Raw genomic sequence first — 56,671 nt, forward strand, 5'->3', positions numbered from 1 at the left:
GATCGGCCATTGCAACACCATGGGAACAGCCTCGACCATGAATGCCATGGCGGAAGCGCTCGGCATGTCGCTGACCGGCTGCGCCGCCATTCCCGGCGCCTATCGCGAGCGTGGCCAGATGGCCTATCGCACCGGAAGGCGGGCGGTCGAGCTGGTCCTTGCAGATATCAAGCCTTCGGATGTGCTGACGCGCGAGGCTTTCCTCAATGCGATCCGGGTGAATTCAGCTATCGGCGGCTCGACCAATGCGCAGCCGCATCTGGCTGCGATGGCCAAGCATGCCGGCGTCGAGCTTTATCCTGACGACTGGCAGGTGCATGGTTTCGATATTCCGCTGCTTGCCAATGTGCAGCCGGCGGGCGCCTATCTCGGCGAGCGTTTCCATCGCGCCGGCGGCGTTCCGGCCATCATGTGGGAGCTGCTGCAGGCCGGAAAGCTGGACGGAAGCTGTCCGACGGTGACCGGTAAGACGATGGCGGAGAACCTGAAGGGCCGAGAGGCGACAGATCGCGAGGTCATCCGCCCGTTCGCCGATCCGCTGAAGGAGCGGGCCGGTTTCCTCGTTCTCAAGGGCAATCTGTTCGATTTCGCCATCATGAAGATGAGCGTTGTGTCGGAAGAATTCCGCAGCCGCTATCTGCAGGAGCCCGGTCATGAAGGCGTATTCGAGGGCATAGCCGCCGTTTTCGACGGGTCGGAGGATTATCATAAGCGCATCAACGATCCGGATCTCGGCATCGACGAAAGAACCATCCTGGTGATCCGCGGAGCCGGGCCGATCGGCTGGCCGGGATCGGCCGAAGTCGTCAACATGCAGCCGCCGGATGCTCTTTTGAGGCGGGGCATCCGCAGCCTGCCGACCATCGGCGACGGGCGCCAGTCGGGCACGGCCGACAGCCCCTCGATCCTCAATGCTTCGCCGGAAAGCGCTGCCGGCGGGGGGCTTGCATGGTTGCGGACCGGCGACATGATTCGCATCGATTTCAATCATGGCCGCTGCGACATGCTGGTGGACGAGGCGGAAATCGAGCGTCGCAAGGGCGACGGCGTGCCGGCAGTGCCGCCGGATGCGACGCCGTGGCAGCGCATCTATCGCCGTTCGGTGACGCAGCTTTCCGATGGCGCCGTGCTCGACGGTGCAGCCGATTTCCGCAATATCGCGGCCAGTCCGCCACGGCATAATCACTAACGGGAATCTTGCCGGAATCCGGCCGTGAAGGGCGGATCGAGCTGCCGTTAAAGTTCGAGAAAGTGGAGTAGTGCAAGTTTACCGGGTTGCGGCTATGTAATCTCTCCAGTTTCCGAAGGGAGGCTCTTTGGCAAAGGTGGCATCAGGGCGAACCGAAGAAGAGTTCCAGGACCTGCTGAGGAGGCTGGAGCTAGCGCTCGACGCGTCTCAAATCGGCGTCTGGCAGCACAATGTCGATGACAAGGAACTGCTCTGGGACCTGCAGATGCACCGGCTCTACGGGACCGGGCTGCAGGATCGCCGGGTGTCATCCGATGTCTGGATGAACGCACTCCATCCCGAGGATGTCGAGAAGGCCGTCAGAGACTTTCAGGTCGCTCTCGACATGCGGGGCTTCTACAATTCCCAGTTTCGCATCATTCTGCCCAGCGGGGAGGTGCGCTATATACGGTCGCGAGCGCACTTCTACGAAGGTCTTGACGGCTCGCCATCCTTCATCGGCGCGGAATGGGATGTCACCGCCGATGTCCTGCTCAATCGGGAACTAACCAGCCAGAAGGCGATTGCCGAGGCACGCGCGGTGGCGCTCGAGCAGAGCCGGGCCCGTATCGAATATGCTGCCGATCATGATTATCTGACCGGACTCCCCAATCGGCGTTACTTCGACCGCCGGCTTGCCGAATTGCGCAAGGATGCGACGATCGAAACCTTGGCTGTGCTCCATATCGATCTCGACGGCTTCAAGGAGATCAACGATACATGGGGACATGCGGCCGGCGACGCGACTTTGCAAAGTGTGGCTGCGCGTATTTCCGCGGCGATCACCGCCCATGATATTGTCGCCCGCGTTAGTGGCGATGAATTCGTGGCCATATTGGTCAATGTCGGCAGCACCGAGCGGCTGGAAGCCATCGTGAGCGACATTTTCTCGCGATTGCGGCGCGAAGTGCGCTTTGGCAACGAGATGCTGCGCGTCGGCGCCTCCATTGGGGTGGCATTGAGCCAGGCAGGCAATGCAGGCAATCTGCTGGCGGAATCAGACGTGGCGCTCTTCCAGGCCAAGAAGCTCGGCCGCAACCGAGTGGAGTTCTTTACGCCGGCGCTCCAGGCTGAGTTGCATGCGGAGCGTCGGCTGGCCGACGAGCTGCGGCTGGCGCCGGTGCTGCGGCAGATCGAACCCTTCTATCAGATTCAGGTGAACGCCCGCAGCCGCCGCATTGTCGGGTTGGAGGCGCTGGCTCGCTGGCGGCATCCGGAGAAGGGGCTGCTGAACCCTGCCGCTTTCCTCAAAGTAGCCGATGAATATGGACTGACCCCTGAGATCGATGCCGCCGTGCTGAAGTGGGCGCTAGCCGACCGCGCCGCCTGGGTTTCGCGCGGTCTCGTGCCGCCGCGTATCGCCGTCAACATTTCCGGCCGCCGTCTCGCGGATCCCGATTTGATCGAGGGGCTGCAGGCGCTGAAGATACCGCGCCATGCCATCGCCTTTGAACTCGTGGAAACCATCTTCCTCGACGATCCCGACGACAGGGTGCTTGCCAATATCGACGGGATAAAGAAGATGGGGATCGATATCGAGATCGACGATTTCGGGTCGGGCCATGCTTCGCTGATCGGCCTTGTGAAGCTGAAGCCGAAACGGCTGAAGATCGATCGGCAACTGGTGACGGCTGTGACGGTGTCGGATGAGCAGCGCCGGCTGGTCAGCTCGATCGTCGACATAGCACGGGCCCTGAATGTCGAGGTTATTGCTGAGGGCGTGGAGACCGAAGAGCATGCGCGCATTCTGGCTGAGGTCGGCTGCGACGAACTTCAAGGCTACGCCATCGGCTATCCATCGCCGGAAAGCCAGATCGCAGCCCTGCTGAAATCGGCTCATGCAAAAGGCAGGAGCCGATCCACGGTTGGCGGCGCGGGCGATTCTACTGGATCTGCAACGCGACGATCAGACCGTAGCTGATTACGCCCAGCATCAGCAGCGACAGCGTGGCGGCGGCGATGACGCGGCCCCCTGCATGGGCGACGGAGCGGACATTCACCGAAAGCCCGAGTGCTGCCATGGCAATGACGGTCAGGATGCCCGATACCGATTCCATCGGAGCGACCAGAACGCCTGGAATAAGGCCGAAGGAACGCATCGCCATCAGCCCGAGGAAGCCACAGATGAACCACGGAACCAGCGAGGGGTGACGGCTGCCATTTCTATTCGGTTCGGTCGTCTCGACCTTGGTGATGATGCCGAGCAGGAAGATGACGGGCCCGAGCATCAGAACGCGGACGAGCTTGACGAGGGTGCCGGTCTGGACGGCGAGAAGGCCGATGGGGGCGGTTGCTGCAAGCACCTGCGGAACGGCATAGACGGTCAGCCCGGCCAGGGTGCCATATTGCGGCACGCTCATGCCGAAATGAAAGTAGAGAAACGGCAGCAGGAAGACGGCGGCGATGCCCAGCACCGCAGTGAAGGCGAGCGCTGCCGCAATCTCCTGCGAGTCAGCCTCGATTACGGGAGCGACGGCGACGATCGCGGAGTTGCCGCATATCGAATTGCCACAGGCAATGAGCGTTGCGAGCTTCGGCGGCAGGCCGAGCAGCCGCCCGATCATGTAGGTTGCGGCGATCGAAAGCACGACAACGATGGCGATGCCGGCAATCAGCCAGACGCCCGCGCCGCGAATGGCCGAGAGGCTGATGGATGCGCCGAGAAGCACGATGGCGATTTCCAAAAGGATCTTGGCGCTGAAATCGATACCCGGCTTCATGGACGGCTTCAGCGGCTTGAAGGTGCAAACGGCAATGCCGAGCACTATGGCAAGCACCAGGCTTTCGATCCAGCGGCCGCCGAAAAGGCCGACTTCGACATGCTCGCCGGCATAGGCGACAATTGCGACGGCACAGGTGAGAGCGAGGCCTGGGAGGATCTTGTGTGCTTGTTGAGCAATGGACATGTCATGCCGCCATTCGTTTTTTCTGAGTTTGCTGACGGCTGGAAAGTCTCACCTGCGGATGTCGACATCCATCGAATATTATCCTATGTTTCGTTCGATAAATTAGAATGATTTCCCATGACCTTCGAGCAACTCGCAATTTTCGTCGCCGTCGCCGAGCGCGAACATCTGACCAATGCCGCTGAGGCCATCAACCTGACGCCCTCGGCCGTCAGTTCGGCGATCAAGAACCTCGAGGCCTATTACGGGGTGGAGTTGTTTCATCGCGTCGGCAGGCGGATCGAGCTGACGGAGATGGGGCGGTCGTTCCTGGGCGAGGCCAAGGCGACGCTTGCTCGCGTGCGTTCGGCAGAACTCATGCTGTCCGAACTGGGCGGTCTGCAGCGCGGCCGGCTCAGCCTTTATGCCAGCCAGACAATCGCAAGCTACTGGCTGCCGCCTTTGCTGATGCGGTTTCAGCGTGATTATCCCGGCATCGAGCTGGATCTGACGATCGGCAATACGCGAACCGTCACCGAGGCTGTCATCGATGGCGCGGCCGAGCTGGGATTCATCGAGGGCGAAGTGGATGCGCCGGCTCTGTCGATGAATATCGTTGCGCAGGATGCGCTTGTCGTCGTCGTGCCACCCTATCATCCCTGGGCGAATGGGCGGCAGCTGACGATTGCCGACCTCGTTGCCGATACGTCCTGGGTGATGCGCGAGGAGGGGTCCGGCACCCGTTCTGAATTCGAGAATGCGATTGCCAAGCTTGGCGCTTTGGCGCGTAACCTCAAGGTTGCGCTCGTCCTTCCCTCGAACGAGGCCGTGCTATCGGCAGTCTGCGCCGGGCACAGTGCGGCGGCCATTTCCAGCGCGGCGGCTAAGGCCTATCTCGGACAGGGTTTTCTGGTGCAGGCGGCGTTCGATCTTCCGGCCCGCAGCTTTCGTCTGCTGCGCCACAAGGAGCGCCATGCCAGCAAGGCCGCCCATACGCTGGAGACTATGTGCAAGAGCTACCGCAAATTCGTCAATTTCGATCCGGATGGGCACGGCGAAAAGGCTTGACGGTAGCAATAGCCGGCTGATCGGCTATCGCCGATCCATCCGCTGCCGGTTGGCGACCACCAGTTCTATCTCGTTGCGCTCGAGCATGGCGAGGATATCGGCCGGCGGTGTGTCGTCGGTGACCAGCGTGTCGAAGCTTGACGGCTCGTTCAGGATGATCGGGGCGCTGCGTCCGAACTTGGCGCTGTCGGCGACGATAATGCAATTTTCGGCGCGGCTTGCCGCTTCCCGCGAATATTCCGCCTCTTCGAGATCGTGCAGCATAAAGCCGGATGTGGCGTTGATGGCGCCGACTGACAGGATCGCATGACGTATGTTGAAGCGGCGCAGGAAATTGGCGGCTTCCATGCCGAAGGCGCCGCCGTCGTGGCCGCGCAATTCGCCGCCGGCGAAGAAGACGCGGTTGCCGTTGCGGGTGGCGAGCGCATGGGCCACCGACAGGGCATTGGTGACGACGAAGAGCTTCTGGTGCTTTTGCAGGGCGACAGCGATGAAGGCTGTGGTGGAGCCGACATCGAGGAAGAGCGTATCGCCGTCCTCGATCATGGCTGCCACCGAGGTAGCGATCATCCGCTTGGCCTCGGCATTCTCGTTCATCCGCAGGTGCAGCGGCGGCTCGATCATCGAGTCCTTGATATGGACGCCGCCATGTACCTTGGTGACAAGACCGTTGGTCTCCAGGCTGCGGATATTGCGGCGGATCGTCTCTTCCGAAACGCCGAGCCGTTCGGCAAGGAACTGAATGCGGCTACCGCCGCCAGCCAGCCGGAGTTCTTCGAGAATCTCGCGCTCGCGATGATTGGCGTGAAGCGGTGCCTGGGACATGCCCGACATGGTTCTGATCCTATTGAGGGTATGATCCCAAAACATATTGCGGCTTGCGGATCGAGCAGGCGCTGACGCCAAAGAAGCATCTAGGTTTGCAAATCAATCCGCACGCCTCGCGCTGCAGTTTTTAAGGCAAATCTGGCCGACGGTGAAGCGCTCTATTGCAATATCTGTCGCCGATCCAATTGGGATTTGCTCTCAAATCCAACAAAAAACCAAACATTCGTTTCATTTTGTGGATTGATCTTGACAGCTAGGCGTTTGTGAGGAACCTTCCCGTCCAGAGAATGCTGAGCAGTAGCGCCGGAGGGGGAATGACTGCGACGCCGGAAGATAGGATACATTCTCTCGCTATATGGCGCGGGCCGCTCGAGATCGCTCCACTCGTTGGCGGCATTACCAATCGCAACTATCTGGTCACCAACGACGGCCAGCGTTTCGTGGTCAGGCTCGGGTCGGACATTCCCGTCCACCACATCAGCCGCACCAATGAGGTAGCGGCGAGCCGGGCTGCCCATGCAGCCGGTCTCTCGCCTGCCGTGATCTATTACGAGCCCGGCATATTGGTGCTCGATTACATCGACGCAAGGCCGCTGTCGGCCGATGATAACCGAACCCCGGGAATGATCAGCCGTATCGTGCCGCTCATCCGGTCCTGCCATCGCGATGTCGCCAGGCATTTTCGCGGGCCGGCGGCGATCTTCTGGGTCTTTCATGTGGTAAGAGATTATGCGGCTCTCCTGGAGGCCGGCGGGAGTCGTCATAAACCGCTGCTGCCTTCCTTTCTGGATATCGCCGAGCGGCTCGAGTGTGCGGCCGGACCTTTCGAGATCGCCTTCTGCCATAATGATCTACTGGCGGCGAATTTCCTCGATGATGGCAAGCGGCTCTGGCTGATCGATTGGGACTATGCCGGCTTCAACACGCCGCTTTTCGATCTCGGCGGGCTAGCCTCCAACAATGAATTCACCGAAGCGGAGGAAGAGGCGATGCTGGAAGCCTATTTCGAGGCTGGTGTCAGCAACGATTTGCGCCGACGCTATCAGGCGATGAAATGCGCTTCGCTCCTGCGCGAGACGATGTGGAGCATGGTTTCGGAAATCCATTCCGACATCGATTTCGATTATTCCTCCTATACAGCTGAAAATCTGCGGCGGTTTGAAAGCGCCTGGCAGAGCTTTCGCAACTCTTGAGGTGACACGATGAAGGAACTGCCGACTACAGCAAAGACCGTCGTCATCGGCGGCGGCATCATCGGCTGCTCGACTGCCTACCATCTCGGCAAGCTCGGCTTTACTGATACCGTGCTCTTGGAGCGCAGGAAGCTGACCTCGGGCACGACATTTCACGCCGCTGGTCTCGTTGGTCAGCTGCGCACCAGTGCCAATATTACGCAGATGCTCGGCTATTCCGTCGATCTCTATAAGAAGCTCGAGGCGGAAACCGGCCTTGCCACCGGCTGGAAGATGAATGGCGGTCTGCGTCTCGCCTGCAACGAGGAGCGCTGGACGGAGGTCAAGCGGCAGGCGACCACGGCGCAGTCGTTTGGCCTGCAGATGCATCTGCTGACGCCCAAGGAAGCCTTCGATCTTTGGCCGTTGATGGATATCGAGGATCTGGTCGGTGCTGCCTTCCTGCCGACCGACGGGCAGGCCAACCCTTCCGATATCACCCAGGCGCTGGCGAAGGGCGCCCGCATGAGCGGCGTCTCGATCTTCGAGGATACGGAAGTTCTCGATCTGGAGATCGAAAAGGGCCGCATTCGCGCCGTCGTCACCGAGAGGGGACGGATCGAATGCGAGCGCGTCGTCGTCTGCGCGGGGCAGTGGACGCGGACCTTTGCCGCCCGTTTCGGCGTCAATGTGCCGCTCGTCTCGGTCGAGCACCAATATCTCATCACCGAATCCTTCGGCGTGCCTTCGAATCTGCCGACGCTGCGCGATCCTGACAGGCTAACCTATTACAAGGAAGAGGTCGGCGGACTGGTCATGGGCGGCTATGAGCCCAATCCAATCCCCTGGGCGCTCGCCGGCATCCCCAGGGATTTCCACTACACGCTGCTCGACAGCAATTTCGATCATTTCGAGCAGATCATGGAGCAGGCGCTGGTGCGGGTGCCGGCGCTGCAGACGGCAGGCGTCAAGCAGTTGCTCTGCGGTCCGGAGAGTTTTACGCCCGATGGCAACTTCATCCTCGGCGAAGCGCCTGAGCTGAAGAACTTCTTCGTTGGTGCCGGTTTCAACGCTTTCGGCATCGCCTCTGCGGGCGGCGCGGGTATGGCGCTCGCCGAATGGGCCGTCAAGGGCGAGCCGCCTTATGACCTCTGGCCTGTTGATATCAGGCGCTTCGGCCGTCCGCATTTCGATATCGACTGGGTGCGCACCCGTACGCTCGAAGCTTACGGCAAGCATTACACCATGGCCTGGCCGTTCGAGGAACATTCCAGCGGCCGGCCGTGCCGCAAGTCGCCGCTCTACGATCGGTTGAAGGCGCAGGGCGCCTGCTTCGGCGAAAAGCTCGGCTGGGAGCGGCCGAACTGGTTTGCCGATCTCTTTTCGGGGGAGGAGCCTAAGGACGTCTATACCTATAACAGGCAGAACTGGTTCGATGCCGCCGGCCGCGAACACAAGGCGGTTCGCGAGGCAGCTGTCATCTTCGACCAGACCTCCTTTGCCAAATTCGTGCTGAAGGGCAGGGATGCCGAGGCAGCGATCTCCTGGATTGCCGCCAATGATGTCGCCAAGCCTGTGGGTGCGTTGACCTATACGCAGATGCTGAACGACCGGGGCGGCATCGAATGCGACGTCACGGTCGCCCGCGTCGCCGAGAACGAATTCTATATCACCACCGGCACCGGCTTCGCCACGCATGACTTCGATTGGATTGCTCGGAATATTCCGTCAGAGATGCATGCGGAGCTGGTGGATGTGACCTCTGCCTATTCCGTGTTGTCGCTGATGGGGCCGAAGTCGCGCGAGATATTGCAGGCCGTGACATCGGCGGATGTTTCCAACGCAGCATTCCCCTTCGGTAAAGTGAGAACCGTCGGTATCGCCGGTTGCCCCGTCAGGGCGTTGCGCATCACCTATGTCGGCGAACTCGGCTATGAGTTGCATGTGCCGGTGGAATATGTCGCCACCGTCTATGACGTGCTGATGGCCGCTGGCCGCGAGCATGGCCTTGTCAATGCCGGCTATCGTGCCATCGAAAGCTGCCGGCTGGAGAAGGGCTATCGCGCCTGGGGTTCCGATATCGGGCCGGATCATACGCCGGTCGAAGCTGGGCTTACCTGGGCGGTAAAGATGAAGAAGAACGTCGCATTCCGCGGCCGGGAAGCCATCGAGCAGCAACTGGCCTCCGGCGTGAAGAAGATGCTTGCCTGCTTCGTGCCCGAAGATCCCGAGATCGTGCTTCTCGGCCGTGAGACGATCTATCGCAATGGTCAGCGTGTCGGCTGGCTGTCGAGCGGTGGCTACGGCTACACCGTCGGCAAGGCCATCGGCTATGGCTATGTTCGCGATCCCGGGGGAGTGACGGAAGATTTTGTGCTTTCCGGTCGCTACGAACTTGATGTCGCGCAGCGTCGCGTGCCGTGCCGGGTGTCGCTGAAGCCGCTCTATGATCCGCAGATGACGCGGATCAAGGGGTGATTTGCCGGAAGGGGTTGCGGGCAATCTCTTGCTGGCGATGGCCAGTGGCTTTATGAACATCACAGACGTCGCAGTGAGAGCTAGGGTGTGATGAAAAGCTTTTTTGATGCGGTCAAGCTGCTGCTCGCCGATTTGGCGTCAAGCCTATTTTTCGTCGTTCTGCTTTCCCTCACGCATAATGCGGCCCTTTCGGCTTGCTCGGCGATAGCGTTTGGTCTTGTCCAAATCGGGATACAATACCTCCGACGGAAGCCAATCGGTACCATGGAGTGGCTGAGCCTCCTTCTGGTCATCGCTGCCGGCGCGGCAACGCTGCTGACGGACGATCCCCGTTTCGTGCTATTCAAGCCGAGCGTCATCTATTCGATTGTCGGCGTGGTGATGCTCAAGCCAGGCTGGATGAACCGGTACCTGCCGGCTATTGTCCGCACAGTCGCGCCTGATGTCGCAATTTATTTGGGCTTTGTCTGGGCCAGCCTCATGTTCTTGTCTGCCGCACTCAACGCCTTTGTTGCTATCGCCTGGGATCTGTCCACATGGGCAGTCGTCATGCCTACCTTTAGTATCGGCAGCAAAGTGGTGCTGATGCTGGCTGGATTTGCTGCCATACGCCTCACGGTGAGGCGACGGATGCGAGCCATGCTCGCTACCGAACGCGAAGCCCTATTGATCTCGACGGGAGAGATGGCGCAATTGCCGTCGGCAGCGACGTCCGCCTAGGGCAGTCGTCATTGCCGACATAAGCCGGGATCGAACCGCGCTATTGCTGGAAAGCTGTGATCTGCCTGCTGCAATGCAAGTCATTTTCTTGACTTGCCGGCGCTTTCGCCCTCAATCGAACTGCTGACGAAGATGGAGGCATAGTCAATGGCGGAAGCGGGTATCAAGCTGGAAGAAAGCTGGAAAGAGGCGCTGTCTCCGGAATTCGAAAGCCCCTACATGCAGCAGCTCAAATCCTTTCTTGTCGAGGAAAAGCAGCGCGGCAAGGTGATCTTTCCGCGCGGCAGCGAGTATTTCCGGGCGCTGGATCTGACCCCGCTCGACGAGGTGCAGGTCGTCATTCTCGGGCAGGATCCTTATCACGGCATCGGCCAGGCGCATGGGCTCTGCTTCAGCGTCCGCCCCGGCGTGCGCATTCCGCCGTCACTGGTCAATATCTACAAGGAGCTTGAAACTGATCTCGGCATTCCGCCGGCGCGCCACGGCTTTCTGGAAAGCTGGGCGAAGCAGGGCGTCTTGCTGCTCAACAGCGTGCTGACGGTCGAGGAATCGCAGGCCGCCTCGCATCAGGGCAAGGGCTGGGAGCGCTTCACCGACGCCGTCATCCGCCAGGTCAATGACGAATGCGATGGCGTCGTCTTCATGCTCTGGGGCTCCTATGCGCAGAAGAAGGCAGCCTTTGTCGATACGGAGCGCCATCTGGTGCTGAAGGCGGCGCATCCATCGCCGCTATCAGCCCATAACGGCTTCCTGGGCTGCCGGCATTTTTCCAAGGCCAATGCCTATCTTGCCGAACATGGCAGGGAACCGATCGACTGGGCCTTGCCGAGCAATCCGGAAGCTCAGTGAGGTGTCGCTTTTCGGAAGAGATTGCGCGTCATTGAACGATCCGAATTTATCGTTCACTCATTGAAGACAATCCGTTTGGCTATTGGGGGCTATCGAAAAGCCGCCCACAAGACCATCTTCTGCCCATGAGAAACGCCTGCCGGTGCAGGCGAGACAAGGGGTTAGAGATGCTTAATCAGATCAAAGGTCTTCACCACGTCACCTCGATGGCGGAAGACGCTCGCACCAACAATAAGTTCTTCACGGACACGCTGGGCCTGCGCCGCGTCAAGAAGACGGTGAATTTCGACGCTCCCGACGTCTATCACCTCTACTATGGTGACGAGATCGGCACACCCGGCACGATCATGACTTACTTCCCGTTTCCGAAGATGGCGCGCGGTCGCCCGGGTACCGGAGAAGTCGGCAATACGATCTATTCCGTTCCGGAAGGTGCCATCGGTTACTGGACCGAGCGACTTGGTCAGCGTGGTGTCGAAGGCCTGAAGGTTGACGAATCCTTCGGCCAAAAGCGCCTGCATTTTGCAGGTCCGGATGGCGATGGCTTTGCTCTCGTCGAGGTGAAGGATGACAACCGCCTGCCCTGGACGCATGGCGGCGTCGATGCCGAGCACGCTATCAGGGGTTTCCATTCCGTTGCCATGCGGCTGCGGGACGAGGGCGCCACGGCGGAACTGCTGAAGTACATGGGCTACGAAGTTGTCGACACGCATGAGGGCGTCAAGCGGCTTGCCATTCCCGGCGGCAACGGTGCCGACTATGTCGACCTCGAGACGATGCCGAACATCAACCGCGCGCTTCCGGGTGCCGGCTCCGTACACCATGTCGCCTTTGCCGTCGAGAACCGCGCAAAGCAGCTCGAAGTGCGCAAGGCGCTGATGGATACGGGCTATCAGGTCACGCCGGTCATCGACCGTGACTACTTCTGGGCGATCTACTTCCGCACACCGGGCGGCGTGCTGTTCGAAGTCGCCACCAATGAACCCGGCTTCAACCGCGACGAGGATACGGCTCATCTCGGCGAAGCGCTGAAGCTGCCCGAACAGCACACGCATCTGCGCGGCTTGATCGAGCAGCATCTGGAGCCGCTGGAAGGCTAATCGGAGGAAAGACCATGATTGACACGAGTTATGTGCACCGGCTGAAGGCCGGTGCACCCGGAAAGCCCATTTTCTTCACCTTCCACGGTACTGGCGGTGACGAGAACCAGTTCTTCGATTTCGCCGCCCGTCTGTTGCCGGACGCGACCATCGTATCGCCGCGTGGCGACGTTTCGGAACATGGGGCTGCGCGCTTCTTCCGCCGTACGGGCGAGGGCGTCTATGACATGACTGACCTCGCCCGGGCGACGGAAAAGATGGCGAACTACGTCTCAAGCCTGGCGGCGGAATACAGCGCGTCGCAGGTGCTCGGCCTTGGCTTTTCCAATGGCGCCAACATCCTCGCCAATGTGCTGATCGAGCATGGCGACCTTTTCGATGCGGCCGTGTTGATGCATCCGCTCATCCCGTTCGAGCCGAAGGACAATGCCAGGCTGCAGGGCAGGCGCGTGCTGATCACCGCGGGCGAACGGGATCCGATCGCGCCCGCACCGGTCACCAAGGCGCTCGCCGACTATTTTACGCGGCAAGAGGCACAGGTGAGGCTCGACTGGCATGCCGGCGGCCATGACATCCGGCCGAACGAGATCGAAGCCATCCGTGCTTTCCTCGCGCCCTACGCGTAAGGCCGATCAAGACCATGGCCGCGGAATAGTCACAGGCTGTTCCGCGGCCCGTTATTTGCCGATCTGCCGCTGCATCGCTTTGGCTTGCGAGGCGGCTTCGAGCTTTCCCTTTGCGTCGATATAGTCCGTTCCACAGAAGCGATTGAGATTGGCGCGATCCATACTGTCCGGCTGAGCGTGCGTTACATCGGCGATGACGATACGCCAGGCGCAGCCGAGCATCTTGTCGGGCTGGATCGCCCCATCGCAGCCGGTGCTCAGGCACAAGGCCACATGTTTCTGCGCTCGGTATCCGCCGGCGATCGCTTCTTCATACTCGGCTTTCCACCGATCGCGCATATGCTGGCAACGGGCAGGATTGCTGCTTTGACTGCACTGCATCGTCGTGTCGACATAGGTTTCTGCCGGCGGCCATAGCGGTGCGTCGACCAGGCTGACGCAGCCGCATGCGAACAAAGTGGCTGACAGCAAGCGCAATTGATTCTCCCTTGATCGAAACCGTGCAAACCGTAGACGGGCAAATAATATCTGCAAGGTGAATATGCCCAACTTTGCGTTCGGAAATGCGTCGGCTATCCGCCGCTCAACCGACCGGATCGGGGGCGTGGCCTTCCTGCAACCCTCACCATCTTCCGGCATACACGACATGCCGCGGCGCAAGCTTTGCTTGTGAGCCTCATTGGCACTCGCTAATGATCTGCCGCAAGGCGACGGAGGAGCTGATGGTAACGCTGGTGGAACAGCAACAATATAGGCTGGGCGTGACTTATGTCGCGCTTTCGGCGCTGGCTTGGTCGACCTCCGGCCTCTTCGTGCGGGCCATCCATGCCGACCTCATGACCATTCTCTTCTGCCGCGGGGTCGTTTCCGGCCTGGGTGTCTTCACGCTGTTTTTCTACATCGAACGCCGCAACGCCTTTCGCATCCTGCGCTCCATGCGCGGCCCTTCGCTGGCCGCGACGATTTTTTCCACGGCGTCGATGATCAGCGGGATCGGCTCGATCTATTATACGTCGGTTGCCGATGCCATGGTCATCTATGCCACCGTGCCTTTCGTCACCGCGGGCGTCGCCTTCCTCTTTATCGGCGAGCGTCCGAATGTGCGGACGCTGATCGCCAGCGGCATCGCCTTCATCGGCGTGCTTGTCATGCTTTCGGGGCACGCGAGCGACGGCGGCAGCTGGCTCGGCAAGGGGCTGGCCGCCGTCATGACGCTGACGGTCGCTGCTCTCGCCGTCATCATGCGGCGGCATCGCGACGTGCCTATGCTGCCGGCCATGGCGCTTTCTGCCTGGCTCTGCTCTTTCACGACCTTCTGGTTTGCGTCGCCGCTTGCCGTCTCGGGTCAGGATCTCGGCTTGATCATTGCTTTCGGCATCATTCAAAATGCGATGGGTCTTAGTCTTTATACATTCGGCTCACGGCTCGTTCCGGCCTCCGATGCAGCGCTGCTGACGGCGCTCGAAGTGCCGTTGACGCCGCTGTGGGTCTGGATGGTCTTTGCCGAGCGTCCGTCGACGGCAACGCTGATCGGCGGGCCGATCGTCCTTGCCGCGCTTTTCGGCCACATCCTGCTGGAGGTACGGCGAAATCGGGCGGTTACTTCAGCACAAGCGCATTGAACGGCTTGTCGGCTCAGTCTCAAAATGCTGAAATCTCCCAATCACGAGGAGTCGATATCGATGAAGAAGATATTTAATCCGCCGTCCGTCCGCCGTCCCTTTGGCAATTACAATCACGGTCTGCTGGTGTCGCCGGGCGCCAGTCTTTTGGTCACATCCGGCCAGCTCGGCATCGGTCTCGATGACCGCATTCCGCCTGACGTTACGTCGCAGGCCGATCTTTGTTTCAGAGCGATCAACGCCATTCTCGATGAAGCCGGAATGAGCTTTGCCGACGTGATCCGCATCGCCGGCTTCGTGACCACGCGCGAGGATATTCCGGCCTATATGGCCGTTCGCGACCGCTATACGCTGGATCCGAAACCGGCCTCGACGCTGCTGATCGTCAGCGGCTTTACCCGGGCCGAGTTTTTGGTGGAGGTCGAGATCACGGCGGCGAAGGTGATGTGATGCGTACGGCTGTCACGGCTCCTGCAACTGGCGCCGTCGGATCGGCCTGCCGCGTTTCATGAGGCTGTGATGACCCAGAATATTTACGACGATCCAGGCTTCTTCGAGGGCTATAGCCAGCTTCGGCGGTCGGTAGAGGGTCTGGCAGGAGCGGCCGAGTGGCCGGCAATGCAGGCTCTTCTGCCACATCTGTATGGCCTCGACGTTGCGGATCTCGGTTGCGGTTTCGGGTGGTTTTGCCGCTGGGCAGCCGAGCAGGGTGCTATCAGCGTGCTGGGGCTTGATGTATCCGACAAGATGCTTGCGCGCGCCCGTGCAGAGACGACGGACCCACGCATACGCTACGACAGGATGGATCTGGAAAAGCTGCAGCTTCCCAAGGCGAGCTTCGATCTCGTCTACAGCTCTCTGGCGTTCCACTATATCGAGGATTTCGCCGGACTTCTGACGACGATCCGGCAGGCGCTGAAGCCCGGCGGGCGGCTGATCTTTTCGATTGAGCATCCGATCTACATGGCACCGCGGCAGCCGAAATGGCTGACCGATGAGGATGGCGGAAAGATCTGGCCCCTGAGCTCCTACCAGATCGAGGGAAAGAGGCTGACGAATTGGCTCGCCGAAGGTGTCTTGAAGCAGCATCGCACCATGGGCACGACGCTCAATCTGCTGATCAAGTCCGGTTTTGCCATTGCCCATGTCGAGGAATGGTCACCGAGCGACGAAGATCTGGCTTTGCATCCGGATTGGGTGATCGAGCGCGAGCGGCCGATGTTTCTGCTGATTTCGACACGAACCTGACGGCGGGGAGGGCGCTCCCATTTCGGCCGGGAGTAAAGCGGTTCAGGTCTTCACGGAATCTCCGAACCGCTCTGCTTTATTGTTTTGACGCAATTCCGGACGGAAAACCGCTGCGCACTTTTCCTGGAATTGCTCTCGCCCGGCCGGGCAGCCCGGTTTCGCTTAGTAGTTTTCCTGATACCACTCGACGAAGCGGCGTACGCCCTCGTCGACTTCGATGTGCGGCTTGAAGCCGGTAAGTGCCACCAGCAGGTCCGGCACGGCATAGGTGTTGTGCACGTCGCCCGGCTGCATCGGCAGCATCTTGCGGATCGCCTTCTTGCCGAGCATCGTCTCGATGGTTTCGACGAAGGTCATCAATCCCACAGGCTGGCCGCCGCCGATATTGACGACGCGGAAGGGCGCGTTTTTCGACAGGGTGTCGATGACCGTCTCCGAGACGACCCGGCTTTCCTCCGAAGGAACGACGCCGATGAGGCGCACGATGCCTTCGATGAGGTCGTCGATATAGGTGAAATCGCGGCTCATCTTGCCTTCGCCATAGATTTCGATCGGCCTGTCGTTACGGATGGCGTCGACGAATTTGAAGAGCGCCATGTCCGGGCGGCCCCAGGGGCCATAGACGGTGAAGAAGCGGAAGGCGGTCGTAGGCACGTTGAAGAGATGGGCATAGCTGTGCGCCATCAGCTCCATGCTCTTCTTGGTTGCCGCGTAGATCGTCATCTGCTCGTCGGCCTTGTCGCTTTCGGCAAACGGGATCTTTTCGTTGGCGCCGTAGACAGAGGAGGTCGATGCCAGCAGCAGGTGTTTCGGCTGCAGATTTCTTGCCAATTCCAGCACGTTGAACGAGCCGGTGACATTGGAATCGACATAGGAACGCGGATTTTCGAGGCTGTAGCGCACACCCGCCTGGGCTGCGAGATGAACAATCACATCAGGCTCGGCGAGTTCCGCCGCGCGGTCCAGCGCAGCCTTGTCCTCGAGCATGCCTGTCACGGCCTTGAAGCCGTTGGAACGGGCGAGGATCGCGGTCCGCTTTTCCTTGAGCTTGACGTCGTAATAGGGCGTCATGCCGTCGAAACCGACCACGAAATGACCCTCATCGAGCAGGCGCTTGGCGAGATGGAATCCGATGAAGCCGGCGGTGCCGGTGATAAGATAACGCATTGGTCGGCCTTTGCTTACAGTGTGGCGTCGTTAGAGGGTCTGCCGACGCTTGTATAGGCAAAGCCGTGCTTTGTGACCTCGTCATGGCGATAGATGTTTCTAAGGTCAACAAGGACCGGCGCGTTCATGACGGATTTGAGCCGGGCGAAGTCCAGCGCGCGGAACTGGTTCCACTCGGTGACGATGACGAGCGCATCGGCACCGCGCGCCGCAGCATAGGCGTCGTCGGCATAGGCGATGTTGTCGATCAACAGGCGCGCATTGTCCATGCCCTCCGGATCGTAGCCCGTCACCGTCGCGCCGGCATCCTGCAGCGTCTGGATGACTGAGATCGCCGGGCTGTCGCGCATGTCGTCCGTATTCGGCTTGAAGGTCAGGCCGAGCACGGCAATGGTCTTGCCGCGGATATCGCCGCCCATCGCCGCGATCACCTTACGGCCCATGGCGCGCTTGCGGTTGTCGTTGATGGAGATCGTGGTTTCGATCAGGCGCACGGGGCTGTCAAAATCCTGGGCGGTTTTTGCCAGTGCCAGCGTGTCCTTCGGGAAGCAGGAGCCGCCGTAACCGGGGCCGGCATGTAGGAATTTCGAGCCGATGCGGCCATCGAGGCCGATGCCGCGCGAGACTTCCTGCACATTGGCTCCCACCTTTTCGCAGAGGTCGGCCATCTCGTTGATGAAGGTGATCTTCATGGCAAGGAAGGCGTTGGCGGCGTATTTGATCAGCTCCGACGTGCGGCGGGCGGTAAAGAGCAGCGGTGCCTGGTTGAGGTAGAGCGGCCGGTAGACTTCGGTCATGACGCCGCGGGCGCGATCGTCATTGAGGCCGATGACGATGCGGTCCGGACGTTTGAAGTCCTCGATGGCAGCACCTTCGCGCAGGAATTCCGGATTGGAGACGACCGCGACATCGGCCTGCGGATTGGTTTCGCGGACGATGCGCTCGACTTCGTCGCCGGTGCCGACCGGCACGGTCGATTTCGTAACAATGACGGTGAAGCCTTTGACGTGCTCTGCGATCTCGCGCGCGGCGGCGTAAACGTAGGAGAGGTCGGCATGGCCGTCGCCGCGGCGAGAAGGCGTGCCGACGGCGATGAAGACGACGTCGCTTCCGGCAACGCTCGTCTCGACCTCCGTCGTGAAGGAGAGGCGCCCGGCACGGACATTATCTGCGACGAGCTGTTCGAGGCCTGGTTCGAAGATCGGCATCTCGCCGTGCTGCAGCGCTGCGATCTTGCTGGCGTCCTTGTCGACGCAGATAACGTCATGGCCGAAATCGGCAAAGCAGACGCCAGACACAAGCCCTACATACCCCGAGCCGATCATCGTGATGCGCATGAAACTTCAATCCTCTTGCTGGCGCCAGGCCCGGCGTTAAGACGCGGAGCCGGCATTGGCGATCACCTGCGCTTATACACAGGATCATTCGTGCCGCCTATATGCGATATCCTCGGCCGGGACAATTGCGACAGAAGTGTCACAGAAGCTGTTTGCATTTCCGTCGTTCTACTGGTGCCGTTACCTGGGTGCAAAGTTAAACGAAGCCTTTGTACTTTAAGCTTATCATACCTCTCGCTTGTGATCGGCAACATGTTGCCGCATGATGAATCAAGGGTAATCGTTCCGCTGGAACGAAATAGAATGGGCGGTTCGGGACTATTGCATGAAATCGACTTTTGCCGTGCGTACAATGCGAGCCGGGGAATTGGAACTCGCTCTGGAATGGGCTCGGCAGGAGGGGTGGAATCCCGGTGTCGATGATGCCCCTGCATTCTGGGAGGCGGATCCATCGGGTTTCCTCGTCGGCGCGATTGGAGAGGTGCCGGTCGGCTGTATCTCGGTCGTCCGGTATGGCGAGAGCTTTGCCTTTCTCGGCCTTTACATGCTGCACCCGGAATTTCGCGGCAGAGGATATGGCAAGCAGCTCTGGAACAAGGGCATGATGCTCGCCGGTAATCGTATCGTCGGGTTGGACGGCGTCGTTGCACAGCAGGATTATTACCGCCGCCACGGCTTCGAAACAGCCTATCGGACGCTGCGCTACGCCGGCATCGCCAAAGCACCCGACATAGGAGATCAGTCGGGGCAGGTCGTGCCGGTCACGAATGGCAAGCTTGAAGGGCTGGTGCATTACGATGCTGGAATCTTCCCCGGTCTGCGCCATTCCTTCATCAAGGCATGGTGTGGGGCACCGGAAAGACGGACAACCTTCATCGTCGGCGGTGGCAGCAGGGTTCGCGGCTACGGGACCATTCGCCGCTGTTTCCACGGCTATAAGATCGGTCCGCTTTTCGCCAACAAGCCGGACGTAGCGCGGGCCTTGCTGGCAAGGCTGCTGGGCGAGGCAGAGGGGGCACCGGTCTATCTGGACGTGCCGGCAGACAATGTACAAGGTATCAAACTCGCAGAAGACTGTGGTCTGTCGCCGGTCTTCGAGACGGCCCGCATGTATCGCGGCAAGGCGCCGGAGATACCGCTCGATCGCGTGTTCGGCGTGACCACGCTCGAACTCGGCTAGCGCCGCTCACGTTTCGCCGGCAAGAAGCCGTGTCGTTAACCCTAACAGACGATTAATGGCTCGGTTGGAGGTTTAAACAACCTTAGCAGCTGCATCTCCGATTCAGCTAATATATAGATCGTCCGGGGGCGCCTAGGGGAAAAATCGAACAATGATTGTTCATTTTCTTTGTTGGAGTCCGGCTATGCATGTCATGGAAAGTATTAACCGGCAGACCTGGCGCAATCCCTGGGCCTTGCGGGATTATCGCCGCAGCAGCGGTTATCTCAATGAAGGCGAGCGCATCGCTTTCTCCATTGCTACCCCGCGAGCGGGCAGGGGGCGCATTCTCGATATCGGTGTCGGTGGGGGCCGCACAGCCGATCTCTTGCGTGCGACTGCCAGCGACTACGTCGGTATCGACTACACGCCCGAGATGGTCGACCTTTGTCGCCATAATCACCCCGATCTCCGTTTCGAGATCATGGATGCGCGCGATCTGTCGGCATTCCAGGATGCCAGCTTCGATCTTGTCGTCTTCAGCTATAATGGTATCGACTCGGTCGATGCCGATGGCCGGCGGGCTGTTCTGCTCGAGGCGACCCGTGTTCTTGCCTCCGGTGGTGCTTTCGTCTTCTCCACATTTCATCGCGGCTGGCATGGTTTCGAGCATCATATCGACTATCGCAGATTGGAATGGACGGCCAATCCGGTGCGGCTCGGGCTGAGGACGCTTCGCTATGTCGAAGGGCGCATCGCCGGTACCTTGCGTCAGCATCGTTTGAGGCCCCTCGAACAGCGCGATGGCGAACATACCATCCTGTTGCACGGCGCACACGATTTCGGCGTGATGGTCTATGCGACGACACCCATGCAGCTCCAGTCGCAGCTGGCCGAGGCCGGCTTTGCAACGCCTGCGCTGCTGCTCGACCTGGATGGAGAGGCGATCGGCGACGTTGCGTTGCCTGAGCATGAATACTTTCACGTCGTCGCGCATAAACCCGGTATCTGATCGGGAATCGACGCCGGCCGGACGCGGTCGATCCTGGCCCCGTCCGGCCGTTCCGAGGGAGAAATCCTGTTGGGCGTGCTGATTCGTCATGCAAAAAGCGGAATCTCCTGAGACAACAGGGTCGCTTTCCCAAAAACAAAGCTTTATAGATGCGCGGGTTTGAGCAAGGCGCGCCTCCGTGCGCAGGAAGCGGGAATTGAAGAATGACGAACGTTGTAGTGATCGGTTCACAATGGGGCGATGAAGGCAAGGGCAAGATTGTCGATTGGCTTTCGGAACGCGCCGATGTGATTGTGCGCTTTCAGGGCGGGCACAATGCCGGTCATACGCTTGTCGTCGACGGTGTCAGCTACAAGCTGGCGCTGCTGCCCTCCGGCCTCGTGCGCGGCAAGCTGAGCGTCATCGGCAACGGCGTCGTGGTCGATCCCCATCATTTCGTCGCCGAAGTTGAAAAACTGCGTGCACAAGGCGTTGCCGTTACGCCCGACGTGCTGCGCATCGCCGAAAACGCGCCGCTGATCCTGTCGCTGCATCGCGACCTCGATGCCATGCGGGAAGATGCCGCTTCCAACAGCGGCACGAAGATCGGCACGACGCGCCGTGGTATCGGCCCGGCTTACGAAGACAAGGTCGGCCGCCGCGCCATCCGCGCTATCGACCTCGCCGAGCCGGAGACTCTGCCGGCCAAGATCGACCGGCTTCTGACCCATCACAATGCGCTGCGCCGCGGCATGGGCGTCGACGAAATCTCCTTCGATGCCCTGCATCACGAGCTGACTTCCGTCGCCGAACACATCCTGCCCTATATCGATCAGGTGTGGCGCTTGCTCGACGAGCAGCGCAAGGCCGGCGCCCGTATCCTTTTCGAAGGTGCGCAGGGCGCGCTGCTCGATAACGACCACGGCACCTATCCTTACGTGACCTCGTCCAACACGGTTGCCGGACAGGCCGCTGCCGGCTCCGGTCTCGGACCGACGGCACTCGGCTATGTCCTCGGCATCACCAAGGCCTATACGACCCGCGTCGGCGAAGGGCCGTTCCCATGCGAACTGCACGACGAGATCGGCAAGCATCTGTCGACCGTCGGCCGCGAAGTTGGCGTCAATACCGGCCGTCCTCGCCGTTGCGGCTGGTTCGACGCCGTGCTGGTGCGCCAGACGGTGAAGACCTCGGGTATCACCGGTATCGCGCTTACCAAGCTCGACGTGCTCGATGGCCTCGACGAGCTGAAGATCTGCGTCGGCTACAAGCTTGATGGCAAGGAGATCGACTATCTGCCGGCGAGCCAGGCGGCGCAGGCTCGTGTCGAGCCGCTCTACATCACGCTTGAAGGCTGGAAGCAGTCGACCGTCGGCGCACGCAAATGGGCCGATCTGCCAGCCCAGGCGATCAAGTATGTCCGCCAGGTTGAAGAACTGATCGGTGCACCGGTGGCGCTGCTTTCGACCAGCCCTGAGCGCGAGGACACCATACTTGTGACGGACCCCTTTGAGGGCTAAAGTCGCGAACCTATGACGAATCCCGGCCCGGCTGCTCGCTGGGCATCATGAGAAAGTACTGATGGCGGATTTTGTAGCAGTCATTCGACGGGCCGTTGACGGCCTGACGGAAAATACTCCCGAGATGCGGGTCAAGGTTTACGATCGGGCTCGTGGTGCCGTTCAGCGGCAGCTCGAGAGCATGAAGCCGCGCCCGCCGGAAGAGATGCTACGCCGCCAGCTCGACAAGCTCGAAGCCGCGATCGTCGAGGTCGAAGCCGAACATGCCGAGGCTCTGCCGGCGGCCGAGGAGCCCGTCGCCGAAGCGCCTGTCGTACATGAAGCGGCGGCTCCCGAGCCGGTCGAAGAACATCATGTCGAAGCTCATCCGGAGCTCCATGCGCATCAACCTGAGCCGGCCCCTGCCGAGATTCACGCCCATGAGGAGACGAGCGCTCCAGAACCGGTCCATGAAGAGCCTGCCCATCACGAGGCGGCTGTATCTGTTGAGCAGCATTGGCCAGAGGAGCCTGCGCCCGCAGAGCAATGGAGCGAGCCTCATCAGGAAGGGCAGCATGTTGCTGCTGCGCACCATGACGTTGGCGAGCATCATCATGCCGAGGCTCATGTGGAGCCGGCCCACGAACCGGTCCATCACGACGAACCGGAAACCTACCACGAAGAACCCCAGCACCCTGCGGAAGAGGTGGTGCCTGTTGCCGCCGAGCCCGTCCATGCGGCTCCTGCGCCGCAGGTTGGAAGAGCAGCGGTTGACGACGTCATCAGCCAGGTGGAGCAGATCTGGGCTGAGGTCGATGCGCCGCTGCACCGCGCTGCTCCCGAGCCCGCCGTTCCGCATCGTGAAGAGCCGGTCATGCCGGCTGCAGCTTTTGCCGACACGGTGTTCGGTCATCCTATAGAGCCACCCGAACATGTGAAGGCGCCGGCACCAGCTGCCAACAAAGCCTTCGCTTGGGACGCGGATGTGTTCGAAGAGCTGCAGCCAGGCCCGGCTGCTTCTCAACCGATGCAGCCCGCCCAGCAGCTGTCGGACAACGCCTTCGAGGACGTCGATCTCTTCGCCGACGTGCATTCTCCCCGCAAAACGGGCACCGATGCCGATACTGACAACGATGGCTGGCGCGAGCTGAAGGAGCTTGCCGGTTTCGACAAGCGCGCGGAAGGGGATCGTGGAGGAGCTTCGTCCATGCCGCCGGATCTCGATCAGGCGATGGCTGCGAAGCTGCAGGGCAAAAGCTTCCGCATGGAGCCGAAGCGTCGCCGCATCAATGTTACCGGTATCATCCTGACGCTTGTCGGCCTCGCGGTTGTGGGCGGTGGTGGCTATGCCGCTTGGCTGAACCGCGATGCGCTCAACAATATGGTGACGAAGCTCGTCAGCTCCGCACCGAAGAGTGCTGCGACGCCTCCCGCCTCGGATCCGGCAAACAACAATACGGCAAGCAACAAAGCTACGAACAGCGCACCGGCCCAGCCTTCGGCGACGCTCCCGCAGAATAGTGCGGCTGCCGCCAAGCCTGCGGGCGCCGGCAATACCGATGTCGCTGCGTTGAACAGCGATCCCAATACGGTCAATACCAAGTTCACGCAGCGGCTCCTGTCCAATGGCACGGAAGAGGATAAAGGTCCCGCAGCAGGTGCTCAGCCTGGCGTTGTCGAAGGCAAGTCCGTGGCCGAGCAAAATGTGGCTTCCAAGGCTCCGGCCGCTGCGGCAACGCCGCCTGCTGGTGCTGCGGCAACGACGCCGCCTGCGAACAATGCGGGTGTGCCCCAGGCCCAGCCGCCTGCCGCCGATACTCAGGCTTCGACGAGCCAGCAGGCCCCCGCCGCCGCAAATCAACAGCAGGCCGCCACCGCCAATCCTTCACAACCGGCTGCGCAGCAGACGGCTTCGGCTACCGACGGACAGAAGGTTTTCCTTTATGAGGAGCGCCTCGGCCAGACGTCGCCTTCCGCCTTCCAGGGCACGGTCAGCTGGTCGCTGCAGCAAGGCAAAGGCGCCGATGGCCGGCCCGAGCCCTCGGTGCAGGGTCTTATCACCGTTCCGGATCGCGGCCTGGCGGCAACGATCACCGTTTCTCGAAATGCGGACCCTTCGCTTCCTGCCAGCCATCTGATCGAGCTTGCCTTCCAGGTGCCGGCGAATTTCGAGGGTGGGGCGATCGACAATGTGCAACGTGTTGCACTGAAGGCGACCGAGCAGGATCGCGGCGATGCCCTCATCGCTGTGCCGGCCAAGGTTACCGATGATGTCTATATGGTCGCTCTCAACGATTTCCCGGATGCGCGCAAGACCAACCTCGACCTTTTGAAGAGCCGTAACTGGATCGACATTCCCGTCGTCTACCGCAACGGTCGTCGTGCCTTGCTGACTATGGAAAAGGGCCCTACCGGCACGGATGCCTTCAACAAGGCGATTGCGGAGTGGCAGGCTCTTGGCGGCGTTGCTTCGAGCGGCCAGTAAGCTCTCCAGGCATCGATAGACATGAAAAAGGCGGGCTTGCGCGGCCCGCCTTTCTTTTTGACTTTTGAAACTTTCCGCGAAGGAGGCGTTAAGCCGTCGCTTCGACGACGCGGAGCGCCTTTGCGCGTTCCAGTGCATCCTTCTGCACGGCTTCCTGAACCTTTTCGAAGGCGCGAACTTCGATCTGGCGGACTCGTTCGCGGCTGATGTCGAATTCGGCCGAGAGGTCTTCCAGCGTTACCGGATCTTCGGCGAGGCGGCGAGCCTCGAAGATGCGACGTTCACGATCATTGAGGACACCCATCGCGCGGGCCAGCATGCGGCGACGCGTGTCCAGTTCGTCTTGTTCAATCAGCACCTCTTCCTGGCTGTCATGATCGTCGACAAGCCAATCCTGCCACTGACCGGAATCGCCTTCGGTAGCCTTGATCGGCGCATTCAGCGAAGCGTCGCCGGAAAGGCGGCGGTTCATCGAAATGACCTCTTCCTCCGATACGTTCAGCTTGGTTGCGATCTCGGAAACGTGTTCCGGCTTCAGGTCGCCGTCATCGATCGCCTGGATACGGCCCTTCAGACGGCGCAGGTTGAAGAACAGGCGCTTCTGGTTGGCAGTCGTGCCCATCTTCACCAGCGACCACGAGCGCAGGATATATTCCTGGATCGAGGCCTTGATCCACCACATGGCATAGGTTGCCAGGCGGAAGCCGCGTTCCGGGTCAAACTTCTTCACGGCCTGCATCAGGCCGACATTGCCTTCCGACACGACTTCGCCGATCGGCAGGCCGTAGCCGCGATAGCCCATGGCGATCTTCGCCACGAGGCGCAGATGGCTGGTGACGAGCTTGTGCGCGGCCTGACGGTCGGCATGTTCCGCATAGCGCTTGGCGAGCATGTACTCTTCCTGCGGTTCCAGCATCGGGAACTTGCGGATCTCGTCGAGATAACGATTGAGGCCGGCCTCTCCGGCGGCAATGGACGGTAAGGTATTACGGGCCATGATTGTGCACCCTCCTATTCGAGATTTGGTTCCTTCTGGGGGCGTATTTGCGCGCCTTCTGCGAAGCGAACCAAGGCGTGCGGGTCCGGGGACCCCGCACTCAACCAATGTAAAGATAAGTACGGCGAAACGGTGATTCAAGGATGCAATCACGCAAGTGTTATAGCAGCGTGACCGCGGTCTCGCCGTGACGTCGCCCTTGAGGTTATCCTCCCGAAGGCTCCGGCGCAGTCAGCTCCAACCGTCTCGGCTGTCAAAACGCATCGGCGTTTGCAGCAACAGACGGCGCACCGGATTTCGGTCCTACGCTTGGCATTATAGGGCGATAGGTCGTATGCGTCCAGCGGAACGTGTTAACCACAAAGCCTTGCGGCTCACGCCCGCAAGGCTTCCACCAATTCTTCCATGTCGCCGGGCAGAGGCGCTTCGAAGTGCATGACCTCGCCGGTGCGGGGATGCTCGAATTGCAGCATGTAGGCATGGAGCGCCTGGCGGGTGAAGCGATTGACGAGCTGCTTGGCCGGCTCCGGCAAGAGATTGGCCTTGGTCTTGAAACCACCGCCATAGACGGCGTCCCCCAAGAGCGGATGGCCGATATGCGCCATGTGCACGCGGATCTGATGCGTCCGGCCCGTTTCGAGATGGCAGTCGACCAGCGAGGCGAGGGCGGTTGCGTCAGGTCCTTCATGGAAGCGCTCCAGTACCTCGTAATGCGTGATCGCTTCGTCGGCATCCTGAGAGGTGGGGCGCTTGACCGCGCGCCGGGTGCGGTCCGTGCTCGAGCGTCCGAGCGGCGCATCGATGGTGCCGATGAGCTGGCGGGGGCGCCCCCAGACGATCGCTTGATAGGCACGTTCCAGCGATGTCGTTCTGCCGTGATCGGCAAACTGCAGCGACAGGTGACGGTGGGCGACATCGTTCTTGGCGACGACCATGACGCCGGTCGTATCCTTGTCGAGCCGATGGACGATGCCCGGCCGGCGCACGCCACCGATGCCGGAAAGGCTGTCGCCGCAGTGGTGGATCAGTGCGTTGACCAGCGTGCCCGTCCAATTGCCGGCGGCGGGATGGACGACAAGCCCGGCAGGCTTGGCGATGACGATGATGTCCTCGTCCTCGTAAAGCACGTCGAGGGGAATATCCTCGCCCTGCGGCGTCGGATCCTCGGGCTCGGGCAGGGTGATCTCATAGGTGTCGCCGGGGCGCACCTTGCGCTTGGCGTCGGTCACTGCTTCGCCATTGAGCAGCACGGTACCTTCCTTGATCATCGCCTGGATGCGGTTGCGGGAGAATTCCTTGCCGAACTGCGCGGTCAGCCATGCATCCAGCCGCCCTTCAGCGCTTTCGTCGGCGGTTAGGACTTTTCTATTGTCCGCGGCTTCTTTAAAGGGGTCGCTCAAACGTATTTCTCCGGCGCTCCAAGGCGCTCTCAATCAGCAAGGATGCATCGATGACGAATCTCGAGCCAGACGATCAAGAGGAAAAGCCCCTCGATCCGGCCCTGGAGAAAGTCCGACGCAAGATGATCCGCCTGCAGATCGTCTCCGCGGCTGTCATGGTGGTGAGCCTTATGGCTGTCTTCGGCGCCGTTGTCTACAAGACGATGAAGCAACCGGCAAAGCCGGCGGGCCAGGCGGCCTCCAATATTCCCTCGGATGCCCCGGCTGCCGTGACGGCCCTGCTGCCGGCAGGCTTTACCGTTCAGTCTACGGCCCTGTCGGGAAATCAGGTGCTGTTTTACGGCACGCTCGCCAGCGGTCAGCGGCAGGCCATCGTCTTCGACTATGGCATTGGCCGCATCGTGGCGACCATATCCCTGTCGAACTGACGGCCTTTAGATGACGAGCGGCCGGCTCATCGAGATCACGCATCCCGACGATCCCCGTATCGCCGAGTTCCGGGATATCCGCGAGCGTGACCTGACCGGGCGAGAAAACCGCTTCATCGCCGAGGGCACTGTCGTGTTGCGGCTCCTTGCCGGGGCGCATGCGGCGGAGGGGGATTTCGCCGCGGAGAAGGTACTGCTGCTTAGAAACCGCGTTTCCGGGCTGAGCGACATCATCGGGGCCCTCCCGGCCGATGTTCCGATCTACGTCGCGGCGGCGGAGGTGCTCGATGGAATTGTCGGCTTTCATCTGCATCGCGGCGTCCTGGCGCTTGGCCGCCGGAAGGCGGAAACCGAACTCGGCGTCTTTCTCGACCGCCTGCCGCGACAGGCGCTCGTGCTTGCCGGCTGCGGCATCTCCAATCATGACAATATGGGCTCGATGTTTCGCAACGCTGCGGCCTTCGGAGCCGACGCGGTGCTGCTCGACGAGAGCTGCTGCGACCCGCTCTATCGCAAGGCGCTACGTGTCTCGGTCGGTTCCATTTTGAGTGTACCCTATTGCCGGCAGTCGCGCGACCGCGACTTGCTTTCCGCGATGGCCGATCGCGGTTTCGCGATCTGGAGCCTGTCTCCCAACGGCAAAGTGGATATTCGCGATGTTCCGGCCTCGCAGCGCATGGCGCTTGTCGTCGGCACGGAAGGGGATGGGCTGCCTCAGGACATCCTGTCCAGATTCGGCAGCCTGCGCATCCCGCAGGCTCCGGGCCTCGACAGCCTCAATGTCGCGACCGCAAGTGGCATTGCGCTTTTCGAGATGGCTGCGCGGATCAAGCGGATTTAAGGGCGCTAGCTTCCCGTCGGCTAGGGATGTTTCGGCAGCAATGCCGCCACGCGGTCGGCAAGGCTGGTGCGCGAAGCGGCTTCTGCAGAATTCTTATCCTCCGAATTCCTATCTCCGGTCAGAAGATCGAGAATGGGCGAGGTGTTGCCTTCCTTGAGCGCCGTCAGCGCCACCATGTTGGCGGCGATGGTGGCGATTTCCTCGCGTATGGCTTCCTCATGCGCCGGCGAGCGCGCCTTAAGGAGACGGTCCGAAAGGGCTGCGGCCCGGTTGCGGACCTCTTCCGTCATGTGCGCGATGTCATCTTCCACTGTTCGTTCCGGTGCGGCTGCGTTTGTCTGACTGTCGGCTGTATCCTTAATGATCGGGATAGCGGACAATTTTGGCGTTTTTGTCGACTTCTTCGGCGGGGCAATGCCGGCGGCCCGCAGAACCTTGCTGGCTTCTCTCGATTCCTTTACGGCCGCCTCAAGGCGTTCTTTCAGGCGCGCAATGTCCTGAGTGCGCCGGGCGATCGCAGTTTCCTTGTCGGCGCTGCTGGCGATCTCGCGATCCAGCCGTTGTTCCAGCCGCTTGTTCTTGTCATTTTCCTGGCGAAGCGACTGTTCGGCGTCTGCCGCGCGCAGGCTGGCGGCGCTCAGATCCTGGCGAAGCGTTTCGCGTTCGTCCCGCAATGCATTATTGCGAAGCTTCAGGCTCTCGATTTCGGTTTCGCGTGTTGCAAGATCGATCTTGAGATTATCCGCATCGGCGGCCATTTTCGTCATGCGCTTGCGCAGGCCGTCGATATCGGCCTCCTTTTCCGCGCTAGCCTGCTCTGCGGCATGAATGCCTGATTTGAGCTGGCTGATATAGCTTTCTTCACGCCGCAGGCGCGAGCGCAGTTCGCCCGCTTCCACTTCGAGATCATCGATGCGCGTTTGCAGCTCGGTGTTGCCGCTGACAAGGCGGCTTGCCTCCTGCTGCAGCTTGCCATTGTGGATCTGCAGCGTGACGGTCTTGTCGCGCTCCTGCGTGAGAGCCTGCTCTGTTCTGGCGTTCTCGGCAGCAAAGAGGGCGCGTGCCATATCTTTCTGCGCCCGCACCTCCTGCGGACTCAGGGGCATGGTCGCTTTCAGGCGCTTTTCGGTGAACCAGACGATGCGGCGATGGATTGCCGGCGCGATGAGAAAGACCAGAAGCGCGGCTGTCAGAAAGCCCAATCCGAACAATAGAGCAAATTGAATCACGACGCGGCCAGTATCCTGGGGTTATTTTCGATCTCTGTGAAATGAATAATCATGGGCTGGGGATGCGGGCAAGCGTTTAAATCGGATATGGTTTACCGGCGAGGGCCGGATTTACTGAAAGAAAAAGCCCGCAATCCGAGCGGGCCAAAGCAGGTGCTGCCTGGGAGGAGATGTTAAAAGCGGGCTCAGAAGGGGTTCCAGGTCGGATTGGGCGTGACCTTCAGGTAACCCATGTTGACGCCGAGGCGTGCGCCAAGGCCGGTGCGGATCGGAACAAGGACGATATTGTTGTTCTTCAGCACGGTCATGCCGAAGCCTGCCACCACGAAGGCCTGGCCGCTGACGCCGCCGAAGCGGGTGTAGACGCTGTCGATGCTCGGCAGATCGTAGACCAGCATCATGACGCGCGTGCCCTGGCCGCCATAGTCGAAGCCGAGCGACGGGCCTTGCCAGTAAAGCGAATGCTCGCCGGCGTTCTTGGTGTTCAGCTGTCCTTCACCGTAGGTCAAACCGGCAAGAAAGGCGCCTGAACCTTCCTGGCCAAGAATGTAGCCATTCGGCAGGCCATATTGCTGGAAGGCCCGCTCGACCACCTTGGCGAGGCCGCCGCTGGTGGAGCCGAAGAAGGAATGGCCGGCATCGACGATTTCCTGCGCCGAATAGTGATTGCCTGGCGCAGCCGCGGCCTGACGGACCGGCAATGCGAAACTCACGAATGCAGCAATGGCCAGTATCAGGCCGAGGCCAAGCATCCTGGTGCCGGGGCTTGGCATTCTCTTCAGGAATTCATAGCGCATGAAAGTCATCCGTTCATCATGGTCGGGGCGATAGGGGACGGATGCGGAGCACATTCGCTAGAACGCGCCCCATACGGTTCGCCCCCTCCAGCAGATCCTTTTGCCCATCTATCGCAGGGCGATTCGCGTGCGAAAGGATCAGATGGTGATGAATGCATTTTGCGTCGATGGTCTTAACAATCGGTTTACCAAATATGGTGTCATTATGGCGCGCGGTACACCGGCTGTGACAATCCTCGGGCAACCTTACCGTGCCAACGTAGAGTCACGTTTCGCCTTGCAAGCATTCAGGAGACAATGAATGTCGAAGAATCCAAACCTCACTCTGACCGGACCAGATCTGGCCGCGCTGCTGTGCAGCCGCGTCTGCCATGATGTGATCTCGCCGGTCGGGGCGATCAACAATGGCCTGGAGCTGCTCGACGAGGGTGGTGCCGATGCCGATGCCATGGATCTGATCCGCACTAGCGCACTGAATGCTTCGGTTCGCCTTAAGTTCGCGCGCCTTGCCTTCGGCGCATCCGGCTCGGTCGGCGCATCGATCGATACCGGCGAGGCTGAACGGGCCGCGAAGGATTTCGCCGCTGCCGAAAAGAAGACCGAGGTCAGCTGGGTTGGCCCGCGCGCCATTATCGCGAAGAACCGGGTCAAGCTGCTGCTCAACCTTTTCCTGGTCGCGTATGGTGCGATCCCGCGTGGCGGCAATATCGAAGTAACGCTGGAAAATCCCGAATTTGACGCCAAGTTCACCATCACCGCCAAGGGGCGGCTGATGCGAGTACCGCCGAAATTCGCCGAGATTTGTTCCGGTGCTCTGGAAGAGGCGGTGGATGCCCATTCGATCCAGCCTTACTACACGGTGCTTCTTGCGGAAGAGAGCGGCATGGAGCTCTCCTACAATGCGACGCCGGAAGTACTGACCTTCATCGCCGAGATACCGGCCGAATAGACGGATTTCGGTCTTTGCCATTCTCTGGCCCGCAGCCATCCCATGGTCGCGGGCTTATTTTTTCGTGTGCCGTCATTGCCAGGAAATCTTATGGTTGTCCGAGCAATTGATAATGTAGCGGTAACGAATCCTTAGCATGCTGGTCCTATCGTTCCAATTTGATGTCGCCGCTCCGACAACGGCGATTGGTGCAGGGAGTTCTAGATGCAGCGGTTCATGATAACGGATGCTTCGGATGTCGTACGCAAGGTCGGCAAACGGATCCTGTCCGAGCTGGATTTCCTCGTGAGCGAAGCCGGCGACGCCCGTGAAGCGCTGGCGCACTGCCAGGTCGAGATCCCGGACTATCTGATCGTCGATGCCGGCATGGAAGGGGCGCTCGATCTCATTACCAATATCCGCGCCATGCCGAACGGCAAGGACGTGAAGATCTATTACTGCGTCGTCGAAGCGGACCTGCGCAAGCTGATGGCCGGAAAGCGGGCTGGCGCCACGGACTTTCTGCTGAAGCCCTTCGACCGCAAGATCCTGACGGCCATATTCGGCAATCGCGCCGTCGCCGCCTGATTTCGCCGAACATTCTTGAAGTAATGCCGGCCGTCCTGTTGGGCGGCTTTTATTTTGGGCTGTTCACACAAAAAGAAAATCCCGCCAAACGAGGCGGGATTTCAGAGCTTTTGGCGGTATTTGGCGGGGGATGCGGGTTTAAGCGCTTTCGGCGAAATCGTTGCTGTCGGGCTCGCGCAGCACGTAGCCGCGGCCCCAAACGGTTTCGATATAGTTGGCGCCGCCGGCTGCATTGGCGAGCTTCTTGCGCAGCTTACAAATGAAGACGTCGATGATCTTCAGTTCAGGCTCGTCCATGCCGCCATAGAGGTGGTTGAGGAACATTTCCTTGGTGAGCGTCGTGCCCTTGCGCAGCGAGAGCAGCTCCAGCATCTGGTATTCCTTGCCGGTCAGATGCACGCGCTGGCCGCCGACTTCGACGGTCTTGGCGTCGAGGTTGACAATGAGCTCGCCGGTCATGATCACCGACTGGGCATGGCCCTTGGAACGGCGGACGATAGCGTGAATGCGGGCGACCAGCTCGTCCTTGTGGAAGGGCTTGGTCATATAGTCGTCGGCGCCGAAGCCGAGGCCGCGAACCTTGTCCTCGATGCCGGCCATGCCGGAGAGGATGAGGATCGGCGTCTTGACCTTCGAAAGGCGCAGGGTGCGCAGCACTTCGTAGCCGGACATATCGGGAAGATTGAGATCCAGAAGGATGATGTCGTAGTCGTAAAGTTTTCCGAGATCGACGCCTTCTTCACCGAGATCGGTGGTATAGACGTTGAAACTTTCGGATTTGAGCATCAGTTCGATGCTCTGCGCCGTCGCGCTGTCGTCTTCAATGAGTAGAACCCGCATAATTGTCCCCTTTACCGCCGCCGAAAGGTCGTCAGCCCCCTTACGCGATACCGATCAAATCACTGCTTGATTTGGAAGCTGCCATGCAATGGTTAACAAATTCTGATTCACTCTGGCAAGTCGTATCGAATTTATTAAATAATTTTTCCATTGCACTGTTTTCCAACGACAATCAGTAAAATCGACTCCTAAAGTATCGCGTGAGGAACTCACGCCAAGTGATTCATCTGACTCATCAATGCCAACATGTCGAATTCCGACCTCAGCATTTACCGAGCCTTAAATCATTGCGCCTATCATTAACGATGCCCGTAAACGAAAGGTTACCAGCGGTAGGCTTTTATTAATATCGCTGGAAATTTTTTTAACCAAGCCGTCTCAAAGCGGCTCGGCGGGTGAGAATACCGAGAGCCGGGGTCTCGCATCACGGGAGTAATGCGTATGAAGTCACGTGAGAGCCTAGTTCGCCTGAAAGAGTTTCAGGTGAACGAAAAACGCCGTCAGCTGCAGCAGTTGCAGATGATGATGGCGGAATTTGACCGCATGACAAAGGATCTGGAGAGCCAGATCGTGCTGGAAGAGAAAAAGTCCGGTATTTCCGACCCTAACCACTTTGCTTACCCGACCTTTGCCAAGGCCGCCCGCCAGCGTGCGGACAACCTGCAGGTGTCGATCCGTGAGCTGCAGGTTCAGGAAGAAACGTTGGAAAGCTCGCTTGAGGAAATGCAGGCCGAGTATGCCAAGGCCGCTGCGCTCGAGGAGCGTGATGGTTCTGGCCCGGCAAGGGCACGCGCCTGAGGTCATAAACCCGTCGTCCTCTTTCGATCCACGCGTCATTCCATTCCGATACGGGGCTTATTGCCGGAAGGTGCGGGAGTTGACGGAAACGACACAAAAGCCGCGCATGACCGGCCGCGACAGGGCCGGTCATGCGCGGCTTTTTGTATTTGCAGACTACGGCCGGCCGAAAGGGCCGGTATCGGCGCGTCCGGCTACCGGCTCGATATGGTATTCTTTTCGTGATCTATACTTACAGGTTAACGACGTCGCGCCAATCGTCGTGACGCAGCGCCTGTGCCTTGAAAAACGGGCAGAGTGGGATGATCTTCCAGCCGCCACGGCGGGCTTCTTCAACCGCATGAAGGGCCAACGCCTGTCCAACTCCCTTGCCGCGCAAGGCATCCGGCACGCCGGTATGATCGACGATGATCAGCTTTGGGGAGGTGCGGGAAAACGTCATTTCCGCCTCGTGACCTTCGACAGTTGCGACATAGCGGCCGCCGGATGCGTTGTTTTCGTTGCGGATTTCCATGGTTCATTTCCCTGATTGCGGCTGATGCGGCAAGGATCGCATGCGCTCCGCCATCTGCCAACTATCGAGATTGTTAACGGATCGTCTCTCTTCAAATCGCCGTTGATATGCGGTGGCTTTGTGAGAGGTTTCGGACAAGGACTGCAGTAGTCGATGTCTAGAGCATTTCCAGGAAAAGTGCGTAGCGGTTTTCCGTCCGGAATGCGTAAAGAAAGAAGAAGATAGAGCGTTTTCGCGATTTGAAGAAAAGCGGAAATGCTCTAAAGGCGGCCAATGGCTTTTTATGTTCAACGGGAAAGCTCGCGACAAGCCGAAGTTGAGGCCCTCCTTCGTCAGTCGGATCAGATTGCAGCACGGCTCTATCCGGGCGAATTCCGCCGGCCGCTCAACGTGGAAGCATTGGATGCACCTCACATTTCCGTCCTTGTCGCCCGTAATGAAGACCTCGTGGCGGTTGGGTGCTGCTCTCTTTTCGACAGCGGCGATGGTACGATTGAATTGAAACGTATGATTGTAGATCAGAGTTTCAGAGAGCGCGGAGTAGGGGCGGCTCTCTTGAGCGCCGCGGAAACGACCGCTCGCGCCAACGGCATTCATTTGATCAGAATGGAAGTCGGTATCAGAAACACAGACGGCCAAGCTCTTCATCGCAAGGCGGGTTATAAGGAGAGTGCGCCGTTTGGTTCCTATGCGCCTTCGCCGATAAGCCTGCTCTTCGAAAAGGACATCGGGACGTGAACTCGAGCTTTAGCGCCCTTCCGCCCAATAGTTCGGGCCTCAGTCCCGCTTGGGAAAAGAGGCCCGAATAAAAGTTCAGAAAATTGGTGCTGTCGCTGCGGTCAGTGGCGATACTGCTGTATACGCGTCGTCCGGAGGCCGGCAAGGCCATGAGTATTAATGGACGACTGCCAGGAGAGGAATTCCTCGACAGTCAAAGTATAACGTTCGCAGGCTTCTTCCAAGCTGAGTAGACCACCACGCACTGCGGCGACAACCTCTGCCTTGCGACGAATGACCCAGCGGCGCGTATTCGGCGGCGGAAGGTCGGCTATCGTCAGCGGGCTGCCATCGGGGCCGATGACATACTTCACTCGGGGACGTATCATTTCGGTCATTGGACTCTCTACACACACTCAAGACCACAAGTGGCACTCTAGCTTGCCACATTTAAAAATTGCCTAAGCACATGGTAAGACTTTGCTAATAATTTTAATGATTGTGGCGGCGGCTGATTTGCTTCGCGCGCAGCCGGATGAAATGCCCGATCTTTCGCGCCATTTGGCGGCACGAGATCATAATCCTATTAGTTTTCGTCAGTAAAAACTTACGCTTCTCGAGTCGATATACTTGAAGCGGATGGCCTTGCCCGGCCCGATGGAGAGCTGTCTTTCGCGAGAAGCAGCCCTATGCGTGTAGGCTGTTTTTCTTTCCGCCCCAGCAGACGAAACTCGGATTGGCGAAGTCGCAGTCTTCGCTTTGGTTGGTTTTGCCGTAAGTCAGAAGATCGCCTTCCGTTGTTACGGTGACACCACCGGCGGCACGCAGCACGGCGTCGCCGGCTGCGGTGTCCCACTCCATGGTGCGGGCAAAGCGCGGATAGACATCGGCTTTGCCTTCGGCGAGCAGACAGAATTTCAGCGATGAGCCAATCGAGGTGCAGGCGGAAATCGGATTGCCGGTCAGGAAGCTTTCGGTCTTCTCGTTGCTGTGACAACGGCTGGCAAGCGCAGTCATCTTAGCAGGCCGTTCGCGCACGGCGATCGTCAGGCGGTCGGCAACGGCAAAATGCTCATCGACGATCAGCTTGCGGGCTTTGCCGGGCTCACCGGTGAAGGCAATCCCAAGTGCGGGGGCATAGACGATGCCGGCAACGGGAATGCCGTTGACGATATAGGCAATGTTGACGGTGAATTCGTCGCGATGCTCGATGAATTCACGCGTGCCATCAAGCGGATCGACCAGGAAGAAGGGCCGGCCGCGAATATCTGGAATCTTGCCGGCGGAGACGGATTCTTCCGCGATTGCCGGAACATCGGGGAAGTCACGCGCCAGATGCTCGAGAATGATATGCTCGGCGCGCTCGTCGGCCAGGGTGACCGGGCTCATATCCTGCTTGAGGGCAACGGCATAGCCGGCGCGGTAGACCTCCAATATGGCCTTTCCCGCCTCGAGTGCCGCCATTTCAAATGTTGCGAGCATTTGTCTGTTCGTCTTCCGCGCCGCGTTCGCGCTTAAAGTGTCCGGACATTATAGATAGGAAGTCGCAAACACAGAGTTTAGAGGCAGGATGATCTGGCTCCCTATGCCTTAGCGCCAGGACAAAGCTTTCGCAACAAGGCTCTGCATGGTGGACCGTCGTTAAACCCGCCGAGCAGCGTGCGTGTCGTTTGAGAGACAATCGCCCGCCCCTCGTGCGCATTCGGAAAAGAACATGTTCTGTTTGCGAATCTTTTTCGTCCTTACGGGACTTGTCGTTTTTATTGCATATGCGAATGTGCGGCCGGGTAGCATCGGGATGAATGCATGCGATATTCGGCATATCAGCTTCTAAAACAGGCGTTTTCAGGCAATCGTCATTGGCAGCCGGTGTGGCGGACGCCGGAACCGAAACCGCATTATGACGTGATCATTGTCGGCGGCGGCGGGCACGGGCTGGCGACGGCCTATTATCTCGCCAAGGAATTCGGCATCACCAATGTCGCGGTGCTGGAAAAGAGCTACATCGGCTCCGGCAATGTCGGGCGCAACACGACGATCATCCGTTCCAATTATCTGCTGCCGGGCAATGAGCCCTTCTACGAGTTCTCAATGAAGCTCTGGGAAGGTCTTGAGCAGGACTTCAACTACAATGCGATGGTTTCGCAACGCGGCATCGTCAATCTGTTCCATTCAGATGGCCAGCGCGATGCCTATGCCAGGCGCGGCAATGCCATGCGCATGCACGGCGTCGATGCTGAGCTGCTCAATCGCGAGCAGGTTCGCCGAATGATGCCCTACCTGAATTTCGACCATGCGCGCTTTCCCATCCTCGGAGGCCTTCTGCAGCGGCGCGGCGGCACGGCGCGGCACGATGCAGTCGCCTGGGGCTATGCGCGTGGCGCGGACAGCCGCGGCGTCGATCTCATCCAGCAATGCGAGGTGATCGGCATCCGCCGCGAAAACGGCATCGTGACCGGCGTCGAAACCAATCGCGGTTTCATCGGCTGCAACAAGCTGGCACTTGCGGCTGCCGGCCACACCTCGATCCTCGGCAACATGGCCGATCTTGAGCTGCCGATCGAAACGCATGTTCTGCAGGCCTTCGTTTCCGAGGGACTGAAGCCCGTCATCGACAATGTCATTACCTACGGCGCGGGACACTTCTATATCTCGCAGTCGGATAAGGGCGGTTTGGTCTTCGGCGCCGATATAGATTACTACAGCTCCTATGCCCAGCGCGGCAATCTCGCCACCGTCGAGCATACGATGGAGGAGGGCGTTTCGCTCATTCCCGGCCTGTCGCGCGTCCGCGTGCTGCGCGCCTGGGGCGGCGTCATGGATATGAGCATGGATGGCTCGCCGATCATCGACCGCACCCCGATCGAGAATCTGTATCTGAACTGCGGCTGGAACTATGGCGGCTTCAAAGCGACGCCGGCCTCGGGCTTCTGCTTCGCGCATCTGATCGCCAGGGGCGAGAGCCACGATGTCAGCCGCCTTCTGCGTCTTGACCGCTTCGAGCGCGGCTTTGCGATCGACGAAAGCGGCAAGGGTCCGCAGCCGAACCTGCATTGAGGGCACAATACCAATGGCAAGCTTGATCAACTGCCCGCATTGCGGCGTGCGACCCAAGGAAGAATTTTCGATTCGTGGCGCGGCTTCCGTCGTTCGTCCGGCGCCGACCGCACCGGATGAGGACTGGAACCGCTACGTCTTTATCCGCGACAACGAGCGCGGCCGGATACAGGAATATTGGCACCATAGCGCGGGGTGCCGTCGCTGGCTGGTCGTCGACCGCAGCAATATCACCCACGAGGTCTTTTCCATTGCCGATGCCGAAGATAAGGCGAAGGAGGCGGCACGATGACTGCTTATCGTCTGTCGACCGGCGGTCTCGTCAATCGCAGTCGCCCGCTTTCCTTCAAATTCGACGGCAGGGAAATGAGGGGGCTGGAAGGCGATACGCTCGCCGCCGCTCTCCTCGCCAATGATCAGCTGCTGGTCGGGCGCAGCTTCAAATATCACCGGCCGCGCGGCATTCTGACGGCGGGTTCGGCTGAGCCCAATGCGCTCGTCACTATCGGCAACGACGGCCGCACCGAGCCGAATACGCGCGCCACCGTCGCGGAACTCTATCAGGGCATGACCGCTGTCAGCCAGAACCGCTGGCCGTTGCTGAAATACGATCTGGGCTCGGTCAACGGCTTGCTCTCGCCTTTCCTCGGTGCAGGCTTCTACTACAAGACCTTCATGTGGCCGGCTGCCTTCTGGGAGAAGGTCTATGAGCCGCTGATTCGGCGTGCCGCCGGTCTCGGCAAGGCGGTCATGCAGGCGGATCCAGACCGCTACGAGAAGGCATGGGCGCATTGCGACCTGCTTGTTATCGGATCGGGGCCCGCAGGATTGATGGCGGCTCTGACCGCTGCTCGCGCGGGTCTGCGCGTCGTGTTGGCCGATGAAGGTTTTCGCCTTGGCGGGTCGCTACTCTCGGAAAGACTTTCGATCGGGCGCGCGCCGGCCGACGCCTTCGTTCAGGCGACGCTGGACGAGCTGCTGAATTTCGAAAACGTCACGCAAATGCCGCGCACGACCGTGTTCGGCTGGTATGACGGCAATGTTTTCGGTGCTGTCGAGAAAGTGCAGAAGCATGTGGCGATGCCGTCGCCCGATCTGCCGGTCGAGCGGCTCTGGCGCATCGCAGCCAAGCGCGCCATCCTCGCTTCGGGCGCCGAAGAGCGGCCGCTGGTGTTCGGCGGGAACGATCGTCCCGGCGTCATGATGGCCGGCGCCATGCGCAGCTATCTCAATCGCTATGGTGTTGTTGCCGGGCAGAAGGTGGCGGTCTTTACAAATGGCGGTTCCGGCTACCGCACGGCCACCGATCTGGCAGCTGCGGGTGCTGAGATTTCGGCGATCCTCGATACGCGCGCCGCATCCACCGACGCTGCTCCTCAGGGTGTCCGCGTGGTTCATGCGGCAAGCGTCCATGCGACCAAGGGCAAGCATCGCATCAGCGGCGTCATCGCCGATCGCGGCGGCCTGGATGAACTGATTTCTTGCGACGCGCTTGCCATGTCGGGCGGCTGGTCGCCGATCATCCATCTCGCCTGCCAGCGGGGCGCCAAGCCGGTATGGTCGGATGAAAAGCAGGCGTTCATGGCGCCGCTCGTCGGTGGCGAGCTGGAGATTGCCGGCTCGGCCGCGGGGATCGAGAGCGTTTCCGGTTGTCTGGCCGATGGTGCGGAAAAGGCGCGGCTGGTCGTCGAAAGCTTAGGCCGTACGGCGCATATGGCAGATCTGCCTGAAGTCGAGGGCGAATACGATCCATCCTTTGCGGCGATCTGGCATGTGCCGGGCGCGAAGGACAAGGCATTCGTCGACTTCCAGAACGATGTCCACGCGAAGGATCTCGGCCTTGCCCTGCGTGAAGGATTTGGCCATGTGGAGCATGCCAAGCGCTATACGACGAGCGGCATGGCGACGGACCAGGGCAAGCTTGGCAACGTCAACGCCGCCGGCATTATCGCGGGTATGCGCGGCGTCAGTCCCGCCGCTGTCGGCACGACGACATTCAGGCCGTTTTACACCCCCGTTTCCTTCGGCACGCTGGCGGGAACCGCGCGCGACAAGCATGCGCAGCCGGTCAGGGAATCGCCGCTGCATGGCTGGGCAAAGAAGAATGGCGCGACCTTCGTCGAGGCCGGCCTCTGGTATCGCTCGTCCTGGTTTGCCCGGCCGGGCGAGAAGGGCTGGCGCGACAGTGTCGACCGCGAGGTGCTGAACGTGCGCAACAACGTCGGGCTTTGTGATGTGTCGACACTCGGCAAGATCGAGGTCTTCGGCAAGGATGTGGCGGAGTTTCTCAATCGGCTCTACTCCAATGCCTTCCTGAAGCTGCCGGTCGGCAAAGCACGCTATGGATTGATGCTGCGCGAGGACGGCATGGTCTTCGACGACGGAACGACGAGCCGGCTGACGCCGGATCATTTCTTCATGACGACCACGACGGCGATGGCCGGCGAGGTGATGACGCATATGGAGTTCTGCGCGCAGACGCTTTGGCCGCAGCTTGACGTTCGCTTCGTTTCCTCATCCGACCAATGGGCGCAGATGGCGATCGCCGGCCCGAAGGCACGGCTGGTACTGGAGCAGATCGTCGAGGATGATATTTCCGATTCCTTCTTCCCGTTCCTTGCGGCTGCCGAAGTCATGCTGAAGGGCGGCTTGAGGGCGCGTTTGTTCCGTATCTCCTTCTCGGGCGAACTCGCCTACGAGCTTGCGGTTCCGGCCGGTTATGGCGAGGCGGTGGCGGATGCGATCATGGAAGCGGGCAAGGCGCACAGCATCTGTGCCTATGGTGTCGAAGCTCTCAACGTGCTGCGCATCGAGAAGGGCCATGTCACTCACAGCGAGCTGGATGGCCGCACGACACCAGACGATGTAGGCCTTGGCCGGATGATGTCGACGCAGAAGCCGGATTTCATCGGCAAGAGATTATCCACGCGCTTCGGTCTGACCGCCGCCGATCGCGGGCAGCTCGTGGGGCTGAAGCCGCTCGACACGACGAAGGAGATCCACGCCGGCGCGCATCTTCTGAAGGAAGGTGCAAGGCCGTCGACCGTAAACGATCAGGGTCATGTGTCCTCAGCCTGCTTCTCGCCGGTTCTCGGTCATTCCATCGCATTGGCCTTCCTGAAATCGGGCCGCGAGCGCATTGGCGAACATGTGGTCGTTTGGGACGGGCTGCGCGGCGACGAGGTGCCGGCGGAGGTTTGTAATCCTGTCTTCGTCGATCCTGACAACAAGAAGCTTCTCGGGTGAGGGATTGATGAGCGTCGCATTTCAAAACAGGCATGTGCTGGAAGATCATATTTCCGGCGTCGAGGCTGCCGCCAATCCGAATCATCTCGCGGTCGTTCGCCGGTCGGTCGTCTTTTCCGTCCTCGGCAAAGCTGGCGAGGAGGATTGGGTTCTGGCCGGGCTGAAAGTGATCGACGACGTTTCCGTTCGCAGTGCCGGACCGCGGGAGTGGTTTGTCGTCTCTGAGACGCTTGGCGCCGAGAGCGTGGCGCGCGATCTCTTCGCGCTCGATCCGGCCCGCGTTTCGTTTTTCGAGCAGAGCGATGGCCGGGTGCTGTTGCGTATTTCCGGCCCGAACACTCGTCGCATTCTTGCCAAATGCGTCGCGGTAGATCTGCATACGCAGGTCTTTGCCGAAGGGCACTCAGCCAACATGCTGTGCTGCCATGTGAGCGCCAATGTCGCTCGCACCGGCCCCGATCGCTTCGAAATCATCGTACCGCGCTCCTATGCCGGTAGCGTATTCGAAGAGATTATGGAGATGGGGCGGGAGTTTGCCCTGACGGCCGGCTTCGTCGACTGAAAAGCCGTATGTTGCCCGACTGGGTAGGGCTTGCCGATCGGTTTTGGTCTCCTCGCCGTGATGGCGCGATCCGAACAATTGCGATGGCGCAAACAGACATATCGGCTTCGCAGTTCGGGCTATTTGGCTTGTTGGATAGTCTCTAGGTTTCCTCATAAATGCGGTCGGTCGCGCGGGAAGACACCCGGCGGCTTCGTGCCGAGAACAGGGGATTCCTAGATGAAAAGCCATGCCAAGGTCGTCGTCATCGGTGGCGGTGTCGTCGGATGTTCGGTGCTCTATCACCTGACGAAATTCGGCTGGAAGGATGTCGTGCTGCTCGAACGCTCCGAGCTGACCTCCGGCTCGACCTGGCACGCCGCGGGCGGCATGCACACCATCAACGGCGATCCGAATGTCGCCAAGCTGCAGAAATATACAGTCGAGCTCTACAAGGAGATCGAGGAGTATTCGGGCCAGGACATCGGCCTGCACCTGACCTCCGGGCTGATGCTGGCGGCGACGCCGCAGCGTTTCGACTGGCTGAAATCCATTCTCGCCAAGGGCCGCTATAACGGCCTGGAAGCGACGCTGCTGACGCCAAAGGAAGCGCATGAGATGATGCCGCTCCTCGATCCGGATCAGTTCGTCGGCGCGCTCTACGACCCCGTCGAAGGTCACCTCGATCCCTATGGCACGACGCATGCTTATGCCCGCTCGGCCAAGAAGAACGGCGCCGATATCTATCTGCATACCAAGGTGGAAGAGCTGGTGCAGCGCGAGGACGGTTCCTGGCGGGTCATCACCAACCAGGGCGAGATCATTGCCGAACATGTCGTCAATGCTGCCGGTCTCTGGGCGCGCGAAGTCGGCCGCATGGTCGGGCTCGAGCTTCCGGTGCTCGCCATGGAGCACATGTATCTGATCACCGAGGACATGCCCGAGGTGATCGACTTCAACAAGACGACGGGCAAGGAGCTGATGCACTGCGTCGACTTCGATGGCGAGATCTATCTGCGCCAAGAGCGGCAGGGCATGTTGATGGGCACCTATGAGAGGGCCTGTCGCCCATGGTCGCCGGTGACGACGCCTTGGGATTTCGGCCATGAGCTGCTGGCTGAGGACATCGAGCGCATCACGCCGGAACTGGAAGTCGGTTTCCGCCATTTCCCGGCCTTCAACAATGCCGGTATCAAGAAGATCATCAACGGGCCGTTCACTTTCTCGCCAGACGGCAATCCGCTGGTCGGACCGGTGCGCGGCCTGCGCAATTACTGGTCGGCCTGCGCCGTCATGGCGGGCTTCAGCCAGGGCGGCGGCGTCGGATTGGCGCTCGCCAACTGGATGATCTACGGCGATCCGGGCTTCGACGTTTTCGCCATGGACGTCTCCCGCTACGGCGATTACGCGACGCTCGCCTATACCAACGCCAAGGTACGCGAGAACTACGCCCGCCGCTTCTCGATCCGCTATCCGAACGAAGAGCTGCCGGCGGCCCGCCCGCTGCTGACGACGCCGATCTACGATAAACTGAAGGAGACCGGCGGCGTGTTCGGTGCTTACTACGGCCTTGAGCAGGCGCTGTGGTTCGCTCCCGAGGGCGAAGTCGATCAGTTCTCCTGGCGCCGTTCCAACGACTTCGATGTCGTCGGCGCGGAAGCCAAGGCAGTGCGCGAGAGCGTCGGCCTCATGGAGACTTCTGGCTTTGCCAAATATTCGGTGAAGGGATCGGGGGCGGAAGCTTTCCTCGACAGGCTACTGACCTGCCGTATCCCCGCCATTGGCCGCATGACGCTCGCGCCGATGCTGAAGCATGACGGCAAGTTGATCGGCGATTTCACGCTGGCTAAGCTGGGTGAGGGGGATTTCCTTCTCATCGGTTCCGGCATTGCTGAAGCCTACCACATGCGCTGGTTCGAGAGCCTGCTGCCGAAGGATGGCTCGGTCGAACTTCAGGCTCTCGGTCTTTCGCTTCTCGGTCTGTCGATCGCCGGCCCGAATGCCCGCAAGCTGATGCAGAAACTGACCCATCAGGATCTTTCGACCGCTGCCTTCCCTTTCATGTCGATTCGCCGCATGGATCTCGGCATGGCACAGGCTATCGTCGGCCGCGTCTCCTATACGGGCGATCTCGGCTATGAGATCTGGATGAAGCCGGAATACCAGCGCTATATCTTTGACCTTCTGATGCAGGAAGGCGCCGAATTCGACATCCGGCTCTTTGGACTGAGGGCCCTGAATGCGCTGCGTCTCGATAAATCCTATGGCAGCTGGTCGCGCGAGTACCGGCCGCTCTATGGGCCATTCGAGGCCGGTCTCAATCGATTCGTGGCATTGTCGAAGGAGGCCGATTTCATTGGCAAGGCAGCTGCGGCCAAGGAAAAAGCCGAGGGCGGGACGCTGCGGCTGCGCACTTTCATCTTGAGCGCGAAGGACGCCGATGTGATCGGCGACGAGCCGATCTATCACAATGGCGCCGTTTGCGGCTGGGTGACCTCGGGCGGCTACGCCCATGCTTCCGGTCTTTCGGTTGCCGTCGGCTACGTGCCCAGGGAAATCGCCGATGACACGCAGGGCTGGTCGATAGAATTGCTCGGCGAACTCCTGCCGGCAAGCCTGCAGGCTGAACCGCTGTTCGATGCCGATGGAGCACGCATGCGCGCCTGATCGGTGCTGTTGCAAATGGCGGCGACAGGCTTTGAGAGGGGCCTGTCGCTGATAAGAGTTTTTCAGAGCTCCGGCGCTGCTAGGCTTCTTTGGCTATTTTCGAGCCAGAGAATGCCGCTTTTCTATCATATTTGGTCGGATTCGGGTCAGCGCACGGTGATTTGAAAAGAATTTGTCAGTTTCTCGCCTTTTTGGCTTCACATTTCCTTCGAAAGCGGTATGGAATCGAGCCTACGGTCCCTCTTGAAGGAACCGAAAAATTAATAAGAGATGTGGTCGTATAACGCTGCATCCAGGGGAAATGACATATGGATTATTTTATCCAGCAGCTCTTAAACGGGCTGACTCTTGGGTCTATCTATGGCCTCATAGCCATTGGCTACACCATGGTTTACGGCATCATCGGCATGATCAATTTTGCCCATGGTGATGTCTTCATGCTCGGCGGCTTTGCCGCCCTTATCACCTACCTGGTTCTCATCTCGCTCTTTGCCGGTTTGCCCGTCGCGATCATGCTTCTGGTGATGCTCATCGTCGCGATGCTGATGACGAGCCTTTGGAATTGGGTGATCGAGCGCATCGCTTACCGGCCGCTGCGCGGTTCGTTTCGCCTGGCGCCGCTGATCACGGCAATCGGCATGTCGATTGTGCTGTCGAACTTCATCCAGGTTTCGCAGGGACCACGCAACAAGCCGATCCCGACGCTGGTGGGCGACGTCTATAACTTCGGTGAAGTCTCGCTCTCCCTGAAGCAGATCATCATCTTCATCATTACGGTCGTTCTGCTGGCCGCCTTCTGGTACATAGTCAACAAAACGGCGCTCGGCCGCGCTCAGCGCGCCACCGAGCAGGATCGCAAGATGGCGGCGCTGCTCGGCATCAATGTTGATCGTACCATTTCCGTCACCTTCATCATGGGCGCGGCGCTCGCTGCCGTGGCCGGCACGATGTATCTGATGTATTATGGCGTCGCCAACTTCACGGATGGCTTCGTGCCTGGCGTCAAGGCCTTTACTGCGGCGGTTCTCGGCGGCATCGGATCGCTCCCAGGCGCTGTTCTCGGAGGTCTGATGATCGGCTTCATCGAGTCGTTCTGGTCGGGCAACTTCGCCATCGCGTATAAGGATGTCGCGACATATGGCATCCTGGCCTACGTGCTGATCTTCAAGCCGACGGGTATTCTCGGCCGGCCGGAAGTCGAAAAGGTATAACGCCATGGCAAATTCAAATTTCGTTGCAGGCAAGACCACGCCCGGCCTTGTCCAGAAAGGCATCACGGACGCCTTCTGGACCGCGCTCATCGCTTTCGGCATGTTCGTTCTCTACATCGGTCTCAAGACCGATCAGAACATAGACAACAAGCTGATCATCGTTCAGCGCTGGGGTCTTCTGGCGATCATCGTCGCAATTGCTGCCGCCGGTCGCTTCGTCATGACGGTTTTCGTTCAGCCCGCTCTGGCAGCGCGTAAGGCAGCCAAGGCCAAGGTGGCGCCGGTGGAGGCTGAAGCTGGCTTCATCGGCAGGAATTTCACCAAGATCGCGCTTCTGCTCCTGCTCGTCTATCCGCTAGCGGCAGTGGCGATTCTCGGCCCGCAGGGATCGCTGACCTATGTCGACAACTTCGGCATCCAGATTCTCATCTATGTGATGCTCGCCTGGGGCCTGAATATCGTCGTCGGTCTCGCCGGCCTCCTCGATCTGGGTTATGTCGCTTTCTATGCGGTCGGGGCCTATTCCTATGCCTTGTTGTCGCTGCATTTCGGCTTGTCTTTCTGGATCCTGCTGCCGCTTTCAGGCATGCTTGCCGGTCTTTGGGGCATGATCCTAGGCTTCCCGGTCCTGCGCCTGCGCGGCGACTATCTCGCGATCGTCACGCTGGCCTTCGGTGAAATCATCCGCATCGTGCTGACCAACTGGACCGATTTCACGCAGGGCAGCTTCGGCATCTCCAACATCACCAAGGCGTCGCTGTTCGGTTTCTACACGTTCGATCTCAAGGATCCGCACAATATCATTCGGACCCTGGGTCTGCCGATCTCGTCGGCTTGGTACAAGATCTTCCTGTTCTACGTCATCCTGGGGCTGTGCATGCTGACCGCCTATGTGACGATCAGGCTGCGCCGCATGCCGATCGGACGCGCGTGGGAAGCGCTACGCGAGGACGAAATCGCCTGCCGTTCGCTCGGCATCAATACGGTGACGACCAAGTTGACCGCTTTTGCCACTGGCGCCATGTTCGGCGGCTTCGCAGGCTCCTTCTTCGCGGCACGCCAGGGCTTCGTCTCGCCGGAATCCTTCGTCTTCCTCGAATCCGCCGTGATCCTTGCCATGGTCGTTCTCGGCGGCATGGGCTCGCTCAAGGGCATCGCGATTGCCGCGATCGCCATGGTCGGCGGCACAGAATTGCTGCGCAACATGAGTTTCCTCAAGACCGGTCTTGTCATCGGCGACACGACGATCATCCCCGGTTTCGGGCCGGACTTTACTCCGGAACTCTACCGCATGCTGATCTTCGGTCTCGCCATGGTGGTCGTGATGATCTTCAAGCCGCGCGGCTTTGTCGGCACGCGTGAGCCGACCGCCTTCCTCAAAGAGCGAAAAGCGGTCTCCGGTAGCTTTACCAAGGAGGGCCACGGCTGATGAACGCTGTGACCGCAACCCCCAACGACGTTCTGCTGAAGGTCGATCACCTGTCGATGAAGTTCGGTGGCCTGATGGCGATCAACGACTTCTCCTTCGAGGCGAAGCGCGGCGACATCACCGCTTTGATCGGACCGAACGGTGCCGGCAAGACGACCGTGTTCAACTGCATCACCGGCTTCTACAAGCCGACGATGGGCATGCTCACGCTCCAGCAGAAGAGTGGCAAGGAATATCTCCTGGAACGTCTTCCGGATTTCCGGATCACGCGCGAAGCCAAGGTGGCGCGTACCTTCCAAAATATTCGTCTGTTTTCGGGCCTCACCGTGCTCGAAAACCTGCTGGTGGCGCAGCATAACAAGCTGATGCGGGCCTCCGGCTATACGATCCTTGGCCTGCTTGGCATCGGTCCTTATCGGGCCGAGGCGAAGAATGCGATCGAGCTGGCACGCTTCTGGCTCGAAAAGGCCGATCTCATCGATCGCGCCGACGATCCCGCCGGCGATCTTCCCTATGGCGCCCAGCGTCGGTTGGAAATCGCCCGCGCCATGTGCACCGGTCCCGAACTACTTTGCCTGGACGAGCCGGCCGCCGGCCTCAATCCTCGCGAATCGCTGGTTCTCAACGAGTTCCTGCGCAGTATCCGCAAGGATATCGGCACATCGATCCTGCTGATCGAACACGACATGTCGGTGGTCATGGAAATTTCCGACCACGTCATCGTGCTCGAATATGGACAGAAGATCGCCGACGGCACGCCGGATGAGGTCAAGCACGATCCAAGAGTGATCGCGGCTTATCTGGGCGTCGAGGATGAAGAAGTGGAAGAGGTGATTGCCGAAGTCGAACACCTCCAAGAGGGTGAAAATTGATGGCGGGGCAACCACTTCTGAAAGTCGCGGGTGTCGAAACCTATTACGGCAACATTCGTGCGCTTGCCGGTGTCGATATCGAAGTCAACAGCGGTGAGATCGTCAGCCTGATCGGTGCCAACGGCGCCGGAAAATCGACGCTGATGATGACGATCTGCGGCAGTCCGCAGGCCCGCACCGGATCGGTAATGTTCGACGGCCAGGATATCACGCGCATGCCGACGCATGAAATTGCCCGGCTTCGCATCGCTCAGTCGCCCGAAGGGCGACGCATCTTCCCGCGCATGACGGTTTACGAGAACCTGCAGATGGGCGCAAACCTCGATAAACTCAAACATTTCAATGAGGACGTCGAGAAGATCTTCACGCTTTTTCCTCGCCTGAAGGAGCGCCAGTCGCAGCGCGGCGGCACGCTTTCGGGTGGCGAGCAGCAGATGCTGTCGATCGGCCGCGCGCTGATGGCACGTCCCAAACTGCTATTGCTGGACGAGCCGTCGCTCGGTCTTGCGCCTCTGATCGTCAAGGGCATTTTCGAGGCCATCAAGGTCCTGAATCAGTCCCAGGGCTTGACGGTGTTTCTTGTCGAGCAGAACGCGTTCGCCGCGCTGAAGCTTTCCGACCGTGCCTATGTGATGGTCAATGGCAGGGTGACGATGAGTGGTTCGGGCAAGGACTTGCTCGCCAATCCGGAAGTGCGTGCCGCCTATCTCGAAGGCGGCCATCATTGAGTTTCGTTTCGCGGAGAATTTGACATGCAAGGACTTCTCTTCGACAGCGATAGCGGCGGCCGCATGGTTATCCGCGCGGTCATCGTCATCCTTAGTTTCTGGACTGCATGGCGCGCTGGTCGCGCCGTCGCCTCCAACTGGGAAAACTATCCGCTCGTCGTCATCTACTGCTTTCTGATCGGCCTTGGCTTGCAGTTCCTACACCATGCTCTGTTCAACGGGCCGGTGTTCGATCCCATCATCTACATCATCGACGTCGTTCTTGTTCTGGTCTTTGCGACGGCAGGATACCGGTATCGACGTACCGACCAGATGGTGAATAATTATTATTGGCTCTATGAAAAGACCTCTGCCTTTTCTTGGAAGAAGAAGAATTGACAGGGTGCCTAAACTAGGCACAGTCTGCATCAACATAAGCGTCGTCCCGCCAATAACATAAATGACATAAGGCAGGATCATGCTTCCAGAGTTCGGAATACAAGCGTTACCGGCGTGATGATTGGTGGGTATCGCGCAGGGCACATCAAACGGAACCCGCTCAAAAATTGGGAGTAACAATATGAAGAAGTATCTTCTGTCGGCGGTGGCTTTGTCGGCGATGATCGCATTCGGTGGCGTTGCGAAGGCTGACATCATCATCGGCGTTGGCGGTCCCTTGACGGGCCCGAATGCGGCGTTTGGTGCGCAGCTTCAGAAAGGTGCAGAACAGGCTGCCGCCGATATCAATGCGGCCGGCGGCATCAACGGGGAAAAGGTCAAGATCGAACTTGGCGACGACGTCTCCGACGCCAAGCAGGGCGTTTCGGTCGCCAACAAGTTCGTTGCCGACGGCGTGAAGTTCGTCGTTGGTCACTTCAACTCGGGCGTCTCCATCCCGGCTTCGGAAGTCTACGCCGAAAACGGCATCATGCAGATCACGCCGGCTTCGACCAATCCGAAATTCACCGAGCGGGGTCTTTGGAACACGTTCCGTACCTGCGGCCGTGACGACCAGCAGGGTGTGGTTGCCGCCAAGTATATCGTCGACAACTTCAAGGGCGCCAAGGTTGCCGTCGTTCACGACAAGACCCCCTATGGTCAGGGCCTTGCCGATGAAACCAAGAAGAACCTCAACGCCGGTGGCATGACGGAAGTTCTCTACGAAGGCATCACTCCCGGCGACAAGGACTACTCGGCCCTCATCGCCAAGATGAAGCAGGCTGGCGTCGATTTCGTCTACTACGGTGGTCTTCACACCGAAGCCGGCCTGATCCTGCGCCAGATGGCCGACCAGGGCGTGAAGGCACACTTCATGTCGGGTGACGGTATCGTCTCGAACGAGCTGGCTTCTATCGCTGGCGATGCCGTCGATGGCACGCTGATGACCTTTGCGCCGGATCCGCGCAAGAACCCGGCTTCTGCCGATCTCGTCGCCAAGTTCCGCGCTGCCGGCTATGAGCCGGAAGGCTATACGCTGTACTCTTATGCCGCCGCTCAGATCATCGCCGCCGCAGCAAAGGCTGCGGGCTCCAACGATCCTATGGCTGTTGCAGATGCAGCCAAGGCAAAGGGCCCGTTCAAGACCGCCATCGGCGACCTTAGCTTCAATGCCAAGGGCGATATCACCCGTCCGGACTACGTCATGTACAAGTGGTCCAAGGGTTCCGACGGCAAGTACACCTACGCCGAAATCGCGAAGTAATCTTCGCGTTGCCGGTTTCCGGCTTCGACACGACCTGCAAAGCCCGGCTACGCGCCGGGCTTTTTTCATAGCCGCTGGCGGAGGAGCGGCATTTCCTTCGCCGCTGACCTGCTTTAAGTCTGCCTGGTATAGGCAGGAGGATGAGCAGCATGAGCAAACCCAGGATTCTTGTTACACGGCGTTGGCCCGCCTCGGTTGAGGTGGCCCTTTCGGAAGGTTTCGATGCCACGCTGAATGAGGACGATGTTGCGCTCGATGCGGCGCAACTGCGGGAGGCGCTCCTTTCTTACGACGCCGTTCTCCCCACCGTTTCCGACAGGCTTCCGGCCGCGCTTTTCGAGGGCGATGCGGTCCGGACGAAGATTCTTGGCAATTTCGGCGTCGGCTTCAACCACATCGATGTCGCTGCGGCCAAGACGAAGGGCATCGTCGTCACCAATACGCCGGGCGTGCTCACCGATTGCACCGCCGATATCGCCATGCTGCTCTTGCTCTCTGTCGCGCGACGGGGCGGGGAAGGGGAGCGGGAATTGCGTGCTGGTGCGTGGACCGGCTGGAGGCCGACCCATCTGGTCGGCACCAAGGTTACCGGCAAGACTGTCGGCATCATCGGCTTCGGCCGCATCGGCAAGGCGTTTGCGCAGCGCTGTCATTTCGGCTTCGGCATGGATGTCGTCTTCTACAATCGCTCCGTCGTTGATCCGGTGGAGGCCGCGCGTTATGGCGCCAGGCAACTGCCGACGGTGGAGGACGTGCTCGAAGTCTCCGATTTTGTCTCGCTGCATTGCCCCGGTGGCGCCGAAAATCGCCATCTGATGAACGCAGCGCGTCTCGCCGCCATGAAGCCGGGTGCTTTCCTCATCAATACCGCACGCGGCGACGTGATCGACGAGGTGGCCCTGATTGCGGCACTCGAGCAAGGAACGATCCGCGGCGCCGGCCTCGATGTCTACGAGGCTGAGCCGCATGTGCCGGAGCGGCTGAGGGCGCTCGACAACGTCGTGCTTCTTCCGCATCTCGGCAGCGCCACTGAGGAGACGCGCACCGCCATGGGCATGAAGGTCGTGGACAATATCACCGCCTTTTTTGCCGGCCGCGAGCCGCCGGACAGAGTGGCCTGACGCCCTCCCTCGCGCATGACGGCCGAGAGAGCCGCTGGTATCTATAGTCAGACGCAGTTGCCCTTCTTTTCGGCGTTTGGCGAAAAACGATGCGCATGCCGCCCGAGATTGGGGCGTCACTGCGGGTGATCGCGTAAGGCATAGAAATTGCTTGCCTTTACTTTATCGCGGGCTTCAATGATCCGACAGCGGCGCGATCTGGCAACCGGAGAGACGAAATGGCATTGACGGCCATAGGCACAAAACCGCAGAGGGCGCGAGGTCGCGGCCATCTTGCGGCCAAGTCGCTTGGCGGCCGCACGCGTCTTGCCGAGCTGTTTCAGGAGGGCGCGGCGAAGATTCGTCTGCCCGACACCTTCGATAACTCCATGGAAGCGGTCATCATCAACACGGCCGGCGGCCTTACCGGCGGCGACCGGATGGATTGGAGCATCGTCGCCGGACCGGCCACGCATATCGACGTGACCACACAGGCCTGCGAGAAAATCTACAAGGCTTCGAGCGACACCGCGGAGGTCAAAACCTCCATCAGTGTGGGTTCTAGCGCGCGCGTCGACTGGCTGCCGCAGGAGACCATCCTCTTCGACCGTGCATCGCTCTCGCGCAGGCTGGATGTCGAGCTTGACGAAACGGCTGAATTTCTTGCCGTCGAGGCGATCCTGCTTGGGCGCAAGGCCATGGGCGAGGCGATGGTCGAAGGGTTGTTTCGCGATCGCTGGCGCATCCGCCGCGGCGAACGCCTGATCCATGCTGAGGAACTGCAGCTCGATGGCGATATCGCGGCGTTGACCCGCAAGAGCGCTGTGCTCGGCGGCCAGGTTGCCTTCGCGACCGTGCTCTATACGGGAGCGCGGGCGGAGACCTATCTCGGCCGGGTCCGGCCGCTGGTTGAGGCGCATATGGCGGGCGCCAGCCAATGGAAGGACAAGCTCGTGGTACGGCTTGCCGCTGCCGATGGTTTCGCGCTCAGAAAAGTCCTGATCCCGATCATTTCTGCCTTGCGCAACGGTGCGCCAGTGCCGAAAGTCTGGAACCTATAACTCCATGGAGCCGGATGATTTTAGACCTGCGTGACCTAAAATCATCCGGCTCCAGAATCAAAAGAGTAGAGCATGATGTCGTCCGAAAACCGCTCACACTTTTCGGCATCATGCTCTAGAAAACAGCAATCCAATAGGTAGGCGATGAACCTCACTCCAAGAGAAAAAGACAAGCTGCTGATTTCCATGGCGGCGATGGTGGCGCGGCGACGGCTGGAGCGCGGTGTCAAGCTCAACCATCCCGAAGCCATCGCATTGATCACGGATTTCGTGGTCGAGGGAGCCCGCGACGGTCGTCCGGTGGCGGAGCTTATGGAGGCCGGCGCCCACGTCGTTACCCGCGATCAGGTGATGGAGGGCATTGCCGAGATGATCCACGATATTCAGGTGGAGGCGACGTTCCCGGATGGAACGAAGCTCGTCACCGTCCACGAACCGATCCGCTGAGGCTTACGATGCTGGAACTCAGACCCAATTGCGAGTGCTGCGACAGGGATCTGCCGCCGGAAAGCCGGGAGGCGATGATCTGCACCTTCGAGTGCACCTTCTGCACGGATTGTGTCGGCAACGTCTTGGGCGGTCGCTGCCCGAATTGCGGCGGCGAATTCGTCCAGCGCCCCGTTCGCCCGGCGGCGTTGCTCGCCCAATATCCTGCTTCGACCAAGCGTGTTCTGAAGGCTGAGGGGTGTGCTCCCGTTCGGGCAGCATGAGGAGAGAACTATGATCCCAGGTGAAATCATCGCTGCCAGCGGCGATATCGAGCTTAATGCCGGAGCGCCGACCGTGACGCTCGAGGTCTCCAATACCGGCGATCGGCCCGTGCAGGTCGGAAGCCATTATCATTTTGCCGAGACCAATGCCGGGCTTGCCTTCGACCGCGACCAGGCGAGGGGTATGCGGCTCGATATTCCTGCTGGAACCGCCGTGCGTTTCGAGCCGGGTCAGACCCGCTCGGTGACGCTGATTCCGCTATCGGGCAAGCGGGAAGTCTACGGTTTCCGCCAGCAGATCATGGGCAAGCTCTAGGCATTCTTAGGGGAATTTGATGTCGCTGAAATTGCTTTTGCCTGCTGCAGCTCTTGCCGCAACCCTGATCTGCGGTCCTGCTTTTGCACAGAACAATCCGGATGAACCGAAGATCGATTGCGCCAAGGCCGAGGCGCAGACGGATTTGAACATTTGCGCCGCGCTCGATTTCGATACGGCCGATAAAGCGCTGAATGTACAATACAAGAAAACCCGGGCAGCGATGGTCGCCATCGATGCGGATCTCGACAACGACATGAAGGGTGCGGACAAGGCGCTCGTCAAGGCGCAGCGCGCCTGGGTGGACTATCGCGACGGCGAATGTGAGGCGCAAGGGTTTCAGGCACGAGGCGGCTCGATGGAGCCCATGCTGATTTCCGGCTGCAAGGCGGATTTGACCAAGAAGCGGACCAAGGAATTGAAAGAGCTCGCCGACGGGCTCGGAGGCAATTAGTGAGCAACAGGCGCAAAGTGATGATCGTCGGCAATGGCGAGATCGCGGTAGGAGCGGCGGCGGCGATCGATGCCGCCGACCTAGTGATCCGCTTCAACGATTGCCGTTCGATGGGGGCAGGCGGCCGCCGGACCGATGTCGTTGCGGTCTGCAATACCGGCCGGCCGGCGCGCGCCATGCTCGGCTCGGCAGAGTGGCGAAAGAGCCCTGCCGTTGCCTCAGCTTCGGAAATCTGGAGCGTGCGGGATCCCCGCAAGTTCGCTGCGCTGCGTGCGCCCTTGGCGATCTCGCACCCGGAGCTCGATGACTTCTGCGACGATTACACCGATCAGTTCACCGCCTTTTGCAAAGCCACCGGCAAGCGGCATGTCGTGATCGATCAATCCGTCCACGACGGCGTTGATACGGCGCTCTCCGCCTATGAGCCCGGCTCCTATGTGGTGCCGAGCAGCGGAATGATCGTGATTGCCGAGGTGCTGGCCCGCTATCCCGACGACGATGTCGCCATTACCGGCTTCAGCCATACAGGTTGGAGCGAGCATCCCTTTGCCGCCGAGAAGTTGCTTGTCGACGGCTATGTCTCCCTCGGCCGCCTGACGCGCCTTGTCGATACGAACCTCATCTCTGCCTCCCAAGGAGACTGATTCATGCCTTACAGGATTTCCCGCGCTGCCTATGCCAACATGTTCGGTCCCACCGTCGGCGACAAGGTGCGGCTCGCCGATACCGAACTGTTCATCGAAGTGGAGAAAGATCTCACCACCTATGGCGAAGAAGTGAAGTTTGGCGGCGGCAAGGTCATTCGCGACGGGATGGGGCAGAGCCAGGTGACGCGGGCGAACGGTGCCGTCGATACCGTCATCACCAATGCGCTGATCCTCGATCATTGGGGGATCGTAAAGGCGGATATCGGCCTGAAGGACGGCCGCATCGTCGCGATCGGCAAGGCCGGCAATCCGGATATGCAGCCTGATGTCGACATCATCGTCGGGCCGGGCACGGAAATCATCGCAGGCGAGGGCAAGATCGTCACCGCCGGCGGCATGGACAGCCATATCCACTTCATCTGCCCGCAGCAGATCGAGGAAGCGCTGATGTCGGGCATCACCACCATGCTTGGCGGCGGCACCGGACCGGCGCATGGAACGCTTGCGACCACCTGTACGCCGGGACCATGGCATCTGGCGCGTATGATCGAATCCTTCGATGCTTTTCCGATGAATATCGGCCTTTCCGGCAAGGGCAACGCCTCGCTGCCGGCGGCGCTGGAAGAGATGGTGCTCGGCGGCGCCTGCTCGCTGAAGCTGCATGAGGACTGGGGTACGACGCCGGCGGCGATCGACTGCTGCCTCAGCGTGGCCGACGCCTATGATGTGCAGGTGATGATCCACACGGATACGTTGAATGAAAGCGGCTTCGTCGAGGATACGATCGGTGCCATCAAGGGTCGTACGATCCATGCTTTCCACACGGAAGGTGCGGGTGGGGGCCATGCGCCTGATATCATTAAGATCTGCGGCCAGTCGAATGTCATTCCATCATCGACCAATCCGACGCGGCCTTATACGGTTAACACGATCGCCGAACATCTCGACATGCTGATGGTCTGCCATCACCTGTCGTCTTCGATCCCGGAAGACATTGCTTTTGCCGAAAGCCGCATCCGCAAGGAAACGATCGCGGCCGAGGATATTCTGCACGATATCGGCGCTTTCTCGATCATTTCATCCGACAGCCAGGCCATGGGACGCGTCGGCGAAGTGGCTATCCGCACCTGGCAGACCGCCGACAAGATGAAGCGCCAGCGTGGCCGACTGGCCCAGGAGACCGGCGACAACGACAATTTCCGCGTGAAGCGCTATATCGCCAAATATACGATCAACCCTGCCATTGCCCATGGCGTCAGCCACGAGGTCGGGTCTATCGAGATCGGCAAGCGTGCCGATCTGGTGATCTGGAGCCCGGCCTTTTTTGGCGTGAAGCCCGAGATGGTTCTGCTTGGCGGCTCGATAGCGGCGGCGCCGATGGGCGACCCCAATGCCTCCATCCCGACGCCACAGCCGATGCACTATCGCCCGATGTTTGGCGCCTTCGGCAAGAATCGCACAAACTCCTCGGTGACCTTCGTTTCCCAGGCTGCGTTCGATGCTGGGCTTGCCGGCAAGCTCGGCATCGCCAAGGCGCTGCTGCCGGTCAGGAATACGCGCGGCGGCATCTCAAAGGCATCGATGATTCATAACAGCCTCACCCCTCATATCGAGGTGGACCCGGAGACTTACGAAGTGCGCGCGGATGGCGAGCTTCTCACCTGTGAACCGGCGACGGTGCTGCCGATGGCGCAGCGCTATTTCCTTTTCTGAGAAGCACTTCGAAGCGTTACCAATGGCAAGCGGCAAGGCCCCGGTTTCCGGGGCCCTTCTGGTTTTTTGCGGTTAAGCCAGCATTATCATAGGCTTGTGGAAGCAGATCCGCGCTTCGCCTTCCGGTTTACAGAGGAAGGAGCGCTACTGGCTATCAGAGATTGTTCACAAGTTGGGAAATGCCGGGCATTTTAATGATTCCATTAAAGACCTGGAAGCGCCTTCACCTCTATCTCACATGACTGAAACGGTGGCAGAGGAAGGTGAATCGCATGAAACAATGGATTTCGCTGCAAGCCGAAGTCGGCAATTTTCAGCAGAAGCGTGCGATTTATATTTTCGCGCTTAAGATGAGTTTTGCAGCTGTCATCATGTCGCTTGCGATCATGATCGTGATGCTTCCCGTTTTGCAATGGCTTGATCTCCTGCCATTGCCGATCATGGAGGTGATGCGCTTCGGTGTTCTCTTGGCCTGGATCATCGGCGGCACCGTTTCCGGTGTGCTGGCGATATTGGCCGGTTTCTCGATTCACAAGCTCGCCGTTTCCCGTGCCGAGTTCGAACGGTTGAGCCGCACCGATGGGCTCTCCGGCCTGCTCAATCGTCGCGCCTTTACGGAAGCATTGAAAGAGGCGGGGCATGGCGCCTCGCTGGTGATCTTTGACGTCGATCGCTTCAAGACGATCAATGATCGCTTCG

The 56,671-nt window shown here is 59.9% G+C and carries 55 protein-coding genes (1 of these 55 cut by a window edge); 42 read left to right on the top strand and 13 right to left on the bottom strand.

Annotation, left to right across the window (positions count from 1 at the left end; translation table 11 throughout):
* A partial coding sequence (locus tag QD409_RS26670; protein ID WP_430764103.1) for a dihydroxy-acid dehydratase occupies nt 1-1,189 on the top strand: 1,189 nt, incomplete at its 5' end.
* Between the two features lie 136 nt (nt 1,190-1,325).
* The gene (locus QD409_RS26675) at nt 1,326-3,149 is read left to right on the top strand and encodes a bifunctional diguanylate cyclase/phosphodiesterase (RefSeq protein ID WP_425348532.1); all 1,824 of its coding nucleotides are present in this window, start codon (nt 1,326-1,328) and stop codon (nt 3,147-3,149) included.
* Here QD409_RS26675 and QD409_RS26680 read toward each other — a convergent pair.
* Nucleotides 3,112-4,134: a YeiH family protein gene (locus QD409_RS26680; RefSeq protein WP_092848453.1), complete on the bottom strand. Its 1,023-nt coding sequence runs from the start codon at nt 4,132-4,134 to the stop codon at nt 3,112-3,114. The genes QD409_RS26675 and QD409_RS26680 overlap by 38 nt on opposite strands.
* Before the next feature lie 117 nt (nt 4,135-4,251).
* On the opposite strand from QD409_RS26680, the gene QD409_RS26685 reads away from it, so the two are divergent.
* Nucleotides 4,252-5,181: a LysR substrate-binding domain-containing protein gene (locus QD409_RS26685; protein ID WP_092848444.1), complete on the top strand. Its 930-nt coding sequence runs from the start codon at nt 4,252-4,254 to the stop codon at nt 5,179-5,181.
* Nucleotides 5,182-5,205: 24 nt separating this feature from the next.
* Here the strand turns inward: QD409_RS26685 and QD409_RS26690 are convergent, their stop codons facing one another.
* Nucleotides 5,206-6,015 carry a DeoR/GlpR family DNA-binding transcription regulator gene (locus QD409_RS26690; protein ID WP_092848441.1) on the bottom strand — a complete coding sequence of 270 codons (810 nt, stop codon included), beginning with the start codon at nt 6,013-6,015 and terminating at the stop codon, nt 5,206-5,208.
* Nucleotides 6,016-6,323: 308 nt separating this feature from the next.
* On the opposite strand from QD409_RS26690, the gene QD409_RS26695 reads away from it, so the two are divergent.
* The 6 genes from QD409_RS26695 to QD409_RS26720 all read left to right on the top strand — a co-directional run bounded on the left by QD409_RS26695 (nt 6,324) and on the right by QD409_RS26720 (nt 12,954).
* Nucleotides 6,324-7,202, top strand: a complete 879-nt coding sequence (locus QD409_RS26695) for a phosphotransferase (RefSeq protein WP_430764104.1) — start codon at nt 6,324-6,326, stop codon at nt 7,200-7,202.
* 9 nt (nt 7,203-7,211) lie between these two features.
* Entirely contained in the window at nt 7,212-9,659 is a 2,448-nt protein-coding gene (locus tag QD409_RS26700) for a GcvT family protein (RefSeq protein WP_430764105.1), read from the top strand.
* Between the two features lie 90 nt (nt 9,660-9,749).
* On the top strand, nt 9,750-10,379 hold the full coding sequence (locus QD409_RS26705; RefSeq protein WP_092848421.1) for a septation protein IspZ: 630 nt from the start codon (nt 9,750-9,752) through the stop codon (nt 10,377-10,379).
* Between the two features lie 147 nt (nt 10,380-10,526).
* Nucleotides 10,527-11,228, top strand: coding sequence for a uracil-DNA glycosylase (ung, locus tag QD409_RS26710; protein WP_092848417.1), 702 nt, complete (start codon nt 10,527-10,529; stop codon nt 11,226-11,228).
* Nucleotides 11,229-11,395: 167 nt separating this feature from the next.
* Nucleotides 11,396-12,328: a VOC family protein gene (locus QD409_RS26715; protein WP_092848409.1), complete on the top strand. Its 933-nt coding sequence runs from the start codon at nt 11,396-11,398 to the stop codon at nt 12,326-12,328.
* 14 nt (nt 12,329-12,342) lie between these two features.
* Nucleotides 12,343-12,954 (top strand): alpha/beta hydrolase, encoded by a 612-nt coding sequence (locus tag QD409_RS26720; protein ID WP_092848403.1) that lies wholly within the window; start codon nt 12,343-12,345, stop codon nt 12,952-12,954.
* 51 nt (nt 12,955-13,005) lie between these two features.
* Here the strand turns inward: QD409_RS26720 and QD409_RS26725 are convergent, their stop codons facing one another.
* Nucleotides 13,006-13,431, bottom strand: coding sequence for a hypothetical protein (locus QD409_RS26725; RefSeq protein ID WP_092848400.1), 426 nt, complete (start codon nt 13,429-13,431; stop codon nt 13,006-13,008).
* A 245-nt stretch (nt 13,432-13,676) separates the two neighbouring features.
* Between QD409_RS26725 and QD409_RS26730 the strand changes: the two genes are divergently transcribed.
* The 3 genes from QD409_RS26730 (at nt 13,677) to QD409_RS26740 (ending at nt 15,824) form a co-directional block, all read left to right on the top strand.
* Complete coding sequence (locus QD409_RS26730) at nt 13,677-14,576, top strand: DMT family transporter (protein ID WP_092848880.1); 900 nt, start codon at nt 13,677-13,679, stop codon at nt 14,574-14,576.
* Between the two features lie 60 nt (nt 14,577-14,636).
* Nucleotides 14,637-15,026: a RidA family protein gene (locus QD409_RS26735; protein ID WP_092848397.1), complete on the top strand. Its 390-nt coding sequence runs from the start codon at nt 14,637-14,639 to the stop codon at nt 15,024-15,026.
* A 69-nt stretch (nt 15,027-15,095) separates the two neighbouring features.
* A complete protein-coding gene (locus QD409_RS26740; protein ID WP_092848393.1) occupies nt 15,096-15,824 on the top strand; it encodes a class I SAM-dependent methyltransferase in 729 nt (242 codons plus the stop codon).
* A 162-nt stretch (nt 15,825-15,986) separates the two neighbouring features.
* Here QD409_RS26740 and QD409_RS26745 read toward each other — a convergent pair whose 3' ends face one another.
* Both QD409_RS26745 and QD409_RS26750 read right to left on the bottom strand, forming a co-directional pair.
* Nucleotides 15,987-16,991, bottom strand: a complete 1,005-nt coding sequence (locus QD409_RS26745; RefSeq protein ID WP_430764106.1) for an NAD-dependent epimerase — start codon at nt 16,989-16,991, stop codon at nt 15,987-15,989.
* 14 nt (nt 16,992-17,005) lie between these two features.
* A complete protein-coding gene (locus QD409_RS26750) occupies nt 17,006-18,328 on the bottom strand; it encodes a UDP-glucose dehydrogenase family protein (protein WP_092848387.1) in 1,323 nt (440 codons plus the stop codon).
* A 325-nt stretch (nt 18,329-18,653) separates the two neighbouring features.
* On the opposite strand from QD409_RS26750, the gene QD409_RS26755 reads away from it, so the two are divergent.
* The 4 genes from QD409_RS26755 to QD409_RS26770 all read left to right on the top strand — a co-directional run bounded on the left by QD409_RS26755 (nt 18,654) and on the right by QD409_RS26770 (nt 24,462).
* Nucleotides 18,654-19,508 (top strand): GNAT family N-acetyltransferase, encoded by an 855-nt coding sequence (locus QD409_RS26755; RefSeq protein ID WP_092848385.1) that lies wholly within the window; start codon nt 18,654-18,656, stop codon nt 19,506-19,508.
* 193 nt (nt 19,509-19,701) lie between these two features.
* On the top strand, nt 19,702-20,499 hold the full coding sequence (locus QD409_RS26760; protein WP_245298007.1) for a class I SAM-dependent methyltransferase: 798 nt from the start codon (nt 19,702-19,704) through the stop codon (nt 20,497-20,499).
* 203 nt (nt 20,500-20,702) lie between these two features.
* Complete coding sequence (locus QD409_RS26765) at nt 20,703-21,998, top strand: adenylosuccinate synthase (RefSeq protein WP_430764107.1); 1,296 nt, start codon at nt 20,703-20,705, stop codon at nt 21,996-21,998.
* Between the two features lie 61 nt (nt 21,999-22,059).
* Nucleotides 22,060-24,462, top strand: a complete 2,403-nt coding sequence (locus QD409_RS26770; RefSeq protein WP_430764108.1) for a hypothetical protein — start codon at nt 22,060-22,062, stop codon at nt 24,460-24,462.
* A gap of 88 nt (nt 24,463-24,550) precedes the next feature.
* Here the strand turns inward: QD409_RS26770 and rpoH are convergent, their stop codons facing one another.
* Both rpoH and QD409_RS26780 read right to left on the bottom strand, forming a co-directional pair.
* Nucleotides 24,551-25,459 (bottom strand): RNA polymerase sigma factor RpoH, encoded by a 909-nt coding sequence (gene rpoH / locus QD409_RS26775; RefSeq protein WP_092855937.1) that lies wholly within the window; start codon nt 25,457-25,459, stop codon nt 24,551-24,553.
* A gap of 374 nt (nt 25,460-25,833) precedes the next feature.
* The gene (locus tag QD409_RS26780) at nt 25,834-26,859 is read right to left on the bottom strand and encodes an RluA family pseudouridine synthase (protein ID WP_430764109.1); all 1,026 of its coding nucleotides are present in this window, start codon (nt 26,857-26,859) and stop codon (nt 25,834-25,836) included.
* Between the two features lie 50 nt (nt 26,860-26,909).
* On the opposite strand from QD409_RS26780, the gene QD409_RS26785 reads away from it, so the two are divergent.
* Both QD409_RS26785 and QD409_RS26790 read left to right on the top strand, forming a co-directional pair.
* On the top strand, nt 26,910-27,287 hold the full coding sequence (locus QD409_RS26785) for a hypothetical protein (RefSeq protein ID WP_430764110.1): 378 nt from the start codon (nt 26,910-26,912) through the stop codon (nt 27,285-27,287).
* Nucleotides 27,288-27,297: 10 nt separating this feature from the next.
* Nucleotides 27,298-28,128 (top strand): TrmH family RNA methyltransferase, encoded by an 831-nt coding sequence (locus QD409_RS26790; RefSeq protein WP_430764111.1) that lies wholly within the window; start codon nt 27,298-27,300, stop codon nt 28,126-28,128.
* Between the two features lie 20 nt (nt 28,129-28,148).
* Here the strand turns inward: QD409_RS26790 and QD409_RS26795 are convergent, their stop codons facing one another.
* Nucleotides 28,149-29,357 carry a hypothetical protein gene (locus QD409_RS26795; RefSeq protein ID WP_430764112.1) on the bottom strand — a complete coding sequence of 403 codons (1,209 nt, stop codon included), beginning with the start codon at nt 29,355-29,357 and terminating at the stop codon, nt 28,149-28,151.
* 185 nt (nt 29,358-29,542) lie between these two features.
* A complete protein-coding gene (locus QD409_RS26800) occupies nt 29,543-30,154 on the bottom strand; it encodes a DUF1134 domain-containing protein (protein ID WP_092855987.1) in 612 nt (203 codons plus the stop codon).
* A gap of 301 nt (nt 30,155-30,455) precedes the next feature.
* On the opposite strand from QD409_RS26800, the gene chpT reads away from it, so the two are divergent.
* Together chpT and QD409_RS26810 are read left to right on the top strand one after the other, a co-directional pair.
* Nucleotides 30,456-31,103, top strand: coding sequence for a histidine phosphotransferase ChpT (gene chpT / locus QD409_RS26805; protein ID WP_430764113.1), 648 nt, complete (start codon nt 30,456-30,458; stop codon nt 31,101-31,103).
* Nucleotides 31,104-31,307: 204 nt separating this feature from the next.
* Entirely contained in the window at nt 31,308-31,670 is a 363-nt protein-coding gene (locus tag QD409_RS26810) for a response regulator (protein ID WP_092855948.1), read from the top strand.
* Between the two features lie 138 nt (nt 31,671-31,808).
* On the opposite strand, the gene ctrA is transcribed toward QD409_RS26810, so the two are convergent.
* Nucleotides 31,809-32,510, bottom strand: coding sequence for a response regulator transcription factor CtrA (gene ctrA / locus QD409_RS26815; protein WP_004116994.1), 702 nt, complete (start codon nt 32,508-32,510; stop codon nt 31,809-31,811).
* Nucleotides 32,511-32,951: 441 nt separating this feature from the next.
* Here ctrA and QD409_RS26820 point away from each other — a divergent pair, with 441 nt between their 5' ends.
* Complete coding sequence (locus QD409_RS26820; RefSeq protein ID WP_092855950.1) at nt 32,952-33,308, top strand: flagellar export protein FliJ; 357 nt, start codon at nt 32,952-32,954, stop codon at nt 33,306-33,308.
* Nucleotides 33,309-33,540: 232 nt separating this feature from the next.
* Here QD409_RS26820 and QD409_RS26825 read toward each other — a convergent pair whose 3' ends face one another.
* Nucleotides 33,541-33,822, bottom strand: coding sequence for a GNAT family N-acetyltransferase (locus tag QD409_RS26825; RefSeq protein WP_092855952.1), 282 nt, complete (start codon nt 33,820-33,822; stop codon nt 33,541-33,543).
* 273 nt (nt 33,823-34,095) lie between these two features.
* Here QD409_RS26825 and QD409_RS26830 point away from each other — a divergent pair, with 273 nt between their 5' ends.
* Nucleotides 34,096-34,560 (top strand): GNAT family N-acetyltransferase, encoded by a 465-nt coding sequence (locus tag QD409_RS26830; protein WP_092855954.1) that lies wholly within the window; start codon nt 34,096-34,098, stop codon nt 34,558-34,560.
* A gap of 101 nt (nt 34,561-34,661) precedes the next feature.
* Here the strand turns inward: QD409_RS26830 and QD409_RS26835 are convergent, their stop codons facing one another.
* Nucleotides 34,662-34,937 (bottom strand): DUF1153 domain-containing protein, encoded by a 276-nt coding sequence (locus QD409_RS26835; RefSeq protein ID WP_004107124.1) that lies wholly within the window; start codon nt 34,935-34,937, stop codon nt 34,662-34,664.
* 289 nt (nt 34,938-35,226) lie between these two features.
* Nucleotides 35,227-36,021, bottom strand: coding sequence for a 3'(2'),5'-bisphosphate nucleotidase CysQ (cysQ, locus tag QD409_RS26840; protein ID WP_092855956.1), 795 nt, complete (start codon nt 36,019-36,021; stop codon nt 35,227-35,229).
* A gap of 324 nt (nt 36,022-36,345) precedes the next feature.
* On the opposite strand from cysQ, the gene QD409_RS26845 reads away from it, so the two are divergent.
* The 20 genes from QD409_RS26845 to QD409_RS26940 form a co-directional block, all read left to right on the top strand.
* Nucleotides 36,346-37,596: a sarcosine oxidase subunit beta family protein gene (locus QD409_RS26845; protein ID WP_430764114.1), complete on the top strand. Its 1,251-nt coding sequence runs from the start codon at nt 36,346-36,348 to the stop codon at nt 37,594-37,596.
* Nucleotides 37,597-37,609: 13 nt separating this feature from the next.
* Nucleotides 37,610-37,888, top strand: a complete 279-nt coding sequence (locus QD409_RS26850) for a sarcosine oxidase subunit delta (RefSeq protein WP_430764115.1) — start codon at nt 37,610-37,612, stop codon at nt 37,886-37,888.
* Entirely contained in the window at nt 37,885-40,842 is a 2,958-nt protein-coding gene (locus QD409_RS26855) for a sarcosine oxidase subunit alpha family protein (protein ID WP_430764116.1), read from the top strand. Before QD409_RS26850 ends, QD409_RS26855 begins: the two co-directional genes overlap by 4 nt.
* 7 nt (nt 40,843-40,849) lie before the next feature.
* On the top strand, nt 40,850-41,404 hold the full coding sequence (locus tag QD409_RS26860; RefSeq protein ID WP_430764117.1) for a sarcosine oxidase subunit gamma: 555 nt from the start codon (nt 40,850-40,852) through the stop codon (nt 41,402-41,404).
* Nucleotides 41,405-41,623: 219 nt separating this feature from the next.
* A complete protein-coding gene (locus tag QD409_RS26865; RefSeq protein ID WP_092855961.1) occupies nt 41,624-44,050 on the top strand; it encodes a GcvT family protein in 2,427 nt (808 codons plus the stop codon).
* Nucleotides 44,051-44,358: 308 nt separating this feature from the next.
* Complete coding sequence (locus QD409_RS26870; protein WP_092855962.1) at nt 44,359-45,261, top strand: branched-chain amino acid ABC transporter permease; 903 nt, start codon at nt 44,359-44,361, stop codon at nt 45,259-45,261.
* A gap of 4 nt (nt 45,262-45,265) precedes the next feature.
* The gene (gene livM, locus QD409_RS26875) at nt 45,266-46,690 is read left to right on the top strand and encodes a high-affinity branched-chain amino acid ABC transporter permease LivM (protein ID WP_092855963.1); all 1,425 of its coding nucleotides are present in this window, start codon (nt 45,266-45,268) and stop codon (nt 46,688-46,690) included.
* Nucleotides 46,690-47,562 carry an ABC transporter ATP-binding protein gene (locus QD409_RS26880; RefSeq protein ID WP_092855965.1) on the top strand — a complete coding sequence of 291 codons (873 nt, stop codon included), beginning with the start codon at nt 46,690-46,692 and terminating at the stop codon, nt 47,560-47,562. Before livM ends, QD409_RS26880 begins: the two co-directional genes overlap by 1 nt.
* Entirely contained in the window at nt 47,562-48,290 is a 729-nt protein-coding gene (locus QD409_RS26885) for an ABC transporter ATP-binding protein (protein WP_092855967.1), read from the top strand. The genes QD409_RS26880 and QD409_RS26885 overlap by 1 nt, the downstream gene beginning before the upstream one ends.
* A gap of 24 nt (nt 48,291-48,314) precedes the next feature.
* Nucleotides 48,315-48,668 carry a DUF6867 family protein gene (locus QD409_RS26890; protein WP_092855969.1) on the top strand — a complete coding sequence of 118 codons (354 nt, stop codon included), beginning with the start codon at nt 48,315-48,317 and terminating at the stop codon, nt 48,666-48,668.
* A gap of 181 nt (nt 48,669-48,849) precedes the next feature.
* Nucleotides 48,850-49,971 (top strand): branched-chain amino acid ABC transporter substrate-binding protein, encoded by a 1,122-nt coding sequence (locus QD409_RS26895; RefSeq protein WP_092855971.1) that lies wholly within the window; start codon nt 48,850-48,852, stop codon nt 49,969-49,971.
* A 149-nt stretch (nt 49,972-50,120) separates the two neighbouring features.
* Nucleotides 50,121-51,092 carry a 2-hydroxyacid dehydrogenase gene (locus QD409_RS26900; RefSeq protein ID WP_092855973.1) on the top strand — a complete coding sequence of 324 codons (972 nt, stop codon included), beginning with the start codon at nt 50,121-50,123 and terminating at the stop codon, nt 51,090-51,092.
* Between the two features lie 218 nt (nt 51,093-51,310).
* Nucleotides 51,311-52,132, top strand: coding sequence for an urease accessory protein UreD (locus tag QD409_RS26905; protein WP_092855975.1), 822 nt, complete (start codon nt 51,311-51,313; stop codon nt 52,130-52,132).
* Nucleotides 52,133-52,276: 144 nt separating this feature from the next.
* Nucleotides 52,277-52,579 carry an urease subunit gamma gene (locus tag QD409_RS26910; protein ID WP_092855977.1) on the top strand — a complete coding sequence of 101 codons (303 nt, stop codon included), beginning with the start codon at nt 52,277-52,279 and terminating at the stop codon, nt 52,577-52,579.
* A gap of 8 nt (nt 52,580-52,587) precedes the next feature.
* A complete protein-coding gene (locus QD409_RS26915; protein WP_430764118.1) occupies nt 52,588-52,842 on the top strand; it encodes a DUF1272 domain-containing protein in 255 nt (84 codons plus the stop codon).
* Nucleotides 52,843-52,852: 10 nt separating this feature from the next.
* Nucleotides 52,853-53,158, top strand: a complete 306-nt coding sequence (locus QD409_RS26920) for an urease subunit beta (RefSeq protein ID WP_092855981.1) — start codon at nt 52,853-52,855, stop codon at nt 53,156-53,158.
* A gap of 19 nt (nt 53,159-53,177) precedes the next feature.
* Nucleotides 53,178-53,612 (top strand): lysozyme inhibitor LprI family protein, encoded by a 435-nt coding sequence (locus QD409_RS26925; protein ID WP_092855983.1) that lies wholly within the window; start codon nt 53,178-53,180, stop codon nt 53,610-53,612.
* Nucleotides 53,613-53,632: 20 nt separating this feature from the next.
* Nucleotides 53,633-54,256 (top strand): Urease operon accessory protein, encoded by a 624-nt coding sequence (locus QD409_RS26930; RefSeq protein WP_092855989.1) that lies wholly within the window; start codon nt 53,633-53,635, stop codon nt 54,254-54,256.
* 3 nt (nt 54,257-54,259) lie between these two features.
* A complete protein-coding gene (gene ureC, locus QD409_RS26935) occupies nt 54,260-55,972 on the top strand; it encodes an urease subunit alpha (RefSeq protein WP_092855985.1) in 1,713 nt (570 codons plus the stop codon).
* A 272-nt stretch (nt 55,973-56,244) separates the two neighbouring features.
* On the top strand, nt 56,245-56,671 hold the 5' end (the start) of the coding sequence (locus QD409_RS26940) for a GGDEF domain-containing protein (protein WP_092853478.1). Its footprint extends 434 nt past the window's final position; only the first 427 of its 861 coding nucleotides appear in the window; it begins with the start codon at nt 56,245-56,247; the stop codon falls past the right edge of the window.

Origin of the sequence: Rhizobium sp. BR 315 (assembly GCF_050577975.1) — a bacterium.
Classification (GTDB): Bacteria; Pseudomonadota; Alphaproteobacteria; order Rhizobiales; family Rhizobiaceae; genus Rhizobium; species Rhizobium miluonense.

What these genes read in the sequence shown, in the direction of transcription:
- QD409_RS26680 (WP_092848453.1), bottom strand. Translation starts at nt 4,134, where the DNA reads ATGTCCATTGCTCAACAAGCACACAAGATCCTCCCAGGCCTCGCTCTC.
- QD409_RS26685 (WP_092848444.1), top strand. Translation starts at nt 4,252, where the DNA reads ATGACCTTCGAGCAACTCGCAATTTTCGTCGCCGTCGCCGAGCGCGAA.
- QD409_RS26690 (WP_092848441.1), bottom strand. Translation starts at nt 6,015, where the DNA reads ATGTCGGGCATGTCCCAGGCACCGCTTCACGCCAATCATCGCGAGCGC.
- QD409_RS26695 (WP_430764104.1), top strand. Translation starts at nt 6,324, where the DNA reads ATGACTGCGACGCCGGAAGATAGGATACATTCTCTCGCTATATGGCGC.
- QD409_RS26700 (WP_430764105.1), top strand. Translation starts at nt 7,212, where the DNA reads ATGAAGGAACTGCCGACTACAGCAAAGACCGTCGTCATCGGCGGCGGC.
- QD409_RS26705 (WP_092848421.1), top strand. Translation starts at nt 9,750, where the DNA reads ATGAAAAGCTTTTTTGATGCGGTCAAGCTGCTGCTCGCCGATTTGGCG.
- ung (WP_092848417.1), top strand. Translation starts at nt 10,527, where the DNA reads ATGGCGGAAGCGGGTATCAAGCTGGAAGAAAGCTGGAAAGAGGCGCTG.
- QD409_RS26715 (WP_092848409.1), top strand. Translation starts at nt 11,396, where the DNA reads ATGCTTAATCAGATCAAAGGTCTTCACCACGTCACCTCGATGGCGGAA.
- QD409_RS26720 (WP_092848403.1), top strand. Translation starts at nt 12,343, where the DNA reads ATGATTGACACGAGTTATGTGCACCGGCTGAAGGCCGGTGCACCCGGA.
- QD409_RS26730 (WP_092848880.1), top strand. Translation starts at nt 13,677, where the DNA reads ATGGTAACGCTGGTGGAACAGCAACAATATAGGCTGGGCGTGACTTAT.
- QD409_RS26735 (WP_092848397.1), top strand. Translation starts at nt 14,637, where the DNA reads ATGAAGAAGATATTTAATCCGCCGTCCGTCCGCCGTCCCTTTGGCAAT.
- QD409_RS26740 (WP_092848393.1), top strand. Translation starts at nt 15,096, where the DNA reads ATGACCCAGAATATTTACGACGATCCAGGCTTCTTCGAGGGCTATAGC.
- QD409_RS26745 (WP_430764106.1), bottom strand. Translation starts at nt 16,991, where the DNA reads ATGCGTTATCTTATCACCGGCACCGCCGGCTTCATCGGATTCCATCTC.
- QD409_RS26750 (WP_092848387.1), bottom strand. Translation starts at nt 18,328, where the DNA reads ATGCGCATCACGATGATCGGCTCGGGGTATGTAGGGCTTGTGTCTGGC.
- QD409_RS26755 (WP_092848385.1), top strand. Translation starts at nt 18,654, where the DNA reads ATGAAATCGACTTTTGCCGTGCGTACAATGCGAGCCGGGGAATTGGAA.
- QD409_RS26760 (WP_245298007.1), top strand. Translation starts at nt 19,702, where the DNA reads ATGGAAAGTATTAACCGGCAGACCTGGCGCAATCCCTGGGCCTTGCGG.
- QD409_RS26765 (WP_430764107.1), top strand. Translation starts at nt 20,703, where the DNA reads ATGACGAACGTTGTAGTGATCGGTTCACAATGGGGCGATGAAGGCAAG.
- QD409_RS26770 (WP_430764108.1), top strand. Translation starts at nt 22,060, where the DNA reads ATGGCGGATTTTGTAGCAGTCATTCGACGGGCCGTTGACGGCCTGACG.
- rpoH (WP_092855937.1), bottom strand. Translation starts at nt 25,459, where the DNA reads ATGGCCCGTAATACCTTACCGTCCATTGCCGCCGGAGAGGCCGGCCTC.
- QD409_RS26785 (WP_430764110.1), top strand. Translation starts at nt 26,910, where the DNA reads ATGACGAATCTCGAGCCAGACGATCAAGAGGAAAAGCCCCTCGATCCG.
- QD409_RS26790 (WP_430764111.1), top strand. Translation starts at nt 27,298, where the DNA reads ATGACGAGCGGCCGGCTCATCGAGATCACGCATCCCGACGATCCCCGT.
- QD409_RS26800 (WP_092855987.1), bottom strand. Translation starts at nt 30,154, where the DNA reads ATGCGCTATGAATTCCTGAAGAGAATGCCAAGCCCCGGCACCAGGATG.
- chpT (WP_430764113.1), top strand. Translation starts at nt 30,456, where the DNA reads ATGTCGAAGAATCCAAACCTCACTCTGACCGGACCAGATCTGGCCGCG.
- QD409_RS26810 (WP_092855948.1), top strand. Translation starts at nt 31,308, where the DNA reads ATGCAGCGGTTCATGATAACGGATGCTTCGGATGTCGTACGCAAGGTC.
- ctrA (WP_004116994.1), bottom strand. Translation starts at nt 32,510, where the DNA reads ATGCGGGTTCTACTCATTGAAGACGACAGCGCGACGGCGCAGAGCATC.
- QD409_RS26820 (WP_092855950.1), top strand. Translation starts at nt 32,952, where the DNA reads ATGAAGTCACGTGAGAGCCTAGTTCGCCTGAAAGAGTTTCAGGTGAAC.
- QD409_RS26825 (WP_092855952.1), bottom strand. Translation starts at nt 33,822, where the DNA reads ATGGAAATCCGCAACGAAAACAACGCATCCGGCGGCCGCTATGTCGCA.
- QD409_RS26830 (WP_092855954.1), top strand. Translation starts at nt 34,096, where the DNA reads ATGGCTTTTTATGTTCAACGGGAAAGCTCGCGACAAGCCGAAGTTGAG.
- QD409_RS26835 (WP_004107124.1), bottom strand. Translation starts at nt 34,937, where the DNA reads ATGACCGAAATGATACGTCCCCGAGTGAAGTATGTCATCGGCCCCGAT.
- cysQ (WP_092855956.1), bottom strand. Translation starts at nt 36,021, where the DNA reads ATGCTCGCAACATTTGAAATGGCGGCACTCGAGGCGGGAAAGGCCATA.
- QD409_RS26845 (WP_430764114.1), top strand. Translation starts at nt 36,346, where the DNA reads ATGCGATATTCGGCATATCAGCTTCTAAAACAGGCGTTTTCAGGCAAT.
- QD409_RS26850 (WP_430764115.1), top strand. Translation starts at nt 37,610, where the DNA reads ATGGCAAGCTTGATCAACTGCCCGCATTGCGGCGTGCGACCCAAGGAA.
- QD409_RS26855 (WP_430764116.1), top strand. Translation starts at nt 37,885, where the DNA reads ATGACTGCTTATCGTCTGTCGACCGGCGGTCTCGTCAATCGCAGTCGC.
- QD409_RS26860 (WP_430764117.1), top strand. Translation starts at nt 40,850, where the DNA reads ATGAGCGTCGCATTTCAAAACAGGCATGTGCTGGAAGATCATATTTCC.
- QD409_RS26865 (WP_092855961.1), top strand. Translation starts at nt 41,624, where the DNA reads ATGAAAAGCCATGCCAAGGTCGTCGTCATCGGTGGCGGTGTCGTCGGA.
- QD409_RS26870 (WP_092855962.1), top strand. Translation starts at nt 44,359, where the DNA reads ATGGATTATTTTATCCAGCAGCTCTTAAACGGGCTGACTCTTGGGTCT.
- livM (WP_092855963.1), top strand. Translation starts at nt 45,266, where the DNA reads ATGGCAAATTCAAATTTCGTTGCAGGCAAGACCACGCCCGGCCTTGTC.
- QD409_RS26880 (WP_092855965.1), top strand. Translation starts at nt 46,690, where the DNA reads ATGAACGCTGTGACCGCAACCCCCAACGACGTTCTGCTGAAGGTCGAT.
- QD409_RS26885 (WP_092855967.1), top strand. Translation starts at nt 47,562, where the DNA reads ATGGCGGGGCAACCACTTCTGAAAGTCGCGGGTGTCGAAACCTATTAC.
- QD409_RS26890 (WP_092855969.1), top strand. Translation starts at nt 48,315, where the DNA reads ATGCAAGGACTTCTCTTCGACAGCGATAGCGGCGGCCGCATGGTTATC.
- QD409_RS26895 (WP_092855971.1), top strand. Translation starts at nt 48,850, where the DNA reads ATGAAGAAGTATCTTCTGTCGGCGGTGGCTTTGTCGGCGATGATCGCA.
- QD409_RS26900 (WP_092855973.1), top strand. Translation starts at nt 50,121, where the DNA reads ATGAGCAAACCCAGGATTCTTGTTACACGGCGTTGGCCCGCCTCGGTT.
- QD409_RS26905 (WP_092855975.1), top strand. Translation starts at nt 51,311, where the DNA reads ATGGCATTGACGGCCATAGGCACAAAACCGCAGAGGGCGCGAGGTCGC.
- QD409_RS26910 (WP_092855977.1), top strand. Translation starts at nt 52,277, where the DNA reads ATGAACCTCACTCCAAGAGAAAAAGACAAGCTGCTGATTTCCATGGCG.
- QD409_RS26915 (WP_430764118.1), top strand. Translation starts at nt 52,588, where the DNA reads ATGCTGGAACTCAGACCCAATTGCGAGTGCTGCGACAGGGATCTGCCG.
- QD409_RS26920 (WP_092855981.1), top strand. Translation starts at nt 52,853, where the DNA reads ATGATCCCAGGTGAAATCATCGCTGCCAGCGGCGATATCGAGCTTAAT.
- QD409_RS26925 (WP_092855983.1), top strand. Translation starts at nt 53,178, where the DNA reads ATGTCGCTGAAATTGCTTTTGCCTGCTGCAGCTCTTGCCGCAACCCTG.
- QD409_RS26930 (WP_092855989.1), top strand. Translation starts at nt 53,633, where the DNA reads ATGATCGTCGGCAATGGCGAGATCGCGGTAGGAGCGGCGGCGGCGATC.
- ureC (WP_092855985.1), top strand. Translation starts at nt 54,260, where the DNA reads ATGCCTTACAGGATTTCCCGCGCTGCCTATGCCAACATGTTCGGTCCC.